Origin of the sequence: Zymomonas mobilis, from assembly GCF_006715975.1 — a bacterium.
Classification (GTDB): Bacteria; Pseudomonadota; Alphaproteobacteria; order Sphingomonadales; family Sphingomonadaceae; genus Zymomonas; species Zymomonas mobilis_B.
Window position 1 is genome coordinate 1,394,117 of record NZ_VFOF01000001.1, and the last position, 57,671, is coordinate 1,451,787.

General features: G+C 46.9%; 49 protein-coding genes and 1 tRNA gene (1 of these 50 cut by a window edge). 27 read left to right on the plus strand and 23 right to left on the minus strand.

The annotated features are described in order from the left end of the window. Nucleotides 1–17: 17 nt before the first annotated feature. Nucleotides 18–1,142, plus strand: a complete 1,125-nt coding sequence (locus tag FBY58_RS06125; protein WP_141919961.1) for a LacI family DNA-binding transcriptional regulator — start codon at nucleotides 18–20, stop codon at nucleotides 1,140–1,142. Nucleotides 1,143–1,157: 15 nt separating this feature from the next. Here FBY58_RS06125 and FBY58_RS06130 read toward each other — a convergent pair whose 3' ends face one another. Genes FBY58_RS06130 through FBY58_RS06140 form a run of 3 tightly spaced genes read right to left on the minus strand, consistent with a single transcriptional unit; the run spans nucleotide 1,158 to nucleotide 4,846 of the window. Beyond that, the gene (locus FBY58_RS06130; protein WP_141919962.1) at nucleotides 1,158–2,603 is read right to left on the minus strand and encodes a cytochrome c; all 1,446 of its coding nucleotides are present in this window, start codon (nucleotides 2,601–2,603) and stop codon (nucleotides 1,158–1,160) included. Next, on the minus strand, nucleotides 2,596–4,233 hold the full coding sequence (locus FBY58_RS06135; protein ID WP_141919963.1) for a GMC family oxidoreductase: 1,638 nt from the start codon (nucleotides 4,231–4,233) through the stop codon (nucleotides 2,596–2,598). The genes FBY58_RS06130 and FBY58_RS06135 overlap by 8 nt, the downstream gene beginning before the upstream one ends. Before the next feature lie 19 nt (nucleotides 4,234–4,252). Next, nucleotides 4,253–4,846 (minus strand): sorbitol dehydrogenase family protein, encoded by a 594-nt coding sequence (locus tag FBY58_RS06140; protein WP_141919964.1) that lies wholly within the window; start codon nucleotides 4,844–4,846, stop codon nucleotides 4,253–4,255. A 452-nt stretch (nucleotides 4,847–5,298) separates the two neighbouring features. On the opposite strand from FBY58_RS06140, the gene FBY58_RS06145 reads away from it, so the two are divergent. Then, nucleotides 5,299–6,417 carry an MFS transporter gene (locus tag FBY58_RS06145; RefSeq protein WP_141919965.1) on the plus strand — a complete coding sequence of 373 codons (1,119 nt, stop codon included), beginning with the start codon at nucleotides 5,299–5,301 and terminating at the stop codon, nucleotides 6,415–6,417. Nucleotides 6,418–6,540: 123 nt separating this feature from the next. Here FBY58_RS06145 and FBY58_RS06150 read toward each other — a convergent pair whose 3' ends face one another. Further along, complete coding sequence (locus FBY58_RS06150) at nucleotides 6,541–6,789, minus strand: GlsB/YeaQ/YmgE family stress response membrane protein (RefSeq protein WP_141919966.1); 249 nt, start codon at nucleotides 6,787–6,789, stop codon at nucleotides 6,541–6,543. Nucleotides 6,790–6,982: 193 nt separating this feature from the next. After that, entirely contained in the window at nucleotides 6,983–8,599 is a 1,617-nt protein-coding gene (locus tag FBY58_RS06155; RefSeq protein WP_141919967.1) for a S10 family peptidase, read from the minus strand. Between the two features lie 749 nt (nucleotides 8,600–9,348). Between FBY58_RS06155 and FBY58_RS06160 the strand changes: the two genes are divergently transcribed. Beyond that, nucleotides 9,349–10,257, plus strand: coding sequence for an N-acetylmuramic acid 6-phosphate etherase (locus tag FBY58_RS06160; protein WP_141919968.1), 909 nt, complete (start codon nucleotides 9,349–9,351; stop codon nucleotides 10,255–10,257). Next, nucleotides 10,254–10,907 carry a 7-carboxy-7-deazaguanine synthase gene (queE, locus tag FBY58_RS06165; RefSeq protein WP_141919969.1) on the plus strand — a complete coding sequence of 218 codons (654 nt, stop codon included), beginning with the start codon at nucleotides 10,254–10,256 and terminating at the stop codon, nucleotides 10,905–10,907. The genes FBY58_RS06160 and queE overlap by 4 nt, the downstream gene beginning before the upstream one ends. Before the next feature lie 40 nt (nucleotides 10,908–10,947). On the opposite strand, the gene FBY58_RS06170 is transcribed toward queE, so the two are convergent. Continuing rightward, nucleotides 10,948–11,703, minus strand: coding sequence for a hypothetical protein (locus tag FBY58_RS06170; protein ID WP_141919970.1), 756 nt, complete (start codon nucleotides 11,701–11,703; stop codon nucleotides 10,948–10,950). Nucleotides 11,704–12,589: 886 nt separating this feature from the next. On the opposite strand from FBY58_RS06170, the gene FBY58_RS06175 reads away from it, so the two are divergent. The 4 genes from FBY58_RS06175 (at nucleotide 12,590) to dmeF (ending at nucleotide 17,292) form a co-directional block, all read left to right on the plus strand. Beyond that, nucleotides 12,590–15,007, plus strand: a complete 2,418-nt coding sequence (locus tag FBY58_RS06175) for a TonB-dependent siderophore receptor (RefSeq protein WP_141919971.1) — start codon at nucleotides 12,590–12,592, stop codon at nucleotides 15,005–15,007. Nucleotides 15,008–15,234: 227 nt separating this feature from the next. Next, complete coding sequence (lipB, locus tag FBY58_RS06180) at nucleotides 15,235–15,909, plus strand: lipoyl(octanoyl) transferase LipB (RefSeq protein WP_141919972.1); 675 nt, start codon at nucleotides 15,235–15,237, stop codon at nucleotides 15,907–15,909. 152 nt (nucleotides 15,910–16,061) lie between these two features. Then, on the plus strand, nucleotides 16,062–16,334 hold the full coding sequence (locus FBY58_RS06185) for a metal/formaldehyde-sensitive transcriptional repressor (protein ID WP_141919973.1): 273 nt from the start codon (nucleotides 16,062–16,064) through the stop codon (nucleotides 16,332–16,334). Between the two features lie 10 nt (nucleotides 16,335–16,344). Beyond that, entirely contained in the window at nucleotides 16,345–17,292 is a 948-nt protein-coding gene (dmeF, locus tag FBY58_RS06190) for a CDF family Co(II)/Ni(II) efflux transporter DmeF (protein ID WP_141919974.1), read from the plus strand. Nucleotides 17,293–17,422: 130 nt separating this feature from the next. On the opposite strand, the gene proC is transcribed toward dmeF, so the two are convergent. The 4 genes from proC to FBY58_RS06210 all read right to left on the minus strand — a co-directional run bounded on the left by proC (nucleotide 17,423) and on the right by FBY58_RS06210 (nucleotide 20,140). Continuing rightward, nucleotides 17,423–18,265, minus strand: a complete 843-nt coding sequence (gene proC, locus FBY58_RS06195; RefSeq protein ID WP_141919975.1) for a pyrroline-5-carboxylate reductase — start codon at nucleotides 18,263–18,265, stop codon at nucleotides 17,423–17,425. A gap of 55 nt (nucleotides 18,266–18,320) precedes the next feature. Continuing rightward, on the minus strand, nucleotides 18,321–18,830 hold the full coding sequence (locus FBY58_RS06200) for a YbjN domain-containing protein (RefSeq protein WP_141919976.1): 510 nt from the start codon (nucleotides 18,828–18,830) through the stop codon (nucleotides 18,321–18,323). Nucleotides 18,831–18,958: 128 nt separating this feature from the next. Then, nucleotides 18,959–19,249, minus strand: a complete 291-nt coding sequence (locus FBY58_RS06205; protein WP_409373537.1) for an accessory factor UbiK family protein — start codon at nucleotides 19,247–19,249, stop codon at nucleotides 18,959–18,961. 129 nt (nucleotides 19,250–19,378) lie between these two features. Then, entirely contained in the window at nucleotides 19,379–20,140 is a 762-nt protein-coding gene (locus FBY58_RS06210; RefSeq protein WP_141919977.1) for a TlyA family RNA methyltransferase, read from the minus strand. 295 nt (nucleotides 20,141–20,435) lie between these two features. On the opposite strand from FBY58_RS06210, the gene FBY58_RS06215 reads away from it, so the two are divergent. Continuing rightward, a complete protein-coding gene (locus FBY58_RS06215; protein WP_141919978.1) occupies nucleotides 20,436–21,965 on the plus strand; it encodes a fumarate hydratase in 1,530 nt (509 codons plus the stop codon). A 104-nt stretch (nucleotides 21,966–22,069) separates the two neighbouring features. On the opposite strand, the gene FBY58_RS06220 is transcribed toward FBY58_RS06215, so the two are convergent. Both FBY58_RS06220 and FBY58_RS06225 read right to left on the minus strand, forming a co-directional pair. After that, nucleotides 22,070–22,516 (minus strand): DNA polymerase III subunit chi, encoded by a 447-nt coding sequence (locus FBY58_RS06220; protein WP_141919979.1) that lies wholly within the window; start codon nucleotides 22,514–22,516, stop codon nucleotides 22,070–22,072. 11 nt (nucleotides 22,517–22,527) lie between these two features. After that, nucleotides 22,528–24,012 carry a leucyl aminopeptidase gene (locus tag FBY58_RS06225; protein ID WP_141919980.1) on the minus strand — a complete coding sequence of 495 codons (1,485 nt, stop codon included), beginning with the start codon at nucleotides 24,010–24,012 and terminating at the stop codon, nucleotides 22,528–22,530. Between the two features lie 384 nt (nucleotides 24,013–24,396). Between FBY58_RS06225 and FBY58_RS06230 the strand changes: the two genes are divergently transcribed. From FBY58_RS06230 to rsmA, 4 genes are all read left to right on the plus strand, one after another. After that, complete coding sequence (locus tag FBY58_RS06230) at nucleotides 24,397–26,736, plus strand: LPS-assembly protein LptD (RefSeq protein WP_141919981.1); 2,340 nt, start codon at nucleotides 24,397–24,399, stop codon at nucleotides 26,734–26,736. A gap of 118 nt (nucleotides 26,737–26,854) precedes the next feature. Beyond that, a complete protein-coding gene (locus tag FBY58_RS06235; RefSeq protein ID WP_141919982.1) occupies nucleotides 26,855–28,264 on the plus strand; it encodes a peptidylprolyl isomerase in 1,410 nt (469 codons plus the stop codon). Nucleotides 28,265–28,305: 41 nt separating this feature from the next. Further along, a complete protein-coding gene (gene pdxA / locus FBY58_RS06240; RefSeq protein ID WP_141920639.1) occupies nucleotides 28,306–29,310 on the plus strand; it encodes a 4-hydroxythreonine-4-phosphate dehydrogenase PdxA in 1,005 nt (334 codons plus the stop codon). Nucleotides 29,311–29,328: 18 nt separating this feature from the next. Beyond that, a complete protein-coding gene (rsmA, locus tag FBY58_RS06245) occupies nucleotides 29,329–30,168 on the plus strand; it encodes a 16S rRNA (adenine(1518)-N(6)/adenine(1519)-N(6))-dimethyltransferase RsmA (RefSeq protein WP_141919983.1) in 840 nt (279 codons plus the stop codon). Between the two features lie 43 nt (nucleotides 30,169–30,211). Here the strand turns inward: rsmA and FBY58_RS06250 are convergent, their stop codons facing one another. The 7 genes from FBY58_RS06250 to guaB form a co-directional block, all read right to left on the minus strand. Next, a complete protein-coding gene (locus FBY58_RS06250; RefSeq protein ID WP_141919984.1) occupies nucleotides 30,212–31,081 on the minus strand; it encodes a hypothetical protein in 870 nt (289 codons plus the stop codon). 16 nt (nucleotides 31,082–31,097) lie between these two features. Further along, nucleotides 31,098–32,435: a lipopolysaccharide biosynthesis protein gene (locus FBY58_RS06255; RefSeq protein ID WP_141919985.1), complete on the minus strand. Its 1,338-nt coding sequence runs from the start codon at nucleotides 32,433–32,435 to the stop codon at nucleotides 31,098–31,100. 84 nt (nucleotides 32,436–32,519) lie between these two features. Further along, entirely contained in the window at nucleotides 32,520–33,314 is a 795-nt protein-coding gene (locus FBY58_RS06260) for a hypothetical protein (RefSeq protein ID WP_260432127.1), read from the minus strand. Continuing rightward, entirely contained in the window at nucleotides 33,292–34,017 is a 726-nt protein-coding gene (locus FBY58_RS06265; RefSeq protein ID WP_141919986.1) for a nucleoside triphosphate hydrolase, read from the minus strand. The genes FBY58_RS06260 and FBY58_RS06265 overlap by 23 nt, the downstream gene beginning before the upstream one ends. Before the next feature lie 507 nt (nucleotides 34,018–34,524). Next, on the minus strand, nucleotides 34,525–35,109 hold the full coding sequence (locus tag FBY58_RS06270; RefSeq protein ID WP_141919987.1) for a M48 family metallopeptidase: 585 nt from the start codon (nucleotides 35,107–35,109) through the stop codon (nucleotides 34,525–34,527). A gap of 213 nt (nucleotides 35,110–35,322) precedes the next feature. Next, complete coding sequence (locus tag FBY58_RS06275) at nucleotides 35,323–36,555, minus strand: RsmB/NOP family class I SAM-dependent RNA methyltransferase (protein WP_141920641.1); 1,233 nt, start codon at nucleotides 36,553–36,555, stop codon at nucleotides 35,323–35,325. Between the two features lie 33 nt (nucleotides 36,556–36,588). Beyond that, nucleotides 36,589–38,046, minus strand: coding sequence for an IMP dehydrogenase (gene guaB / locus FBY58_RS06280; protein ID WP_141919988.1), 1,458 nt, complete (start codon nucleotides 38,044–38,046; stop codon nucleotides 36,589–36,591). Between the two features lie 274 nt (nucleotides 38,047–38,320). Here guaB and FBY58_RS06285 point away from each other — a divergent pair, with 274 nt between their 5' ends. The 11 genes from FBY58_RS06285 to wrbA all read left to right on the plus strand — a co-directional run bounded on the left by FBY58_RS06285 (nucleotide 38,321) and on the right by wrbA (nucleotide 49,587). Continuing rightward, on the plus strand, nucleotides 38,321–39,031 hold the full coding sequence (locus tag FBY58_RS06285; protein ID WP_141919989.1) for a response regulator transcription factor: 711 nt from the start codon (nucleotides 38,321–38,323) through the stop codon (nucleotides 39,029–39,031). Further along, nucleotides 39,000–40,634, plus strand: coding sequence for a stimulus-sensing domain-containing protein (locus FBY58_RS06290; RefSeq protein WP_141919990.1), 1,635 nt, complete (start codon nucleotides 39,000–39,002; stop codon nucleotides 40,632–40,634). The genes FBY58_RS06285 and FBY58_RS06290 overlap by 32 nt, the downstream gene beginning before the upstream one ends. 142 nt (nucleotides 40,635–40,776) lie before the next feature. Then, nucleotides 40,777–41,268: an HPr kinase/phosphorylase gene (locus tag FBY58_RS06295; protein WP_141919991.1), complete on the plus strand. Its 492-nt coding sequence runs from the start codon at nucleotides 40,777–40,779 to the stop codon at nucleotides 41,266–41,268. A gap of 22 nt (nucleotides 41,269–41,290) precedes the next feature. Beyond that, nucleotides 41,291–42,262 carry an RNase adapter RapZ gene (gene rapZ, locus FBY58_RS06300; protein WP_141919993.1) on the plus strand — a complete coding sequence of 324 codons (972 nt, stop codon included), beginning with the start codon at nucleotides 41,291–41,293 and terminating at the stop codon, nucleotides 42,260–42,262. Nucleotides 42,263–42,269: 7 nt separating this feature from the next. Continuing rightward, on the plus strand, nucleotides 42,270–42,674 hold the full coding sequence (locus FBY58_RS06305; RefSeq protein WP_141919994.1) for a PTS sugar transporter subunit IIA: 405 nt from the start codon (nucleotides 42,270–42,272) through the stop codon (nucleotides 42,672–42,674). Beyond that, nucleotides 42,671–42,943, plus strand: a complete 273-nt coding sequence (locus FBY58_RS06310; RefSeq protein ID WP_141919995.1) for an HPr family phosphocarrier protein — start codon at nucleotides 42,671–42,673, stop codon at nucleotides 42,941–42,943. The genes FBY58_RS06305 and FBY58_RS06310 overlap by 4 nt, the downstream gene beginning before the upstream one ends. Before the next feature lie 21 nt (nucleotides 42,944–42,964). After that, nucleotides 42,965–43,771, plus strand: coding sequence for an RNA methyltransferase (locus tag FBY58_RS06315; RefSeq protein ID WP_141919997.1), 807 nt, complete (start codon nucleotides 42,965–42,967; stop codon nucleotides 43,769–43,771). 55 nt (nucleotides 43,772–43,826) lie between these two features. After that, a complete protein-coding gene (locus FBY58_RS06320) occupies nucleotides 43,827–44,603 on the plus strand; it encodes an NAD kinase (protein ID WP_141919999.1) in 777 nt (258 codons plus the stop codon). A gap of 325 nt (nucleotides 44,604–44,928) precedes the next feature. Continuing rightward, nucleotides 44,929–47,682, plus strand: a complete 2,754-nt coding sequence (locus tag FBY58_RS06325; protein WP_141920001.1) for a mechanosensitive ion channel family protein — start codon at nucleotides 44,929–44,931, stop codon at nucleotides 47,680–47,682. 366 nt (nucleotides 47,683–48,048) lie between these two features. Next, nucleotides 48,049–48,663 carry a YceI family protein gene (locus tag FBY58_RS06330; RefSeq protein ID WP_141920003.1) on the plus strand — a complete coding sequence of 205 codons (615 nt, stop codon included), beginning with the start codon at nucleotides 48,049–48,051 and terminating at the stop codon, nucleotides 48,661–48,663. A 321-nt stretch (nucleotides 48,664–48,984) separates the two neighbouring features. Further along, entirely contained in the window at nucleotides 48,985–49,587 is a 603-nt protein-coding gene (gene wrbA / locus FBY58_RS06335) for an NAD(P)H:quinone oxidoreductase (protein ID WP_141920005.1), read from the plus strand. A gap of 137 nt (nucleotides 49,588–49,724) precedes the next feature. On the opposite strand, the gene FBY58_RS06340 is transcribed toward wrbA, so the two are convergent. Then, nucleotides 49,725–50,636, minus strand: a complete 912-nt coding sequence (locus FBY58_RS06340; RefSeq protein WP_141920007.1) for a LysR family transcriptional regulator — start codon at nucleotides 50,634–50,636, stop codon at nucleotides 49,725–49,727. A 185-nt stretch (nucleotides 50,637–50,821) separates the two neighbouring features. On the opposite strand from FBY58_RS06340, the gene FBY58_RS06345 reads away from it, so the two are divergent. After that, complete coding sequence (locus FBY58_RS06345) at nucleotides 50,822–51,532, plus strand: pirin family protein (protein ID WP_141920009.1); 711 nt, start codon at nucleotides 50,822–50,824, stop codon at nucleotides 51,530–51,532. A 60-nt stretch (nucleotides 51,533–51,592) separates the two neighbouring features. On the opposite strand, the gene FBY58_RS06350 is transcribed toward FBY58_RS06345, so the two are convergent. After that, nucleotides 51,593–52,882 (minus strand): MFS transporter, encoded by a 1,290-nt coding sequence (locus FBY58_RS06350; RefSeq protein WP_141920010.1) that lies wholly within the window; start codon nucleotides 52,880–52,882, stop codon nucleotides 51,593–51,595. A gap of 560 nt (nucleotides 52,883–53,442) precedes the next feature. Continuing rightward, a complete protein-coding gene (locus tag FBY58_RS06355) occupies nucleotides 53,443–54,354 on the minus strand; it encodes a neutral zinc metallopeptidase (RefSeq protein ID WP_141920011.1) in 912 nt (303 codons plus the stop codon). Nucleotides 54,355–54,516: 162 nt separating this feature from the next. Here FBY58_RS06355 and FBY58_RS06360 point away from each other — a divergent pair. Together FBY58_RS06360 and FBY58_RS06365 are read left to right on the plus strand one after the other, a co-directional pair. Next, nucleotides 54,517–54,591: transfer RNA gene (locus tag FBY58_RS06360), tRNA-Asn, on the plus strand. Between the two features lie 440 nt (nucleotides 54,592–55,031). Then, nucleotides 55,032–55,877 carry an aldo/keto reductase gene (locus FBY58_RS06365; RefSeq protein ID WP_141920013.1) on the plus strand — a complete coding sequence of 282 codons (846 nt, stop codon included), beginning with the start codon at nucleotides 55,032–55,034 and terminating at the stop codon, nucleotides 55,875–55,877. A gap of 94 nt (nucleotides 55,878–55,971) precedes the next feature. Here the strand turns inward: FBY58_RS06365 and pepN are convergent, their stop codons facing one another. Continuing rightward, a protein-coding gene (pepN, locus tag FBY58_RS06370; RefSeq protein WP_141920014.1) for an aminopeptidase N crosses the window boundary here: on the minus strand, nucleotides 55,972–57,671 show its 3' portion. 904 nt of this gene lie beyond the right edge of the window; only the last 1,700 of its 2,604 coding nucleotides appear in the window; the start codon falls outside the window, past its right edge; its stop codon occupies nucleotides 55,972–55,974.

Sequence of the window (57,671 nt, forward strand, 5' to 3'; positions counted from 1 at the left end):
CGGAAGGATAATTTATTGTGACTTCCCGCTCTACTGATGACAGCGTTTACCATGCTGCAAAAAACACGGAAACTGCCTCTGGCTCCTCTAAACGGGTGCCGATGGTAACAATCCGTGATGTGGCCGCCATGTCGGGGGCTTCAATCAAAACAGTATCCCGCGTTTTGAATAATGAACCCAATGTCAGGCCGGAAATGCGTGAACGGGTTTTGCAGGCAGCGCATAAGCTTAATTATCATCCGAATATGGCAGCAAGGAGTCTGGCCGGTCGTCAGTCTTATATGATCGGTCTGTTTTATGAAAATCCTAGCCCGAATTATGTCGTTAACATCCAGACAGGGGCATTGGATCGATTGCGTGGCGAGCCATATCGTCTGTTGATGTTTCCGGTTGAGAATTTCAAAGAATTTCACGGCAATATGATTGCCATTATCCGAAGTTCCGGTTTGGCGGGCGTTATTTTAACGCAGCCATTGTCCAATGATCCGGAAATTATGGAAGAAATGGATCAAAGCGGTGTGCCTTATGTCCGCGTGGCAGGCACAGAACCGCGTGCAGGTTCCCCTTGTGTGACGATCAAAGATATGATCGCAGCAAGAGAAATGACCCGTTACCTGATCGGTTTAGGGCATCAAGATATCGCCTTTATTCGTGGTAATCCAGTGCATCCGGCCAGTAATGCCCGTTTCGAGGGATATTGCTATGCGTTAAAAAGCGCGGGTATTCCGTTCAATCCCGATCTAGTTGTTGCCGGTGATTTCCGTTTCAGCAGTGGTTTGGAAGCGGCACGGAAGATTTTTGCCTTGAACCCACGGCCAACGGCTGTCTTTTCATCGAATGATGATATGGCCGCAGGTATTGTTCAGGCCGCCCACGAACATGGGATTTCTATTCCGCGCGAATTATCGGTTGTCGGATTTGATGACAGCCAGCTGGCTTCTATTGTCTGGCCTCGGATCACGACCATGCGCCAGCCGATATCGGCCATGGCCTATACCGCGACCGATATTATCCTCAACCTGCTGGAAAATGGCTGGAATACCGAAGAAATCAAAAACGTGGAATTAGACCACGCTTTGATTATCCGTGATTCTGCGGGCCCGCCTCTTACGTCCGGTCTTGCAGACAAGAAAGAAGCCTAAGCCTAGGCTTCTCCTTTAGCTTGCAGCCCCTTTCCTGCCCGTTTTTTTGAAACAACGGTAGATCAGTGAAAGCACAAGCAAGATACCCAAGCCGCCCATCAGCACCAGCATAGAAATATAGCGGATGAGGAAGGGTTTGGCGCCGCCTTGTCGGATTGTTTGCACATCGGATGCCTGTAGATGGGCATCACCCCGTCCAAAGCGTCCGGTGACATAATTTGCAAGGCTGGCGATTTCCTTATCAGACAAGCGTTGAACCAGCGATTGGTCGCCAAAAGACGGCATGAAGACTTCATGACCGTCTATTTTGCGTTGCACACCCGTGAGAATGGTCATCACCAGATTATTGGCCTGTGCCGATCCGATAACGCTGTTGTTGTATAGAGACGGAATATGCTGATCGGGGCTGCCATTGCCGTTGCCGCCGTGACAACTGGCGCAGTTGTTATCATATAGCGCCGCACCATCCATTACGACAGGGCGATCAACCCGTATTGTCTCGCCAGTTCTGAGATCCGTGTTTTCAACAGGAGCGCTATATTGATCGCGCGGGCGCTGATCTTGGGCATCATTGATCGCAGGCACCTGTTTAATATAGCTGGCCAAATCATGCAGATCGCGATCGGTTAAATGGCTAAGGCTGTTGCTGACAGCTTCGGCCATGCCGCCGCCTGCCCTTGCCTTGCCAGCGACTTCACCTGTTTTGAAATAGGTAACCAGATCGTCTTCGCTCCAACTGCCGATGCCGCTGTTGACGCTGGAAGTGACATTGGGCGCATACCAACCGCCAAGAGGACTGCCGCCAAGATAGGCGGATTTCTTTTCAGCCATGAACAAATTGCGCGGGGAATGACAGGTGCTGCAATGTTCGAGCGTATCCGCTAGATAGCGGCCACGCTCGAAAGAAGACAAATGATCGAAATCGGTTTTTTGTGCATCATGAGGTAAGAAGAGAAGATTCCACCCCATCATCAAAGCACGAATGTTAAACGGAAAAGACAGCTTCGTAGGCTGATTTTTCTGTGAAACAGGCGCAACCGATTTCATGAAATAGAGATAGAGCGCGTGAATATCCGCGCTGTTGAGACCCGCATAAGCGGTATAGGGCATCGCCGGATAGAGATGACCGCCGTCTTTTCGGATACCGCGTTGCAGCGCGCGAGTGAAATCGGCTTCGCTGTAATGGCCAATACCGGTTTCGGAATCCGGTGTGATATTGGTCGATACGATATTACCCATAGGCGAAGTTATGGCGAGACCACCGGCAAAAGGCTTGCCATTGGGGGCGGTATGACAGGCGACGCAATCGGCAGCTTTCGCGAGATATTCGCCTTTTTGAACCAGAGCATCGTCGCCATTGGGTGCAGCCGCCCATGAAGCCGTTGAAATCGCCAGAGCAAGGCCGGTCGTCATTGCGAGAAAAGGCCGCAGTCGGGAGAAGCAAGAGAAACCTTTAGCCATGATATATCTCTTTTTTAAGGGTATCGGCGACCCGTAACGCCAAGGCTGCTACGGTTAGGGTGATATTGCCTGTCCCCATAGAAGCGAATACGCCCGAACTGGCGATAAACAGATTTTCATGGTCATGCGTCCGGTTATGTCCGTCAACAACGGAATCCTTTGGATCATGTCCCATGATGGTGCTGCCCGCTGGATGATCTTGCGGGAAATAGCCCGGTGTCCAGCGTGGATCGGAGCCTTTCATCAGCCCCATAATTTCTTTGAATAACTGGCGGGAATTATCGCAGCTTCTGACCGTATATTCTGGCAGTTTATAGTAGACTTCGGGATGCGGGATACCCAACACGTCTTTATGGGTTTTGCTGAGGGTTAGGCGGTTATTGGGATCCGGCATACCTTCGTTATGGCTGAAGAGCCGCACCAGATGCGATGCACCGTAGCGGATTTCATCTTCAAGGTCTTTGCCGACATAACCTTTATCAATGGCGAGCGCGGTTGCCAGATCAATCTGGTTATCATCCACCATATGAACTAGGTAGGCTCCGCGTTCATTCCGCCAAGAACCATCCCGAAAATTGTCGATGACATTGGTTTCCAAGGGGCCTCGGCCACACCAAAGCGAATCCAGACCACTCATAAAAGTGACCTGCACCCCTGTGTGATCCATCATATTTCGGCCGACCTGATCCGAGCTATTGGCGACACCGGCAGGATTTTTATCATCTGCAGAAAGAAGCAGCAATTTAGCCGATTCAATACAATGTGCGGCGATGACAAAAATGCGGCCGGTGACCCGATGGCTATTTTTATCGGGGTCGTAATAATGAACCGCAGACACCTTTTTATTGGAGGCATCAGTTTCGATTTTATAAACCACGGCATTATCAATGAAGCGTGCGCCTGCGGCTTCGGCATGCATGACCGTATGGATACCATTATACATGGCACCAATCGGACAAAGCGGCATGCAGTTATTGTTGCCTTCACAAGTCGGGCGATTGTCGTAGCGGCGAGTATTTCGTGCCTGTGGTTCATGGACAACGCGGTAAGGCGTGTGTGTATCAATCAGCTTTTTAAATTGTTCCGAGGCATAGGATAGCGGCAATGCATCCATCGGATAAGGTTGGCGACGGGGCGAGCCTAGATCTTCTATTTTGGGATCGGGGCCGCAAACCCCCATCATGCTTTCGGCCTGATAATAAAAAGGCTCAAGATCGTCATATTTCAAAGCCCAGTCGCGCCCTACCCCATAGCGGGACTGTAATTCAAAATCAGAAGGCAGATAACGCCATGCACAAGCCGACCAATGCCAAGTCGTGCCGCCTAGAATTCGGAGGTAGCTTTGCTGATAGGCTTGCGCGTCAGGCCCTGTCGTATGCAAATAGGCATTTGGTGTGCTTTGATCGGGCGGATGCATTGACCAAGGGGAAGGCGGATAAGGTTCGTCATATTTGTTTTTATTGACCGTATTTCGGCAGTTATCGAGAATATGTTGCCTGTCAACGCGGGGACCCGCTTCGAGCACGATGACAGAAGCGCCGGTGCTTGCCAATTCTTTGGCGATACTGCTGCCTGCAACGCCGGAACCGACGATGACAATATCGGCAGAAAGATCATTTGAAGATGCCATTTTATATTACCTTCTGCTTTTATTTTCCTAGGCTTTCGGGGACATCGGGTTTCATTACCGGTTGCCCTTTGGGAAGCGGCACTTCGGGAGGGCGACTTGTCCAATAGAACAGATCGCCATTGGCATAGGTTTTTGGATAAAGAATATTGCGGGTCAGAGAAAACATCATAGCCGATCGGTAAACGACGACCTTTTCATCAACGATGCCCCGATACCATCCATGCAAAATATCCCGTATTAGAGGGGGTAAATCAGGATTTTGTTTGACAGCCGTTGTGACGAAATGATTGGCATTTTCCCATGGTTGGCTGTTAAAAATGCTGGAAAGCTGTCCGAATTTAGCCTGACGTTTTGGGGTTTTTCCGATTAGCCTGCAAAAAAGCGCTTTGCCGAGCACCGGATCGAGTGTTTTCCGATCAGTTAGGCAGAGAGAAATTTTCATGAAATCAAGGCTATCTGCCCCCGCAGTCGGGGATGAGGCATCAGACGAGATATCGGCGGTAACAGAAATAGCAACAGCAGATAAACCGGTCGCCAGAATGTGACGGCGACGCCAAGGGAATGAGAAAAATGCAGAAAAGGGTCTGTCTTTCTCACGAGAATAACCAACCATAGATAATACCCTGCGTCTGATTGCTTTGAATATCGCGAATCCCGACATCAAAATCTATTTATTATATTTAGCCTTTTAACGCTTATTTTTTAAAATATTTCCTTTTATTTACATTCAAGCGCTGTTTTTATTTGTTATTTTACGTGTTGCGCCTTCTGTATGGCGAGTAAGAACGAAAGCCCAGAGGATAAAGCCCCATAATAGAGGGGTTTTGGTGTCATGTTGCGATGATCTGAAATGAACCGATTTTTTTGTAAATTTTATGCAGCGATTAGCGTTTATATAGAATAGACCGTCCCTATATTACGGCTTCATTTGATGGGGCATGCCTGTTTGGATGGGCAGGCATTTCTGCTTTTAAATATGTTGTCGAATAGATAAAAATTTTAAAATACTAATAAAATAGTACAATATTTAATAATAAAAAAATAAAAATATTTTGAGGGTTTGCCATGAAAAACGCGAGAATCGGGACGGCAGCGATATTTTTTCTTCTCGGTATTGCTATTTCAACATGGGGGGCATTGATCCCTTTTGTTAAAGTACACACCGCCATTTCGGATGGGCAGCTTGGCTATCTGCTTTTATGCTTAGGATTAGGGGCGATTTTTTCGTTACCTTTGGCGGGCAGCATGGCCAATCGGTTTGGCTGTCGTGCCGTGATTACAACGGGTGTTGTAATTACCGCCACGGCTATTCCCTTTCTGGCGACATTGACCTCCCCTATCCTGTTGGGTGGTAGTTTGTTGATTGTCGGTGCCGCGGTGGGTGCCATTGATGCCGCGATGAATATTCAATCGATTATTGTCGAGAAGAGAGCGCAGCGGCCTCTTCTATCAGGATTCCATGCTTTATATAGTATCGGTGGTGCGGTTGGTGCCGGAGGCTTGGCGCTGGTTTTCTCTAGATCATTTTCCCCGTTATCGGCAGGGATAATGGCATCGACCGTTCTTTTGGGTTTGCTATTGGCATTTTGGAAAGCGTTATTGCCGGACAAAGGTGATGGAAATAATGCCGCAACCATTGCGATACCCAAAGGCATGGTTTGGCTTTTGAGCGTGATTTGCTGCATTGCCTTTTTAGCAGAAGGTGCTGTGCTGGATTGGGGTGGTGTATTTCTGACCACGATTAGAAAATTGCCAGTTGAACAGGCCGGTTGGGGATATGCCGGATATGCCACGATGATGACCGGCGGACGATTGTTTGGTAACAGCATTATTGCCAAATTAGGGCATGTGAAAACAGTATTGCTAGGCAGTCTTTTGGCGATGACCGGATATCTGGTTGTGATTTTTGTGCCTTACACCGCCGCAACCTTTATTGGCTATGCGCTGATCGGCTTGGGATGTGCGGATATTGTTCCGGTTGTCTATAGCGTGGCCGGACGGCAAAATGTCATGCCGAGCCATTTGGCTATATCTGCCGTGACTACCATTGGATATACCGGCGTTTTGGCGGGCCCGATCTTGGTCGGGTTTATCGCCAATGCCGTTGGTTTAAAGATATCGTTTTTTATGATTGCCGCTTTATTGGCGGGCGTGGCCGTCTTTGCCAAAAGAATAAAGGTCTGATTAGATTTTATCCACGGGGTGAGGCATCGTCGTTTTGCACGACATAGAGAAGTAAGCCTCACCCGCAAGGCTAGGAAATTAACGACCCGCTTTTAAAAAGCGTTATCGTTATTTTTCAGTAGGTTATGAGCGCGCTTTAAAAAAGTTGATGACAGCGAGTAAAATAATCGCACCCACCAAAGAGACAGCAAAGCTACCTACGCTGAGACCGACATCGCCGATATCGCCACGGTTAAAGATGAAACCGCCCAAAGAAGCGCCGACCACACCGATAATAATATTAAGAAAAACACCGTTACCGCTGCCGCGCATAATAAGTCCGGCAAGCCATCCAATAATACCACCAACAATAAGCCAAGAAATGAGACCCATCACCAAACTCCTCTAATATAAAAATTGTCAATATTTATTGAATAAACGCGCAATCTTTAACATCTGTTCCCTGATGTGAAATTTTTTCAAAAAATCGTAAAATGAAAAATGTTTAGGATAAAAGATTCTCTACAAAAAAAGAAAGCGGCCTTTAGTAAGACCGCTTTCTTCTGTTTAAAGATTTGAAGATAAATTAGGGCTGGTAGCTACGACGGATGAAGGATGCCGCATCGTCATGCAATGACTTCAGCGATTCTTCATTCACGTAGACCATGTGGCCTGATTTATAATAGTGATATTCAATATTCTGGTTGAGGCTACTTCTGATCGGCAGATGATGCATTTCATACCAGCCCTGATAATAAGGCGTGGCCAAATCGAAATAACCACCAGCAACCATGACTTTCAATTTAGGATTGGTGGTCATGGCAGAAGCGAGATCAGGCATCATATTGGCGACCCAAGGCACAACCCCACCAATCGGTGAATGATGTTTGAAGTCCCAACCGCCTGGGAAGTTCACCATGGATTTATATTCACGACCCTGACCAAAATGAAGCTGGTTCAAAGTATAGTCGTTAAAGGCCGAGACATAAGCCGAAGACAAAGCCGAGCTTTGCGGATCATAGCCTGCTTCTTTTTCCATAGGATCGAAGGTTGGGCCTGAAAAACGCGTATCCAGACGACCCGTGGTGATATCGCTACCCTGCAAAGTCTGGGTGAACTGGCCACCATTGATACGGAGATCGGATTTCAGCACATAGTCAACCGGAATGCCGGTATATTGGCTATATTTCTGGGCAATCGCCTGTCTTCTGGCAGGATCCAGAGCGGAGCCTTGCTGTAACGCCATCGCATATTCTGTGGTGGCGAAATATTCGACTTCCCGCAGGAATTTTTCGAGATCGGCAGGTTTCTGACCTGACAAGCGGTTATGATACCAAGCGGTAGCCGCATAAGTCGGCAGGTTAGTAATATAGGCCTGATCGGCACCCGGATTGGTGTTCGGATAATCGGAATCAAGCGTGAAGTTCAAAATCTGGGACAGCAGGATGACGCCATTGAAATCAATGGAGTTATCATTTTCCAGCATATTGGAAAGCACCGCAGAACGTGGCGTACCATAGCTTTCACCGAACAGATATTTCGGGCTGTTCCAGCGATTGAATTTTCCAAGGAAGCTTTTGATGAATTCACAGAAAGCATAGGCATCCTGATCGACACCAAAGAAAGCTTTGCCTTTGTCTTTACCAGCGACGCGTCCGTAGCCAGTAGCCGGGGCGTCAATAAAGACCACATCCGCAACATCCATCAGGCTGTAGTCGTTATTGACCAGACGGTAAGGCGCTCCTTCGGAATGTTCATGATCGGGAACGACAATCCGCTTGGGTCCGAAAGAACCCATATGCAGCCACACTGAGGCTGAACCGGGGCCGCCGTTATAGAAAAAGACGACTGGTCGTTGCGTCGATGGCACGTCTTTTTTGAAATAGGCCGTATAGGACATGGTTGCGCGAGGCTGCGTTTTATCTTTGTCCTCGACAGTTTCGTCCCAACCTTTTGGATGAACGAGCAAGGTACCCGTGACCGCCTGATAGCGGATGGTCTGACCTTTGACGGTAACGCTGCCTTCGCTGGTGGCTTCTGCCGGTTTCAGCGCGTCTTCATTGGCGGCTGGCGTTGCGGGTGCCTGCGTTGCGGCGGCTTTATCTTTTGTTTTATTATCCGCTTTTTCTGCGGAAACCATGCTGGCCATGCCTAACGTGGACATGGCAGTCATGCCGAGCAGTATCGACCGAACTAGATGCATTAAACGCCCCCCTTTGATACAACTTTAAATATTTAAATTTGAGAAAGCGGCGGATTTTCAAAAAATTGCATAGACATAAAAGAATATAACCGCCCCACCCCTCTGAACAGCAGAGAAACATAATGTTGTCTTATTGAACAGTCAAGAAAACTTCATTTTACAATTTTTAATATATATTTGAAAAATACTTCAAATGATACAAAATATCATAATAATAAATATTTTTAATCTGGATATTTTTAGGATTTTACAATTAAATACTTATAGTTAAGCGAGGTAATCAGATAATGATCGAAGTAAGATTGTAAGTAACCTTTAAAAAAGAACTTATTTTTTATTAAAAATCATTTCTTTATAAGTTATTATAATCTTTACCGATGTTACAGGTTCTATGATTACGTTTTTGTAATCTTTAATGTCAAATGACATTTTTATGTCAAAAGTTTTCTGAAGCAAAAAATAAAAAGAAGGTTGATCGAGGAGCCTTGCGTTCAGATGCAAAAAAGGAAGGGCGATTTGGACAATCTGTTTTGTGGTTTTTCCGCATAATTGCTTAGAAACATGCAGAGATGTATGAAGGAACATTCCTGATAATTGGGGACAAATAGGCGCTTTTTCAAAAGATAATGATCGCCGCTTGCTGTTATTTTTAAATTATGGCTTCATAAAGTGAGGTGGCCTGTTTATGGGAACAGGCGTTTTCATTACTCTTTTCGCCTTTTTCCTGAGGCTCCATACAAGGCAACGATATGTCCACTGAAACGGTCGATCCCCGCTATATTGATCTTGATAGCTGGCCTAGCGAATATGCGGTTGACGCTATGCTGGAAGGCCAGATGGCGGCGGTCGCAGCAGCGGCAAGTCAATCATCGCAAATTGCGGCGGCCAGCATTGCCGCAGCCGATCGGTTGTTAGAGGGCAGAAGGCTCGTTTATGTCGGGGCTGGCACCTCTGGTCGGATCGCGGTTCAGGACGGTGTCGAATTAACGCCGACCTATAATTGGCCTGCCGAAAGACTAGCTTTTATGATGGCGGGCGGGATGACGGCTTTGGCCGCCAGTGTCGAAGGCGCAGAAGATGATGTTGAACGTGCCATTCAAGAAGTTGCCGAGTTAGAAATTGGTCATCAGGATGTTGTTATTGGTGTCGCCGCCAGTGGTAGAACGCCCTATACCATAGCCGCCATCAACGCCGCGAGAAAAGCCGGTGCGTTAACAATCAGCATCGCCAACAATGCCGGTAGTGCTTTGTTGGAAGCAGCGGAGCATCCGATATTGGCTGCAACCGGAAGTGAAACGGTTGCGGGATCCACTCGAATGAAAGCCGGTACCGCGCAAAAGGTCGTTTTGAACACGCTTTCTACCGCGATTATGCTGCGTCTGGGGCTGGTTTGCCGTGGGTTAATGGTCAATATGCGGGTTTCCAATGTGAAATTGCATCAGCGCGCTATTTCAATGGTTGGGCGATTAGCCAAAGTTGATCACGCAAAAGCCGAAGAAGCGCTGTTGGTGGCCGATAATGATATTCGAAAAGCCGTTCTGATCGCGATGAATCAGAGCAAGGATAAAGCCGAAAAATGGCTGTCCATTTATAAAGGGAATTTGCGCCAAGCAATGGATGCTTTGGCGTTGTCTTCTGAAAATCAAGAGGTGTTATGAACAGCCGTTATGCAGTCAAGGAAAGCTTCCTGACCTTGCAGGGAGAAGGTATCCAAGCGGGAAGACGGGCTGTTTTTATCCGCTTTGCGGGCTGTAATTTATGGAATGGCCGAGAAGCTGACCGTGAGCAAGCGGTATGCCGTTTTTGTGATACCGATTTTGTCGGCATAGAAGGCGAAAATGGTGGTCGTTTTAGCGCCAGAGAATTGGCAGATCAGGCCTATCAATTATGGTTAGGTGGCTTGGAAAAACGCTATCAGGATATACCGCCTTTTGCCGTTTTGACCGGAGGCGAGCCTTTATTGCAGGTCGATAATGCACTGCTTGAGGCGTTGAAGATGCATGGATTTGAAATTGCGATCGAAACCAATGGAACGCAACCTGTCCCAGAGGGTGTTGATTGGGTGTGCATGAGCCCAAAAGCCGGAGGCGAGATTGTCCTTGAAAAAGGAAATGAAATAAAGCTGGTTTGGCCACAAATCGGTATTGATATCGAAGGCTTAGAACAGCTTGATTTCGATCATTATTTAATTCAGCCGATGGATAGTGACCAAAGCGAGGCGCATCTACAAGAGGCGATTGCCTTTGTTATGAAGCGCCCGTTATGGCGGTTATCGGTACAAACCCATAAATTGATCGGGGTAAAATGATAATGGCATGTCGCCCCGTTAAACGGGGCGATGCCCTTTATTATAAGTTATTTTTGCGAAGGCTTTTATAAAGCGTGGCTTGAACAACTAGCTGAATGGTGGTGATGACGGTTGTCAGTAGAGCAACTACAATGCTGGCCACCAGTTTTAAGGATGGCGACAGAGCCGCGACACCCAGCCATTTCGACAAGGCATAATCGCCGATTAAAAACGGCAATAAGATCAGCAATAAAATCCAGAAACGACCGCGCGTTAAGGCAAAGCTGTGTTTTACGGCCTGAAAAGCGGAATATTTGTCAGCCATCAGCGTATACCAGAAGAACAATTTCACGTGCAGTGCCAAAAGCAGCATTAATCCCAAGCCAGCAGCGCTTAAAATCATAGAGGTCGAAATAGGGAAATGATGCATCGTATAGATTTTCATCACCAACATGCCGACCAAAATGAAGGCGACCGATAACAGAATAGAGACTGTAAACAGGAACGCAAAAATCGAAACCAGACGATTAAATGCTACCCCAAAAGCATTTTTGACGCTTTCGCCCCCGAAAAGGATCAATCGAGACAAAGCCAGAATACCGATTAGATTAAAGCTGGCTCCGATGAGCAGCACGGCCAACGGGAAAACATGTGGTTGACTACCCATTTCAAGCGCCGGTTTTGTCGGAAAAAGCAGTAAAATGAGCAAATTGCCAAAGCCAATAGTCGACAAGGCAACCGGCGCGATCAGCTTTGTTTCCCGCTTTAGGAACGCCCAACTGTCAGTGATAAGATTTTTTATACGAAAAGAAGGCACCAATTTTTCCTTTTAACCCGATATTCTGCATTTTATCAGATTCTATATAGTAAGCCGTCAAATGCGTTTCATATGATAAAATGAAGACGTTTTTATAGGGAAGATGCGCGGGCTTTTGCCGTTTGATCCCCCCCCATCCCTCCTATGAATGAATTTTTAGGCCAAAGCAAAAGGCTTGCGGATAAAAACATTCGAAAAGAGATAGCCGCGCTTTTCTGACTACAGCAGGAACAGGATCGCTTTCAGTTTCGCGATGGGATCACTTTAGCTGGTTATTTATGGGGTCAGTTTGGTCTGTAGCAATGGGTTTTAGAGTAAGCGGATGAGGCATCCGTTATGTCGGATCAGATCATCACGTAATTTTTTATCTTGGCAATTAGCTAAAATTTTATGCCGACGTAATTAAAAATGAAAAATATATATACTCCAATTTTGATCAAATATTTCAAAGATTATTTAACTATTCATTGTCACGAATTTTTGAATCTTTTTTTCATTATAAAATGCATAAATATTATTTTGTTTAATTTAAAATTAACACTTTTTAATAAAAATTTTATTACAATTAATAATATTTAACAAAATTTTGCAGTAAAAATTTTTTGTTCTTAAAATAACCACAAGAATATTATTTGAGATTTAAACACAGTCAGAATAATTTATCCAAATTATACTTGAGAAATAAAAAATTAATAAAATAATTATTATAGTATTTTAATTTTAAAAAAAACATAAAATATATTATTAACTATTGAAAAGGTGGAAGTTTTTGATAGTATACAAAAGATTATTATAAAATTATTCCATTCTAGCAATAATAATATTTCAAAAACCACAGAAATGAAATGAAATAAAAAGGAATGAACTCTACAATAATGGGGTGGGTATGAAAAAGTTTATATTAAAAGGAAGTGTTTTTTTCTCTCTTTCGTGGACTATTTTTCAATACCCTTGTGCAACTTTTGCTGCAGAAAAGAATGATACCGCCTCTAACAATACAGGCGATGCGATTATCGTTACCGGAACCCGAGAAACCGGTAAAAAAGCGCGTGAAAGCATCTCCCCTATTGATATCATTTCAGCAAAACAATTGACCCAGACCGGAATGCCCAGCTTACGTGATGCTTTGACGCAGCTGTTGCCGTCTTTGACGGTTCCAAGTGGCGGCTATGATAGCGGTGCTTTGACGGATTCCTTAAGCCTGAGGGGGTTAAACTCTAACGAAACTTTGGTTCTGGTTGATGGCAAACGCCGTCATACCACAGCCAATCTTTACGCGGATTCGGGGCCGCAACAAGGCACGACGCCTGTCGATATTGATATGATCCCGATGGCGGCGATCGATCATATCGAAGTTTTGCGTGATGGGGCTTCGGCGCAATATGGTTCTGATGCTGTCGCCGGTGTTGTAAACATTATCCTGAAAAAACAGGATCATGGTTTCCATGCCCAGACGTTGACGGGGGTCACCGCCTCGAAAGATGGCTTCCAGCAAGGCGTCTATTTAGATGGTGGCACCAAGCTGGGTTCACGCGGATATCTCCATGTTAGTGGGGATTTCCTTCGTCAAAACCATACCTATCGCAGTTCGACCGATTTAAGAACCGGCAATAAAGACAACAAATTGTTAGGGGGACCGGAACAGACGCGGGAAAGCTTTGCGATTAAAGGTGGTTATGAAATTACCGACAATATCGAGGCCTATGGTTTAGCGACCTATGCCCATCGTTATTCAGAAGGTTTCGAGAATTATCGCCTTGCTAGTTCATTAGCGGGTTATCCCGGTTATTCTGCGATTTATCCCAAGGGTTATTCCCCCATTGAAACCATGAATGAGAATGATTGGGAAATTACAGCCGGTTTAAGGGGTAAAATCAAGGGATGGAACTGGGATGTTTCCAGTGTTTATGGCCGCGATTATGACAATATTGGCTTAAAAGATTCCTCGAACAGACAGATTGAAGCGGATACTGGGCGGACACCGACGACCTTTAAGGGGGTTCAGCGGTTCAACAACCAGCAATGGAGCAATACCATTGATTTTAGCAAAGAATTCCATGTTGATGGTTGGCCGCATACAATCAATGTCGCAGGTGGTGCGACCCATCGTTATGAAAGCTATACGGTTGGCGCGGGATCTGCGGATTCTGTTTATGGCGGCGGTTCAGAAGCCTTGCCTGGAACGGCAGCCGCCAGCGCCGGAAAATTTAGCCGTAATGTTTTCGGCGGTTATTTTGACGTTGCAACCCATCTGATTAAAGATCTGCAACTTGATGTGGCTGGTCGTTACGAACATTATACCGATGTCGGTGATGCCAAAACTGGAAAAGTGGCGTTGCGCTATGATCCGTTTAAATGGTTAGGCTTTAGAGGAACGATTTCTAATGCTTTCCATGCGCCAACCTTGGCACAGGAAAACTATAGTTCGGTTGCGGTTTCGCCGACTTCGGCAGATGGTATTATCAGCCCGAATTCTGCGGGTGCATTAGCCAATGGTTCCAAGAAATTAAGACCGGAACATTCCACCAATATTACCGCTGGTATCACCTTTGAGCCGATCAAAAGATTGCATATCACCGCCGATGTTTACCAGATCAAACTTCGCGGACAGATTTTGCCCGGTGGTAATGTCTATGGCAACCAAGCCTTAAGCGCATTAGCGATGAATGGCTTTTCTTTGCCAATGGATGCGTCTAGCTGGACCTCGGCTTCGCTTTCGACGCATTGGTTTGCCAATGTGGCGAATACCCGCACGCGGGGTATTGATATTACCGCAACCTATCCGACCTATTTAGGCGATATTGGTTATATCGACTGGAGTGTGTCAGCTAATATCAACCGCACGATTTTGACCCATCAGGATACCGATTCCCAAGGCAACGATCTTCTGACAAAACAGAGCATCGCCTATATCACCTCGGCTTATCCGCGCAGCAAAATCATCTGGGGTGGTCAGTTCACCAGTGGTGATAAAAAATGGATTGTCGGGCTGCATGAAATCCGTTGGGGTCATACGACGTCACAGCTGTCCTATTATGGCGGTGTCGCCAATACGGACATCCTGTCCAACTATGACTTCGTGCCTTTCCACAATCGGGTCAGATATACGACCAATCTTGACATAACCTATCGTGTCAGTCCGAAGCTGTCTTTCACGGCAGGTGCGAACAACCTGTTCAACACTTTCCCCAGCCGTGTTCCGCTGGCTCATCGTTATTTGGGTACAGAGAAATACGTCATGGATACGTCACAGCTTGGAATTAACGGCGGCTTCTATTATTTCAAAGTCGACGTCTCTATATAAAAATTGTTTATTTCAAGGTTAGAGCGCTTTTTATAAGCGCTCTAATTTTGTCTGGTGATGGGGGCAGAAGCCAAAGAAAACGGCTATTCTTTTTCGTTTGAAAAGTACCTTGGTTATCGGGGTTAGAAATAGAATCTGCTTTTTGTCTTTTTCAGAGTATTTTAGGGTAAAAGACCTGTCTGACAGGATTAAACCCCAAAAGACAACCTCGTATTAAATAGGAAAATATGAATAACCAACAGGGTGATAGGCCGTCTTCGATTGAATGGCGCGTCAGCGAAGGCTTGATCGATTACGAATATGCCCGTTCGGAAATGACACAGCGGGTAGCGGCCATCGCCCATGAAGAAGCGCCTGAAATGGTCTGGTTATTACAGCATCCCCCACTTTATACCGCCGGAAGCAGTGCCGATAAGCAGGATTTATTGATGCCTGACCGCTTTCCTGTTTATCCGGCTGAAAGAGGCGGAAAATATACCTATCATGGCCCAGGTCAGCGGATAGGTTATTTAATGATGGATATCAAAAAACACGGCCATGATGTTCGGCGCTTTGTGCATTCTATTGAGAAATGGGTAATTGATAGCCTCGCCCAATTTGGGGTCACAGCCTATAGTCGGCCTGAACGGATTGGGATCTGGGTCGATACCCCTAAAGGAGAAGCCAAGATCGGTGCGATTGGCATTAGGGTTAGGCGTTGGATCAGCTTTCACGGATTTTCTTTAAATATCTGTCCTGATCTTGAGCATTTTTCCGGCATTGTCCCTTGTGGCATTAGCGAATTTGGGGTGACCAGCCTTCAGGATTTAGGAAAGGATGTCACTATGGGCGAAGTCGATCAGGCTTTGGCCGATAGATTTCCGAAATTTTTAGAAGCGCTACAATCGAAAGCGCCTTTTTAAAATAGGCTGCGCGAGATTGAAGATTGTCTGGTTCGGGGTGCCTTTGGCGCCCCTTTTGTTTATTTAAATTCTAGCCAACAAAATCATTTACTCCCCCCGATCATCGCCATAAGAATATAGTATGGGGGGTATAGTATAATGAAAGAAATGGCATGTCCCATACCATTGAGAACAAAGCCCGATTGTTAAGCCGTGTCCGCCGTATCAAGGGGCAGTTAGAGGCAGTTGAAAGAGCCTTGGAAGCAGAAACGCCTTGTATCGAAATTTTACGTCAGATTGCTTCGATAAGGGGTGCGGCCGGTAGTCTTTCTTTGGAAGTGATCGAAGGCCATGTGCGAAAGCACGTTATGGATGTTTCCGACCCAGAAGAAAGAAAACACGGAGGCGAAGAAGTCATCGAAGTGATTAAAACCTATTTAAAATAAAGAGAAAAAAATGTCTTTAACATCAGATAGGCCGCAAGAGCATAATCATTTTTTTCTTGGGGATCGGCACAACCATAATGAGCGGAAGGTCTGGATGGTAATCGTCCTGACCACCATTATGATGGTTATCGAAATTATCGGTGGCCATATTTATGGTTCTATGGCGCTGGTTGCCGATGGTTGGCATATGTCGACCCATGCGGGTGCTATGCTGATAACTGCCTTGGCCTATCGATATGCGCGTCATCATATAGATGATCCGCGATTTACCTTTAGCACCGGAAAAGTGGGCGATTTAGCCGGTTTCGCGAGCGCGATAATTTTGGCTTTGATTTCGCTTTTGATTGGTTGGGATAGTATTGTTCGGCTGTTAAATCCGACGCCGATCAATTTTGTGAATGCTATAGAGGTTGCCTCGGTTGGCTTGGTCGTCAATCTTGTTTGTGCATGGTTGCTGAAAGACGATCATCATCACGGACATGGACATAGCCACGGTCACGACCATAGTCATCATCACGGCCACCATCATGATAATAATTTTAAGGCGGCCTATGTTCATATTTTGGCCGATGCCTTGACTTCTATTTTTGCGATTGCAGCATTGCTGTTGGGTAAGCGTTACGGCTGGGTTTGGGCTGATCCGCTTATGGGGGTTGTCGGGGCGTTGGTGATAATCAATTGGTCTTGGAGCCTGATTAAGGATTCAGGCAGTATTCTTCTGGATGCGGCACCTAAAGGCATTGTTATTCAGCAGGAAATTCAAGAGGCGATTTCACCTTTTTGTAATTATATCAATGACTTACATGTTTGGCAGGTAGGCCCCGGACATTTTTCGGCGATCGTTGTTGTGACAACCGATAACTTATATACGCCCAGTTTTTATAAAGAGAAATTGCGACATATTCACGAAATTTCTCATATATCGATTGAAATACAGGCCTTGGATAAAGCCGCCTAGGGAATATCAGGAAGCCTCTATTTTAAGATGTTTGGTCGTAATAATAAAAAGGCGTGTCGCAGAAATTATCCGCGGCACGCCTTTATTGTAGTGAGAAGGCTAAATTAGCCTTCTCACTACATGTATCAGGCTATTTTTGTTTGGCCTGTTCAGCCATGTAACGGTTTTGTTTGAAAGAGGCTTCTAAGGTCGCATCGATCAGTTTGGCTAAAGCCTGATCTTGATCTAGGACATCCATCCCTTTTCGAGTACTGCCCCCCGGACTGGCAACTTTATCAGCCAATTCAGCCGGAGAAATATCAGCTTGCTTTGCCATCGTGGCAGCACCCTCGACAGTGGCAATCGCCATGGGAAGGGCTTGGGCTTCGGTAAGGCCGAGTTTCTTTCCGGCCTGTGCCAAAGCATCAATAAAACGGTAGACGAAAGCAGGCCCGCAGCCAGCCAAAGCCGTTGCTGTATCAAACTGGCTTTCTTCAACCCATTCAAAAAGACCAAGGGCGCTTGCCAGTTTTTCAAGTGAAGCGCGTTGCGCATCGGTCAGCTTGTCAGCGCATAATGCCGTAACGCCCTTCCCTAAGGCTACGGGCAAGTTAGGCATGGCTCTGACAATACTTTTGGCATTCGGGAAGAAATGCCGAAGCGTTTCCAGTTCAACCCCAGCCAGAATAGAAATCAGGGTTGTGCCTTCATTGACATAAGGCGCGAGGCTTGGGGCTATCTGAGGCAGCATTTGGGGTTTTACACCCAGTAATAAAGTAGCCGGTTTTGAGCCGTCTTCTGGTAGAGCAGTGACAACTTTGACCCCATCGGCAACGGGTTTCCCTGAAGGACGGATAACCAGCATATCTTTCGGATTAAGGCCATTTTTCAGCCAGCAGCTTATCATGCTGCCCGCCATATTACCGGCACCGACTGCCCAGAAAGGTGTTTGGTCAGACGGCAGCAAGGCTGAATCAGATGCGGTATCGGTCATAGAAGTATCACTTTTTTCAGAAAATCGGTCGATGGGGAAAAAAAGCCCGTGGCTTTTAGGCTTCCCCGATGGTTTCGATCAGGGCGGCAGCAATGGCTTCCGCGGGTTTTTTGTTCGCCCAAAGGACAAATTGGAAAACCGGATAGAAGCGTTCGCATTCATCAATAGCGGCTTCAACCATCGTACCGGCTTGAACAAGCGAAAGGTTGGTTTCGCTTTCGTCATCAAGCAAGACAGCATGGCGAAAAAGAACAATGCCGGAGGTTGACCACATTTCGAAATGGCCAATCCAAAGCTGTTCGTTGATAAGTCCCAAGGTTTCATAAAGCACGGGATAGCGATCGGGTGACACCCGAATATCCGGCAATGCTAGAAACTGGAGGACGTTATCTTCTTCCCGCCAGATTGCCCGCATTTCATATTGCGCCCAGCTGCCTTGGAAATGGGCAATAACTTCATCATCGCTTTGACGTTCATGAGTCCAGCCATGTGCGGAAAAATAATGTTCCAGCATTTCGAGTGGCCCGAAGTCATCATTGGCTAACTCATATTCGTCGGTGATCACGAAAAGCCCCCTATAAGGCTAAATTAAATATTAAAGGCTGATTACCCGATATATAACAAAAATTCACGCGAAAGATCACCGTTATTCCATCTTTCGACCAGATAAATACCGTTATCAGCCCATAAATCTTAGGCTTTGTCTTTTTTGGAAGCGGCTTCCAAGGCTTCTACCCGCAATTTCAAGGTTTCGAATTCGTCACGGCTGACAAAATCAAGGCCACCGATCCATTCGCGCAGGCGATCTTTCAAAACATTTTCAGCTTCGCGTCCCATGCCAACAAAAGTACCGGCGGCACCGTTGATGACTTTTACGAGATCGTCGATCAAATGATTTTCTGTCTGCATTATTCTATTCCGTTTTAATAAAGGCGTTAAGAGACAGATGTGACGGTTATGCCGATCTGTTACAAGTGCCTTCACCGGCTAAAGAAGCCTATCAAGCAGGAAATATTTTGCCTGTTACATAAAGACGTCTTTCAACCGAAAGAGCGATCTGGGCTTTTTATCGGTGATTGAGATTTAGAAGATTGGGCTGTGATCATTTTTAAATCAGGATGCGGGTAATCCCATTTTTTCTGCGGCAAGCAGAAATTCAACATTGCCGTCATGGCCGGTTATCGGGCTTTTTTCGAGGCCGGTTACGCGCCAGCCTAGTGTTTCGAGCCAGTCGCCGACTTCCGAACAGACGCGTTTTCTGACTTCGGGATCGCGGACAATGCCGCCTTTTTCGACTTCGTCTTTATGGGCTTCGAATTGGGGTTTGACCAAGGCCAGTAAATGGCCGCCGTTTTTGGCAAAAGAGAGCGGTATTTCCAACAGTTTGGTTATTGAAATAAAGCTAACATCGCAGACGACAATATCGACCTCTTCAGGAATATGTTCCTTTGTCAGCAAACGGGCGCTGAGCTGTTCATAAAGGATAACCCGATCATCTTGGCGTAGTTTCCATGCCATTTGATTGGTGCCGGAATCCACCGCATAGACCCGATCTGCCCCTGATTGTAGCAGCACATCAGTAAAGCCGCCGGTTGAAGAACCAACATCTAAGCCGACCGCATTTTCGACTTTCCAATCAAAATATTTGAGGCCATGCGCCAATTTGATACCGCCACGGGATACCCAAGGATGCCCCTTCCCTTTTAAATGCAAAGGTGCATCTATCGGTAAAAGCTGTCCTGCTTTTTCAACGCGGCGATCATTGTTCCAGACTTCTCCGGCCATAATTAAGGCCTGTGCCAAGGGCAGACTATCAACCATTTCCCGTTCAAGAAGTTGTTGATCGACCCGTTTTTTCTTTGTTTTTTGTGCCATGAAAGCCTTATGTCTGCTGTCCGGTCAGGATAGTCCGGTTTTCTTGCAAGATTGCCGGTTTCTTTTTCGGCGTAAAATATTTATCTGCTGTCACCTTGTGAAGGTAAAAGGCGATATGCCCCGTTTTATGGCTGTCTGCAATCACCCGATCAAAAAAGCGGATCAGAAAATCTGTATTTTATTTCCGAACAGGAATGTTGTGTGGTGGCTATCCGATAGCCCCACCGGAAGATGAAATGGCCTTTCCCTTTTTGGCTTTTTCTTGCCCCTTCTGTTTCAGGCGGAGTCTTTTATTATGAGTGTTATTCTCCAGAATGACCTGATTGATAGCGTTGCAAATGCCTTGCAGTTTATTGCCTGCTATCATCCTCGCGATTTTATCCAGTCAGTTTATGAAGCCTATCAGCAGGAACAGAATCCAGCGGCAAAAGAAGCTTTGGCACAAATTTTGGTTAATTCCCGTCTGTCGGCGATCGGGAAACGGCCAATGTGTCAGGATACCGGTATTGTCACGGTTTTTGCCGAAATTGGTATGGGAGTGCGTTTTGAAGGCGAGATGACTCTTGATGAGATGATTAATGAAGGGGTGCGTCGCGCCTATAGCTGTCCTTCCAATATTTTAAGACATTCGGTGGTGGCCGACCCAGATGGCAGCCGCAAAAATACCGGCGATAATACGCCAGCGATTATTCATCATCATATGGTCGCGGGTAACAGCCTGAAACTGCGTTTGGCAGCAAAAGGCGGTGGTAGCGAAGCGAAAACCCGTTTTGCTATGCTGAACCCGTCAGACAGTGTGGTTGATTGGGTGTTAGAACAGATTCCGCATTTGGGTGCCGGATGGTGTCCGCCAGGGATTATTGGCATTGGTATCGGCGGGAATCCTGAAAAAGCGATGGAAATGGCGAAATCCCAAGCCATGGCATCGATAGATATTCATCAGCTACAGAAAAGAGGAGCCAAAACCCATGAGGAAGCTTTGCGGTTGGAATTATATCGCAAGATTAACGAAATGGGGATTGGCGCACAGGGATTAGGTGGACTGACCACCGTTTTAGATGTCAAAATTGCGAGCTATCCGACCCATGCGGCCAATAAGCCAGTAGCGCTTGTCCCGAATTGTGCCGCCACCCGTCATATTGAATTGACATTGGATGGCCATGGCGCGGCGGCAATGCCGGAAATCCATTTGGATGATTGGCCGGAAATTTCCAGAAAAAGCGATGGCACCGTCAAGCGGGTGAATATTGATCATATCACCAAAGAACAAATGGCAGATTGGAAGCCCGGTGATAGCTTGCTTTTATCAGGAAAATTGCTGACTGGTCGGGATGCGGCACATAAGCGGTTGATCGATTTGTTAGACCAAGGGAAGCCATTGCCAGTCGACCTAGAAAATCGGTTTATCTATTATGTGGGCCCCGTCGATCCGGTTGAAGGCGAAGTGATGGGCCCTGCGGGCCCGACAACGGCGACCCGTATGGATAAATTTACCCCTCGTTTGTTAGAAGAAACTGGCATGATCGGTATGATCGGAAAAGCCGAACGGGGTGCGGCTACTATCAAGGCTATTCGTGATACTCAGGCCATTTATTTGATTGCAGTTGGAGGCGCAGCCTATCTAATTTCAAAAGCGATTAAGGCTGCAAAAATATTGGCTTTTGAAGATTTGGGAATGGAAGCCATTTACGAATTTGAAGTCGAGGATATGCCAGTAACCGTTGCGGTCGATAGCAAGGGCGAGAGTATCCACAAGATAGGCCCTGAAAAATGGCGGGAATATATCAAAGAAAAAGGATGCGCCGCCTGTAGCGGTCAAAAGTAAGCTTTTATTTAATTTTGGCTTTGGGCTGTTGTCATTTTTTGAAATCGATATTTGGTTTTAAAGGATAGAGAACAGCCCCGCCGCCTTATTTTTGGCGGATAGAATTAGGCAACGGCCTGCCATTGTCCGGTTTGCTCATCTTGTTTCCAGTAATGACGTTCGCTTTCGGTGTCTTTCAAAGAACGCCATGTTTGTCGTGCCTGCTGAACGGCTATTTCGTCGAAAAAATAGAAAACACGCTCAAAATCAAGAGCTTCTGGTCGCCAAAGCCCATCTGCCAAGCCAATATAGGAAGCGTTATTCAAAGCTTCCGTTGTGGTTGAGATGAGAACCGGATGTTCCGCTTCGTCACCTTCCCCAACCCGTCCATGAGGCAGAAAGCTGGTATCGCGGTAGCGCCATAGATATTGATCCCAGTAGAGGGCCTGCTGATCGTCATTGACGACGACCAGCAATTTTTTATCAGCGGATAAGGCTTTTTCCGCAATGCGGGGCAAGACATTTTCAAGCCTTGCCTGAAGCAAATGATAAAAATCGACCCGTGCTACCAAAGGAAAAAACCTTAATCTTCAAAATTGTCGGAAACGAACTGGTTCAAGAGACGCACACCAAATCCGGTTGCGCCTTTATCCCAGAAAGATGAGGCTTTGTCTGCCCAGACCATGCCGGCAATGTCAAGATGCGCCCAGCGGACATCTTTATCAATGAAGCGTTGCAAGAATTGAGCCGCCGTAATCGAGCCACCATAACGGGGACCCACATTCTTCATATCTGCAATATGCGATTCAAGCAGTTTGTCATAGGCATCACCCATCGGCAAATGCCACAGGCCATCGCCTGATTTCTGACCGGCTTTCAAAAGCGTATCCGCCAATTTATCGCAATTGGAGAATAAACCGCCATATTCATGGCCAAGAGTGATAATCATTGCGCCCGTTAAGGTAGCCAGATCAACCACAACTTCTGGTTTATATTTCTGCTGCGTCCAAGTCAGGACATCGCAAAGCACCAAGCGACCTTCGGCATCAGTATTGATAACTTCGACGGTTTGGCCAGACATGGTTTTGACCACATCACCCGGACGTTGCGCATTGGCATCCGGCATATTTTCAACCAAGCCACAAACGCCTACGACATCGGCTTTTGCTTTACGAAGTGCCAAGGCTTTCATCGCACCGACGACTGCACCGGCACCGCCCATGTCCCATTTCATGGCTTCCATGCCAGCACCTGGTTTCAAGGAGATACCACCACTGTCGAAGGTGACGCCTTTACCCACCAAAGCGACCGGACGGGGGTCTGCTTTACCCGTGCCATTCCAACGCAAAGCCAACAGGCGCGGTGGACGAGCTGACCCTTGAGCGACACCGAGCAAAGCGCCCATGCCCGCTTTTTCCAAAGCTTTTTCATCGAGGATTTCGACAGAAAGACCGATTTCGGTCAGGCTTTTGCACTGTTCGGCAAAAGTTTCCGGATAGAGTTTGTTGCCCGGTTCAGTGACCAGCATACGGGTAAAAAGGATGCCTTCTGCGATAGCAGAAAGCTTTTTCCATTTTTTCTGTGCCGTTTCAGCGTTTATTTCACTGAAATAAAGCGATTTCAGGCTGGGCTTTTCGGCTTCGGTTAAAGTGGTGCGATATTGGTTTAAGCTGTAGCCGCGAAGAACAGCACCAAAAGCAAAGGATGCCGCGGCTTTTCCCGCTTTGTCTGCATCGAAACCGGAGAAATCAACCGTTAAGGCCTTGATGCCGGAAGTCAGAAAATGAGCCGCAACCGCAGCACCGGCCTTATCAAAGGCTCCATCGTCTCCAACACCGACTAAAACACATTGTCTTGGCGTGCCTTTTTCCAATAGAACCAGTTCGACCAGACTGCCTGCTTTGCCAACAAAACGGGCATTTTCGATAGCAACAGTGGCCAATGCCTGCGATTCATCTCCAAAACGGGAGAGATCAGCCGCCGTAAAACCCTTTTTGGCCGGTATAACTAGAGGGGTCTGTTTATCACTATTGCCAGTCGTAAAATCGATATTTAAAGGAAGCGCCATCGTTATAAACTCTCATTCAAAAACAGCCGTCATTTTAATCAGGCTACAGGATATAGCTATTTCATAGACATATAATATCAAGCAAATAATCGGATATGACGATTGATTTATCTGTCGAGCGTTATAATAACCGGAAAAGATGGCTTTTCTTTTTCGATAAAAACAGGCAGGAATGAGCTATTCTTTTATCCGGATACGAAAAATTACTGTATGACTTTCTAAAGCGCCGTATAGAAAAATACCCTGCCATTATATTTTATCAAACGGTTATTCATAAAACAGAGCCTATCAACCTCGCTTTGGTCGGCAAGATGACCGTATTTTCGGAATGAAACCGAAAAGTCGCTTTTTTTTGAAATCAAAGGTTATACGTTAAGGAGAAATGTGAAGTATCTCAGAACCGACATGCTCACGGCCATGCCGCTGATTCTGTCCAGCATTTTTCTATCGCAAGCCGCGGCTGAAACAGGCACGCCACCTTCTGCTGCGTCTTCTTCCAATCGCACAGCGAAAGCCGCCGCAACGGATACGGTTTCGGTGTCGCAGGGAAGCGGTAATAAAAAAGACGCGCCGATAACCTTTGAAGCCGATAATCTGGTTTACGACCACGATAACGATATTGTGACGGTTAATGGCAAAGTTCACGCGGTTCAGAATGAAACCCGTTTGAGTGCGGATGAGCTGCAATGGGATAGAAAAGCCGATAAGGTTGTTGCAACCGGCCATGTCATCATCATTCAGGAAGATGGCTCCATATCCTATAGCGATAAGGCTGATTTAGACCCGCATTTAAAAGATGGTGTTATTCAAAACATCTTGCTGGTGATGCAGGATGGATCGCGTATGGCAGCCCATAAAGCTACCCATGTGAATAATGTGACGACCCTTGATATGGCGGCCTATACGCCTTGCCGTGTGCTGAATGATGAGGGTTGCCCGAAAACGCCTTTATGGCGGATTTCTGCGGTAAAAATTATCCGTGATCCCAATCGTGAGCGTGTTGTTTTCAAATCACCACGGTTGGATGTTTTTGGGCATACGATCGCGAAATTGCCGAATTTTTCTTATCCTGATCAAAGCTCGACCATGAGTTCTGGTCTTTTGATGCCGCATATCCAGCGATCAAAGATCAATGGTTTTGAATTTTCTGCGCCCTATTATTTCAGATTGGGTCAGGATCGGGATTTAACCCTAACGCCTTATATTTTTACCAAGGCTGATCCGGGATTGGGCGGAAAATATCGTCAGCTTTTCAGTAAAGGTTTTTTCCAGATTGAAGGTATGCTGACCCGCAGCACGCCTTTGCCCACAGAATCCCAGAATCCGACCTTGGCTGATAGTAACGCCCATTCAAAAATGCGCGGCTATATCAATACCAATGGTAAATTCCAGATTGACCCCAAATGGAGTTTGACCGGATCCATCCGGTTAACGACCGATAAAACCTTCTTGCGGCGTTATGACTTTGCCTGGGATGACCGCTTGCGTTCGACGCTGAACCTAGAACGGATTACCGATAATAGTTATTTCTCGGTTGCAGGCTGGGTCATTCAAGGTTTGCGTCCGACCGATCATTCCGGCACGCAGCCCATGGCGTTGCCGGTTATCGATTGGCGGATGCGGATGCCTGACCCATGGTTGGGCGGTGAATTTTCTTTCCAAGCGAATAGCATGAATTTGACCCGCATCACGGGGCAAGACACCCAGCGGGCTTTTGCCAGTGCGGAATGGAATTTAAGAAAATATACTCCATTGGGACAGCGCGTCACCTTTACTGCTTTGCTGCGCCAAGATTTATATCATAGCGGCGGCAATTCACTGACCAGTGAATTATATCGCGGTGTCAGCGGATGGCAGCAACGCGGTATTGCCGCCGGTGCGGTTGACGTGAGTTGGCCTTTTGCAGGGGAAGCCTTTGGTGGAAATCAGGTTTTAACCCCAAGAGTACAGGTTGTGACCTCCCCTCATGTGCGGAATTTATCTATTCCTGATGAGGATTCACGCGCCATTGATCTTCAGGATACCAACCTCTTTTCAATCAACCGTTTCCCCGGATATGACCGTTGGGAAGATGGCACGCGCGTTACTTATGGAGGTGAATATACCTTCAATCGTCCGAGATTTTCTTTCTATGGAAATGTCGGGCAAAGTATGCGGATCATAACGGAAGACGAAATTTTTCCGCAAGGTACCGGATTTAACCGACATTTTTCTGATTATGTGGGTCGGGCAACCTTGAGTTATGGTTCTTTCTTCAAATTGACCGAGCGTATCCGTCTTGATCGGAAGACTTTGGCGATCCGCCGTCAGGAAGTGAATGCTACGATTGGTAGTAAGCGCACCTATTTGATGGTCGGCTATCTGCAATTAAGCCGTGATATTGATACCCAGTTGGAACCGGATTTGGGTAATTATCGCGAATTGCGTTTGGGTGGGCGTATTCAGATTACCCGTTATTGGTCTATCTTTGGTTCGACCACGGTCGATATGACCACCAAGAAAGATCAGCGCGCCAATCAGCAGCAGGCTGATTTGACCGATAATACCAATAACAATCTGCTCTCAGACGGGTTTCAGCCGGTTCGGCACCGTTTGGGTATCGAATATGATGATAACTGTCTGACTTTGGGTGTGACATGGCGGCGTGATTATTCAACGGTCGGGGATTCCCGCCGTGGTAATAGCTTTATGCTGAGATTTGCGCTTAAAAATATGAATAGTTAGGCTTGGAGAGCGATAATCACGAAAAACAGCCAAGCCAAACATTTCACTTAATAATTAAATAATCAAAAGCATTTTTTCATTTTCAAAATAAGGGTGTCTTCCCATATAAAGAGACATCTTGTCGGAAGTCATTGAGGATACAGAGTTGCGGGTAGCGCAAAAATTATTCACCGTTTCAAAAAAACGCATAAAAAAAACCGCCGCGATATTGCTCGCTGGCGGGGTGGCTGTTGCCGTTCCTGCTTTTCTGTTTGCGCAGACCGAAGATTTGGGGCTGAAATTACCAAGAGAGATGACCCTCTTTGGTAAGAGTAATCCCAATGTCTATAAAGCGACCGCTATCGTCAATGGCACGATTATTACCAATACCGATATTGACCAGCGCTTTGCGTTAGCTTTGGCCGGTAGTGATGTCAGCAAAATCACCGACGAAGATCGCAATATGATCAGATTGCAGATTTTGCGTAATCTGATCGATGAAACCTTGGAAATCCAAGAGGCCAAGGCCAATGATATCATTATCACGCCGACCGAACAGGATCAGGTTTTTGAGCGCTATGCGCATAATATGAAAAAAACACCGGAATCTTTTGGTGCTTTTTTACGGGCGCTAGGCTCTTCGGAAAAATCCATGAAACGCCAGATTGAAGGCGAAATGGCTTGGCGGCGTCTGATGGGACGACGGGTCGAACCTTTCGTGAATATTAGTAACGAAGAAGTTCAGAATATTATCAATCATTTGAAGGCGTCCAAGGGTAAAGAACAATATCACGTTGCCGAAATTTTCCTGTCTGCAACCGATGCCAATCGTGATGCAGTCCGTGCCAACGCTGTTAAAATTGCAGAACAGGTTCAGCGAGGCGGCCCCCATGGCGGCGCAGGTGAATTTTCAGCCTTTGCGCGCCAATATTCAGAGGCATCTTCGGCAGCAAGAGGCGGCGATATGGGCTGGGTTCAGGCTGAACAGCTGCCTGATGCGTTGGCTCAGGTTGTTAAAACAATGCCTGTTTTAAGCACGGTGGGACCGATTGAAACGCCGAGCGGTTTTTCGATTATTGCTTTGGTCGATAAACAGCAAATTTTGGGTATTGATCCCCGCGACGCTATCGTTTCGTTAAAACAGATATATGTCAGCTTCCCACCTGGCACGACCAAAGAAATGGCTGATACCAGAACAGCGCAATTAAGAGATGCAACCAAAGAATTAAAGGGCTGTGGCTCGGTCAGTGAGATCACATCCAAAGTGGGTGCCGAAGTCATGTCAAATGACCAAGTCAGCATCAGAAGTATGCCGCCTGCCCTGCAAGATATCGTTGCGAGATTGCAAGTCGGTGAAGCCACGGTTCCCTTTGGTTCCGTCAGTGAAGGTGTCAGCGTTTTGGTCGTCTGTGGTCGAGATGATCCTAAAGTCGCCAAAGCGCCTAATTTCCAGCAGATTCATAACCAGCTGCAAGAAGACCGGATTACCAAGAGAGCGGCTCGATATCTGCGCGATTTAAGGCGTGATGCTATTATCGATTATCGTTAGATCCGGTAGGAATGCCGGATAACGTAAGATTGGAAAAGATGATGAAACCGCTTGCTGTAACATTGGGTGATCCTTCGGGTATCGGTCCCGAAATCGTAGCGAAAGCATGGTTGCGCCGGAAAAGCGACCAGATCATACCTTTCTTTGCAGTCGGGGATGCGGCATCCGTTCAAGCAGTTTCGTCTATTCCGGTTAAAATGATTGAAGATCCGGATGAGGCTTTGTCGATTTTTGATCAAGCTTTGCCGATACTGCAAATTACGTCAAAAGAAGAAATCATTCCCGGAAAGCCGAGTAAAGCAGGAGCCGAAGTCGCCTTTGCTGCTTTGGAAAAAGGTGTTGCCTTGGTCAAGCAGGGAAAAGCCTCCGCTTTGGTGACGGCTCCGGTTTCGAAGGCGGAACTTTATCAGGTTGGTTTCACCTTCCCCGGTCAAACCGAATTTGTGGCAAACCGTTGTGGTGTCGCCGCCGAAGATGCCGTCATGATGTTGGCGGGGCCTGATCTTCGAACAGTGCCTTTGACCATCCATATTCCCTATCGGGATGTGTTAGAGCAATTGACGCCTGAATTGATTATCAGTCGCGCGCGCGTCACGGCAGATGGTTTGAAACGGCATTTTGCGATTGCTTCACCGCGCTTGGTTATTGCCGGATTGAATCCCCATGCGGGAGAAGATGGCACCATTGGTCGCGAAGAAATCGATGTTATTCAGCCTGCGATAAAGCAGTTACTTTCTGAAAATATTGATGTCAAAGGGCCGTTTGCGGCGGACACGCTGTTCAGTCCCCGCGCCCGTGCCAGCTATGACGCCGCATTATGCCCGACCCATGACCAAGCCTTGATTCCGATTAAAACGATCAATTTTGATAACGGCGTGAATACAACGCTGGGCTTGCCGATTATTCGCACCTCACCGGATCATGGAACGGCTTTTCCTTTGGCAGGAAAGAACAAGGCCGATGAAGGTGCGATGGTTGCGGCCTTATTGATGGCAGCAGAATCCGCCCATAATCGCCAAGTTTATGCTCAAAAACACGTTTTATAGACGGATAACCGAATAATTATGCCTCAAACTCAAACGCTTGAACCGTTGCGGGCAGTTATTGCCCGACATGGGTTGTCGGCTGATAAGCGGTTAGGCCAAAATTTTCTTCTGGATAGCCAGTTACTAGATAGAATTGCCCGTGTACCCGGGGATTTACAGCAAAAGACGGTCTATGAAGTAGGCCCTGGCCCTGGTGGATTGACCCGTGCTTTATTGAAAGCCGGTGCTAATGTCACTGCGGTTGAGCGTGATCGTCGCTGTTTACCAGCATTAGAAGAACTGTCGAATAGTTTTCCTAATCAGCTTAACGTCATTTCCGGCGATGCTATGGAAATTGACGAGCCAGCCATTCTTGGGAATGACGTTCATATTGTTGCCAACCTGCCTTATAATGTTGGGACAGCGCTTCTTATTCGTTGGTTAACGGCTAAGACATGGCAGCCTTGGTGGGCTTCACTGACTTTGATGTTCCAAAAAGAGGTGGCGGAGCGCATTACAGCTAAAGTGGGTAGTTCGCATTACGGGCGTTTATCCGTTTTGGCGCAGTGGCGCAGCGAAGCAAAATTAAGCTTTCCGGTGCATCGTTCGGCCTTTGTGCCGCCGCCTAAAGTGATGTCTGCGGTCGTCCACCTGACACCTAAGGCGCAGCCTGATAATCTTTCGCTCGCCAGTTTGGAGAAGATTACAGCTGCCGCCTTTAATCAACGTCGGAAGATGTTACGACAAAGCCTGAAAAATATTGAAGGCATGATGGAGGCTTTGGAGCAAGCGGGTATTGAATCAACCCGCCGCCCTGAAACCGTTAGCGTAGAAGAATTTATTAATCTGGCGCGCTATTGGGAAAATCGAGAGCCGTAAGAAAATCTTAAAATTAGGTGGGATTTTCTTATATCGCTTACGATTAGAAGCCTGTCTCGCCTAATTTTAAGAGTGTATTCAAACGGCTGAGGATGGATTCCGGTAAAGGAAAAGCGAATTTGTTATAATCCTGTTCGCCTTTAATCTGTTTTTCAACCAGATCATCATGCATATCCCCCATTAGACCATTGATTGTGGCCAGATAGAAAGACATCTGGTTATTCCATTGAGCAGGGTGGATAACGCGCAGAGTATCGTTGAATGAAATACGGCGGCTGATAATTTTACGGATATTGTGGAATTTATGTCCCGTGACTTTATGTTCACCCAGCGCGATTTTAATTTTGCGATTTTGTTCGGAAAAATAATCAAGCAGGCTTTGAACACTAGCCGGTTTGAAATCAGCGAGTTGCCAGCGGACAATGTTATAAAAAGGCGGCATGAGTGCTGCCCAGAGTAGGGCACCCCAAAAAGCCGTTTTGCCTTTTTGTCTGTTTTTGAAAGCATCCTGCATATGCCCCATCAAACTGGTCACCAGATTGACAGACCAAGGGTAACGATGACGATCATCCATATTGGCACAGGCAAAACGGATATGTTTAAAACGAGCGCGAGCGTATTTAAAAGCCAGTCTTTCTTCGGCATCATCGGTGCCGCCCCGTTTTAGGATACGCATCACCAAACGCCGAAAATCCGGAATTTCGACCCCGCGTTCCAGCAATTGCCAGCAAAGGCGGTAGCATTCTTCGCTATCACCCTCTTTCAAGGCTGGTCTATCCCCATCTGGGCAAGCGGCTTCGAGATAAGGTTCGTCATCCAGCAAAATATTTTCGAATAATTGATCAAGCTCTGCGTCTGTAAACTGCGGATAAGCAAGCGAGACGTTTTTTTTCTGTGCTTTTTTGTGACCCATCAGTTTTCAGCTCTCTTTAATTCGGTATTTCAGATTGGATAGTTTCAGATTCTAGAAGATGCCGACGCGTATAGCCGATAATGGCGGGGATCATGGCTAAAATATTTAATAAGAAGACACCAAGAATATAGGATATGCCCGCACCATGAAGGCCAAAGCTATGCGTTAAGCAGACCAATGCAGTAATATAGGTGACGACCGATATAATTTGCGCGACGAGGACGGCTTTCGCCTGACCTGCCATATAGAGCAAGGATTCAAGCGGGAAACAGGACATTGAAATAACCAAGGCCGGAGACATGAGAGTCATCAAGGTTGAAGCTTCGGCATATTTATGACCGAAAAGGCTGATCAGCGGTTTGCCACCGATCAAAATAGCCAGCATTAGGCACAGCCCAATGCCACCGGAGAGTAGCCCCGTTCTCACGGCCAAATGCCAAGGATGGCGGCTTTTGGGATCGAGACGCATGATTTCCGGATAGAAGCCTTTTTCCAAAAAGCGCGCCGGTTTGATGGCTGAATCCAATAACGTCGTAGCGATTTTATAGCGTCCTGCCGCAGCGGGTCCCAGAATACCACCAACGATCAAATTGCCGACAGGCGACCAACAGGCATCCAAGGTCGTATTAAGATTGGTTAACCACACAAAATTCCAGACGCCAGGTAAGGCCGACGGTGCAGAACGGAGACTGGGGCGCAAAGAAGATTGCATATCCCGTTCGCGTAATTCTTTGACGGTCATGAGCCACAGAACCAGATCGCCGGCAATATCAGCAATATACCATGAGGCAACGAAGCTGGTGAAACCCAATCCGAATAGCCATGCCACGAGAGTGCCGAGGCCACGCAAAAGCGGTGTTACGATTTGTTGCCTAGCAATAAGATCAAAACGCCCAACCAGACGCAAAACGCCAGTTGGCGTTGCAGAGGACATGGTCGGAACAAGCGTGCAATATAAAAGGGCAATAGGCGTGTATTGGGGCCCAATACCAACAAAAGAAGCCGCAAAAAACAAAATAGCCATGCCGACAATCATGCCAAACACGCCAGAGGCCATATCGAGACCAACGGCGAAGCGAATAGCCTTCATGACAATATTACGGTTACCCTGTTCATAAGGACGGGCACCGAATTTTAAAATCATTTGCCAGCTTTGGAATTTGGTTAATGCCCCTACCCCCAAGGCATAGGTATGAATCAGCATTAAGGTACCAAATTCAACCGGTGTCAGCATACGACCTGCACCGATAAGCGCGCCCAATCCGATGAGCGCACCGATCAGTTTCGTTGATCCGAGATATCCTGCGTTTTTCAGAACAGTTCGAAAAACGCGGTCTTTCAACCATCCTGACATAGGCTATTTTTGCCTTTTCTTACCCTGTAGAGATTGGATGCAGAGGCCTGAAATGGCCTAGTTGTAGCAGATTGGGCGGTTTTGCTATTTGCGAGTGGAAACCAGATCAACCGAAACATAGGGTTGAACCCGACGCACAATATCTTTCCAGACCACATCATAAGGACGAGTAGCGTCGATAATTTCCATATGCGCGCCACCGAAAGTCAGATGCTGCATGATTTCCGATTTTGTGCGGAGTGCTTCGATATCGTGATCAGGTTTACGGGCGTGAGCCGTGTCGGGATCCACATCCAGACGTAAGACGAGATCAGGCCTAAAAGAGGCCATGCGTTGGTAAAGACCGGCTTCTGAACGCACCAGCCATCCCACAAAGCGATTACCTGCTTTTGCTGCCGACAGCCCCGGGCCATCACATTGTCCAGCGATTTCAGCTTGCGGATAGCGATCAGTAATGACGGTAACGCCCGATTTTAGAACGCGTCTCATTTTGAGATAGGAGAAAAACCGCCGCAAGGAAAAGAAGTAAACGACCAGTGCCGTCATGACGCCCGGAATTTTTTTCCCTTTTGTACGGGTTGCCGCTGCCCGTTGTTGCAGCATATTTTCGATCCATCGACCGACCAATGGAATCTGTCCAATTTTTCTGCCAAGGTCACCAGAGCCCAAGCCAAGATAATAGCGTTTGACTGGAGAGTCTTTTTTTATAGCAGAAATAAGATCCGTAGTGAGGCTGGACTTCCCACTTCCATCACATCCGACAAGCGCAATCAGTTTACCGCGTGGGACGTCAATTTCTTTAGACGACGCCCCTTCAATCGGCAGATTTTTCTTATCCAATAATAATTCCATAGGTTTACTTGGCGGTTGCTTGGTCATAGCGTGCAATGGTCGCGAGAATAGCTTCCTTAGCCTTTCTAATTACTTGATCGAGGGGTTCGGTGCTATCCAGATCGAGGATAGGCGCTCCGTTAAAAGTCAATCGGGGAACATCCCTTACTTTTCGTTCTAAGGAGGCGGGGCGATGATCGGGTTTACGCTTGAGAGCGGTTCCAAGATCAACATTAAGCCGGATAACAATATCCGGTGGATAGGATGCCATCCAGTTATATAGGGCCTGTTCTTGCCGTGTCAAAAAGCGAGCAATCATCCCTTTCGGGCTTCTGGCGACAAGACCCGGGCCGTCCATCGGGCCAGGAACCACGGCTTGCGGATAGCGGTCGGTTAAAATTGTAAAGCCTTTACGGTGTAACCTTTGCATCCGCATAAAACGGAACACCCGACGCATTGAAAGAATAAAGATAATCGCGGAAACAGCAGCCCCTGCCCCTTTTTCGTCTCTTGCTTTTGATGAGCGGGCAATCACTTGCTTATCAAGTTTTTTGCCAACAAAAGGCAGACGCGCAATAGCCCGTCCCCAATTTCCGGTTTGCTTCCCAAGATGGCAAAAAGCCGTCGGGCGCATGGTCTGTAGCCAGTCGAGCAGTTCTTGACCCACAGTCGTCTTGCCGCTTCCATCAGCACCCACAATGGCTATGAGAGGAGCTGACCTCTTATTTTGGAAAGACGCTGTTTGAGACATGGTGGTTGACCTAGGGAGTGATGATCTTGCGAAAGCGTGATTACAAGATCGTTGAGTATACTATCAAGTATTTTTGCTGCAAAGCATGCTAATAATTTATGCAGAGCAAAGATAATAGCTTTATCTTTATGCAAAAAATAAAGTGAATAGGGCGAAGCAATTGCCAAATTCTAGGCGAATATCAGCCTGATAACAGGTAAACCGCAAAGCGGGTTTTTGACCGACTATTTGCCGAGCATAGAAGTGAAAATGTCGCTGTTCTGAAAAATTTTGTAACGGTCCAGCAAACATCTTCCCATAATGGTGATCAACAAAAGATCGCGGAAAACCATGCAATATTGGTTTACTGCATCAGTATGCGTTTGCCTGACAGGCAGAAGCAGAGGTGGAGATACACAAAAAAGGCAGACAGAAAAGGCTTTGTGACAAAGCCTTTTCTATTAGATTTTCTGAAAGAAAATAATTAGATATTTTTACAAGAAGAATATAATAAAGAAGTATTTATTTTTATTTTTCAATGCTTTTGGCGGGCGTAGCAGAAGGTTCGGAGGTCGATTTTACAGGCGTTGCTGTTTTTGAAGCGTCAGTGTCTGTTTTTATAGAATTATCGTTATCCGCCGTTTTTACCTCGTGAGCAGGCGGTGCGCCTTTCGCAATGGCCGCCGTCAATTGGGTAGAGGCAGGACATTCTTGCCCGCAGATTTTTTTGATTTTATCAAGATTTTGCTGCGCTCTTGCTATGGCACCTTTTGCAACCATGGCTTCCCCTTGAGCGGCCAAGCTATTGACATCAGTGGGATCGATATTGAGCGCTTCCTGATAAAAACGAATGGCTTTTCCGTTTAAGCATTGGACTGCGGCAATATGTCCTAAAGCCATAAACGCGTTTTTATTGCGAGGATCGACAGCCAACGCGCTTTCAAGAAGTTGCGACGCGTCTACTAAATGGCCTTCTTTTTGTGATTTTTCAGCCTGAAGCACCAGATTGGTTGAGTAAGGATTGATTTGGTTATCGGGTTTGCCATGAGAAATTTGAGGTGTTCCGGATGCCAATGTCAGAGACAGGACAAGGGCTAGAGGCGAAAAATTCATTATTTTCTCCGGAAAAGAAGCAAACTGAAGAAGAATATCCATTACAACCCATAAGGCCGCTTGCCAAAAGTCTAACCCGACTATCTATCCACCGCAACGAATAGTTATTATGCGATAAAGACGGAATCAGACAAGTGAAATAGCTTCATTCACCATTTTGGATAGGAAGAAAAAGGCCGATATCTTGATGATTTCGGCCTTTTTATTCTGTTTTTAAGACCCAATATAGCGCAACCGACTGACAAAAAAGCCGTCAGTTTGATCTTTAAGAACCGTAAAACGGCGACCATTGCCACGAAAAGTGCCTGCGGGAACATCTGAATTTTCGACTTCCCAATCGGGATGGCGATCCAGAAAAGCCGCAATTTGATTAGTGCCTTCGTCATCAAGTAACGAACAGACCACATAGACCAGATAGCCGCCCGGATGAACCAGTCGAGAAGCAATATCCAAAAGATTGCTTTGGGTTTCGATCACGCGTTGCAACCGAGCCGGTGTCAAGCGCCAGCGAGCTTCCGGATTCCGCCGCCATGTTCCGCTGCCAGAGCAAGGGGCATCTACCAAAACCAGATTTGCCCGATGGGTCAGGTCTTCCAGAGCGAGATCTTCTTCTTTTGGATTAAGAAGACGTTGTTCAATATTCGGAAGTTTTGCCCGTTCAGCGCGAGGCTGTAATCGAGACAAACGGTTTCTATCCGTATCACAGGCGATCAGATTAAGATCGGTATCCGCATTATCAGCGAGCATATCACTGGCCAAAGCCAGCGTTTTGCCCCCTGCCCCTGCGCAAAGATCGAGGACATTCATACCCGCTTTCGCTTGGCAGATAAAAGTCGCCCATTGCGAACCCGCATCTTGTATTTCGATAGCCCCTGCTTTCCAAAGCGGAGATTGATCGACCTTTGATCCTTCCGGTAGCCGAATGGCGTAAGGAAGATTGGGTAAAGGCTGACCTTCTGGGAAGGATTCGAGCACAGTATCGAGATCAATTAAATGGGGATTAAAGCGAATATCCAACGGCGCACGTCCCAAAAGAGCATTTTGCTCATCTGGGTCGATGTCGCTTTCATTCATCTTGTCTACCAACCATGCGGGCAGCAAAGACGTATTTTCTTCTGATAAACGAGCGGCTTCCGCCCGTTCTCTAGGCGTTATCGGCTTTGGTGCGCGCGTTGATCCATCACCATCAAATAATGCGGCCAATTCGGGGTCATCATAGGCGAGACGAACCATAGCCGCCCGACCATTGGCCGGACAATTGCCTGTATGACGAATTGCCCGATAAACCAATTCACGAATAGCCGCACGATCTTTCGAACCAGCATAGCGGCGCGTTTTGAAATATTGGCTGACCAATCGATCTGCCGCAGAACCTTCTTCACGCACCGCCCGAGTAATCTGGTCGAGCAGTTCAATGGCGGCTTCTACTCTTGCTTGAGGGATCACCGCCAAGACTCCTTTTGATCGTTAATGATGCTTCTAGCGAAGCGGATAGTTAGGGGCTTCACGGGTGATGGACACATCATGCACATGGCTTTCATTCAAGCCGGCATTGGTGATGCGGACAAATTTACCCCGTTTTTGTAATTCGGGAATGGTTGCAGAACCCGTGTAGCCCATAGCGGCTTTGATGCCACCCATCAACTGATGGATAACAGCAGAAGCGGCACCCTTGTAAGGCACCTGACCTTCGATACCTTCTGGAACCAGTTTCATTTGATCTTTTACATCCTGCTGGAAGTAACGATCAGCTGAACCCAATGCCATAGCACCGACAGAGCCCATACCGCGATAGGATTTATAGGAGCGGCCCTGATAGATGAAGGTTTCACCCGGAGCTTCTTCGGTACCAGCCAGAAGTGAACCGACCATAACAGTCGAAGCACCAGCGGCAAGCGCCTTGGCCAAGTCACCAGAAGTCCGAAGACCACCATCAGCAATAATCGGGATATTGGATTTAGCCGCTTCTTTAGCGGATTCCATAACGGCGGTTAACTGAGGCACACCGACACCGGCAACAACGCGGGTCGTGCAAATAGAACCCGGGCCAATACCGATTTTAACAGCATCTGCACCAGAATCGATCAGGAAGCGCGTGGCTTCTGGCGTTGCAACGTTACCGGCAACGACCTGAATTTTGCTGGACAGCTTTTTCAAGCGTTCGACAGAGCGACCAACATTGAGGTTATGACCGTGAGCCGTATCAATGACGATCAAATCGCATTCAGCGTCGATCAAAGCTTCGGCGCGTTCGAAACCGGAATCACCGACCGTCGTAGCGGCAGCGATACGGAGACGACCCGACGGATCTTTGGTTGCGTTTGGATAAGCGACTGATTTTTCGATATCTTTGACCGTGATCAGGCCGAGACAGTGATAATTGTCATCAACAACCAACAGCTTTTCAATTCGGCGCTGATGGAGCAAGCGACGTGCTTCATCCTGCGTGACGCCCGGTTTGACAGTCGCCAGATTTTCGTGGGTCATCAGTTCCGAGACAGGCTGTTCGAGATGTTCGGCAAAGCGGACATCGCGATTCGTCAGGATACCGGCCAGACGGCCAGAAGCCTCGACAACCGGAATACCGGAAATCTGATATTTATTCATCAGCGCGCGTGCTTCACGCAGATTGCTGTCAGGCGTAATCGTGATCGGATTAACGACCATACCGCTTTCAAAGCGTTTGACCTGACGCACGGCTTCGGCCTGTTCTTGCACCGTCATATTGCGATGTAAAACGCCAAGACCGCCAAGCTGTGCCATGACGATGCCCATTTTAGCTTCGGTTACCGTATCCATGGCCGAAGAAAGCATCGGAATGTTAAGTGAAATTTCCCGTGTCAGGTTGGTACGGAGGTCGGCCTGACTGGGAAGAACATCAGATGCCGCAGGACGAAGTAATACATCGTCAAAAGTGAGGCCTAGACTGATTTCCATTGTGAATCCCCCGGATCAGGCCCGTTCAAAACCTTATCATAGAAATTCATAAGGATCTGATTGGGCAATAAGATTCATAGCCCTATATAATGGGATCGCTTTGCTTTCCAGCACTCTAATAGGGTTTTTCCTTATTTATTTTGCATTTTTTGTTTAAACCCGTTGTTAGAAGCGGAAATAAATCAGAGAACCGATCAAGCCGAGCAAAAGAACAAAAAATTTGGCGGATAATAGTTGCCATATTCATCATATTTATGCAGTAGAGCGAAAATAAATGACTGCTTCAATCGCCTTGGTCGATGACGACCGCAACATTTTAGCCTCTGTTTCTATGACGCTTCAGTCAGAGGGTTTTTCTGTCAGAGTATATTCTGATGGCAAGACTGCGCTGAATGCTTTGCTGGAAACGCCCCCCGATCTGGTTGTGCTTGATATCAAAATGCCGATCATGGACGGAATGGAGGTTTTGCGGCGGTTGCGCGAAAAGAGCATGGTGCCGGTCATTTTTCTGACTTCCAAAGATGATGAGCTAGATGAAGCCTTGGGTTTGGCATCCGGTGCGGATGATTATATTGCCAAACCGTTTTCTTTACGCTTGTTGATGGCGCGTATCCGTGCCTTGTTACGGCGCACCGAAGCAAGATATCAGCAATTAGACGAAAACAGCCCTGCCAATGATAGCCATATCATCGTCAGAGGCCGTTTGGTAATGGACCCAGACCGCCATCAAGTATCATGGGATGGGCAGGATATTTCATTGACGGTGACAGAGTTTCTTATTTTAGAGGCCTTGGCACAGCGTCCCGGTTTTGTAAAATCGCGTGACCAATTGATGGATACCGCCTATCAGGATGACGTCTATGTCGATGATCGCACCATAGACAGCCATATAAAACGCCTGCGGCGTAAATTCCGTCAGGCAGATAATCAATTCAAAAGTATAGAGACGCTCTATGGTATCGGCTACCGGTTTGCCGAAGAATAAAGAAGAAGACGCTGCATCCCGCCATCATTGGCGGCGAAACGAGCTTGCATTGGGTTGGTCAGCCCGTTGGTCGCTGACGGCGCGCATTCTTGCGGTGAATATTTTCGTCCTTCTGATCTTTGCAGGCACTTTTTTCTATGTCGCCCAATACCGAGATCGCCTTACCGGCCTTCAGACCGGTAAATATAAGGCTATGGTCGAGCTTATCACCGATAATCTCGAAAATACGCCTGAAGCGAACTGGGATAGTCTGGTTGACAGAATGGGGCAGCAGACCGGTTTTCGCATCCGTATTTTCAGCGCCAAAGGCGATCGGGTTTTTGATAGCTGGAACAGCGGCAAGCCCAGTTATGTTATCCATGATCCGAAAAAGGATGATTGGCAGCATCATTTGGCGCGGCTGATGGATCGCATCAACGATACGGTCGTTCATGCCACCCCGTTAAGCTATTATCAGGAACCGAAATACGACCGGTTAGAGGCATGGCCGGAAGCGGTGACTGCCCATAGTCAGAATAAAATGGCCGCCCAGATAAGATGGGCCGCCGACCGCACGCCGTTAATTTCGATTGCGGCACCGGTTGGTAAAAACGGAACGACTTTATTCGCGACCGACAATCCCCGCTATATTACCCATAAAGTAAGACGGCAGCGTTTTTGGGCAATGATCGTTTTGTTGGTCGTTACCTGTGTTTCTGTGGCTTTGTCTTTATTCTTGGCGCGGACAATTGTTCATCCGTTAAAAAGCCTTGCTAAGGCCGCCGTTCGTGTCCGTTTAGGACGGGCAAGAGAAGTGAAAGTGCCTCGCTTGCCTGCACGTCGAGACGAAATCGGTTTGTTGGCCAGATCGCTGTCGGATATGAATACTGCCTTGCAACAGCGGATTGATGCAACAGAAGCTTTTGCGGCCGACGTGACCCATGAGCTAAAAAACCCGTTGGCTTCGCTACGGTCGGCTGTCGACAGTCTGGAAATGATTAAGGACGATCATTTACGGCAGCAGTTAATTAGCGTTATCCGTGATGATATCCAGCGGTTAGATCGCCTAATTACCGATATTTCGGAAGCTTCGCGTGTCGATGCTGAAATGGCGCGTTCTAGCTTTGAAGTCATTGATTTGGGCCCGCTAATCCAAGGTGTTACCCAGCATTGCGAAAGACGGCCAGATGCCGCCGATGTCAGAATTGCTTTTGCGCGGCCTCAATCCGGCATTGCTGTTGTTTTGGGGGATGGCACGCGCCTTACCCGCGTAGTTGAGAATTTGATTGATAATGCAATCTCATTTTCACCCCGCGATGGTCTGGTGACGATTACCACAACCCGTGACAAAGAAGATGTCGTTATTCGTGTCGAAGATGAAGGCCCCGGTGTGCCGGATGATGCCAAGGAAGAAATTTTCCGCCGGTTTCATTCTGTCCGTCCGAGTCAGGAAGCCTTTGGCCGTCATAGCGGATTAGGTCTGGCAATCGCCAAGGCAACGGTCGAAGCACATCATGGCACCATTGAAGTCACCAAGAGATCTCAAGGGAAGTCGGGCGCCAGCTTTATTGTCCATTTACCGGCGGCTCCGGTGATCCATGCCCCCCAGAGTAGAAAAGCCTAGAAATTGGATAGGATACTGTTGAAATACAGACCTAAATGGACAAAAATTTTTGCCAATGAAGGCGGTTTTGGAATATCTATTTTATATCGCTTTAGACTTTGATTATCTTCATGAGATCTTTGGCTAAAGCGTTCTAATTGAGATGTCTTCTGTAACTACTGAAAATACCCGCAAGGCCGGTGGTTCAAACGAATCATCGGCCTTGATTCATGCAACTACTGTGTTGGTTAAGAATCAAGGTGTCCTTTTGATTGGCCCATCCGGCAGCGGGAAATCCGACCTTGCTTTGCGGTTAATAGATCGTGGAGCCAAATTGGTAAGCGATGATTACAGCCTGATCGATATCAAACCCAAAGAAAATATTTTAACAGCGACAGCACCCAAAAATATTGCCGGTTTATTGGAAATAAGAGGCTTGGGGGTTGTCACCCTGCCCTTTTGCCCCAAGGCCAAATTAGCTTTGGCGATTATCTTGGAAGGCGATGTTGAGAGAATGCCGGAGAAGGATTCTTCGATAAAAATTTTAGGTCGGGCTCTACCAGCGATCACTATTAATGCCTTTGAAGCGTCAGCCCCAATTAAGGTTGAAATGAAAATAGCGTGTCTGGTCGGGGATATTCTGCTAAAGAATTGAGATCAAAGAGGATATCTTACGTATGAACCGGAATGATTTGTCTTCTGCTGTCCCCCCGTCTGCGGCTCCGCCTGCGCGCATCATTCTGGTAACGGGATTGTCGGGCGCTGGAAAATCAACGGCGCTTCGCACCTTTGAGGATATGGGCTGGGAAACGGTCGATAATTTACCGCTTTCTTTGTTAGAGCGGCTTATTCTCACTCCGCCTTCATCGGTAACCGCCTATACGGGGCGGCCTTTGGCCTTAGGTATTGATAGCCGCACCCGTGGTTTTACGGTTGAAGCCTTTTTGAAAGGGGTCGAACAACTCCGCCACCATCATAGCCAGCCGATTGATATTCTGTTTTTGGATTGTTCCGACAGCGAATTGATGCGGCGTTTTGATACGACAAGGCGACGGCATCCATTGGCGCTTGATCGACCGATGGAAGACGGCATTTCGGAAGAGCGTGAATTTTTGACTCCCGTCAGAGAAATTGCTGATTTCCTGATTGATACGACCACCACCAGCAGCCATAGCCTGCAAACCGAATTAAGACAGCAATTCGCACCAGAAAACAGCGTTGCCCCGAATGTTTCGATTTTATCTTTCGGATTTTCGCGCGGGATTCCCTGTAATTGTGATTTGTTATTCGACATGCGGTTTTTGAGAAACCCTTATTGGGAAAAGGATTTACGTTCTTTAACTGGACTTGATTCAGAGATTTCGGAATATATCGAAGAAGACCCGTCTTTTTTACCGGCTGTTACAAAAATTAAAGATCTGCTTCTCTTTTTGTTACCACGCTATATAAACACGGGAAAAAGTTATATTGTTATTGCTTTTGCTTGCACAGGTGGACGTCACCGATCTGTTTATGTTGCGGAGTGGATAGCGGCTCAGTTGCGTCAGGCGCATTTTTCTCTCACTATTACACATCGTGACCTCAAACTACCTCTGCTCGAATCGCAATCAGACGGGATACGGGCAGGAAAGGCATATCAAGGCGGATGAGCAATTCATGATCGGATTGGTGTTAGTAACGCATGGCGGGCTGGCGGCAGAATTTGTCACAGCCATGGAACATGTTGTCGGAAAACAGGAAGCTGTTGCGGCTATTTGTATAGGCCCGGATGATGATATGGAAAACCGGCGCGCCGATATAGCCAAGGCTATTGCAGAAGTTGAAACCGGAGACGGTGTTATTTTGTTAACGGATTTGTTTGGTGGAACGCCTTCAAATCTAGCAATTTCTTTAATGCAACCGGGCAAAGTCGAGGTTATTGCAGGTATCAATCTGCCCATGCTAATCAGGCTGGAACGCGCCCGCAGACAGCAAGATGTTCAGGCTGCGGTGGCTGCCGCCCGCGAAGCCGGACGGAAATATATCTCGGTAGCTTCTGAAATATTAGGCGAATCATTATGACCTCCGTTACGCGCAAAGTGCAGATAACCAATAAACGCGGCCTTCATGCTCGAGCGAGCGCTCGCTTTGTGGCCTTGGCATCAGCCCAGTCGGCAATGATCGAAGTCGAAAAAGACGGCAACAAGGTCGTTGGTACCTCTATTATGGGGTTGATGATGTTGGGTGCCGCCATTGGTGATTATGTAACGATTTATGCTTCGGGTGTTGGTGCCGATCGCGCCGTGAGTGCCTTGGCCGATCTGGTCGAGCAGAAATTCGGTGAAGAATAATTAAGGACTGTCCGTTTTTTCATGCCTAGAGCTATTACCGCCTTTTCAAATCCGCTTATTAAACGAGTTCGTTCCTTGCGCGATAAAAAACATCGCCGTGAAGAAGGACTGTTTTTAGCTGAAGGCTTACGTATTCTGACCGAAGCCCGTGAAGCGGGTTTTATTCCAGTTTATATTTTCTTTGCCGCTGATAGTGCCGATCATCCTTTGGTCGGGCAATTAATCGATGCAGTTGAGCAGAATGGCGGCGAAGCGATCGAAACTAGCCGCGACATTTTGCATAAACTGTCAGGGAAAGATAATCCCCAGACGGTTATCGGCATTTTTGAAAGCTTTACCCTGCCCTTGTCAGCGATTGATCGCACGCAAGCCCCGCTTTGGTTAGTGGCGCAATCCTTAAGAGATCCCGGCAATCTGGGAACGTTGTTACGCACGGGTGATGCCGTCGGTGCGGGCGGATTAATCTTGATTGATGACTGTGTTGATCCTTTTTCGGTTGAAGCAGTGCGTGCCACCATGGGCGCGCTGTTTACCCAAAAAATTGCAACTGCCCGTTGGGAAGACTTTATTGTCTGGTTACGAGAAGGTGAAGGTGACCTGATCGGCACCAGTTTGCGCGCAACCCAAGATTATCAGGAACCGCGTTATCAAAAGCCGAGCTTTGTTTTGGTCGGAAATGAAGCGCAGGGTTTGCCTGCCGAATATGAAGATGCCTGTGACCATCTGGTTAAAATACCGATGAAAGGCCGTGCAGATAGCCTCAATGTCGCGGTAGCGGGAGCTATTATGGCTTATGAAGTATTAAATCAGCAGCGGAAAACGCGCTAAACGGACTTATTCCGATGTTGCCATTTTCGTTATAAGGGCATGAAAAGAGCAGATTATGCAATATAACAGATTGGCCCTTATCGCCTCCCCTACCCCGAAGGCACAAGCCGCAGCAGAAGAGCTGAAAAAGCTTTATACATGGTATCCGCTGGAAGATGCGGATATCATTATTGCGCTGGGCGGAGATGGATTTATGCTGCAAACGCTGCATGACCTTCTGGATAACGGGTTGAATGTTCCGGTTTATGGCATGAATTTAGGCACTGTCGGATTTTTGATGAATGAATGGCGGCCTGCTTCCCTGTTACGGCGGCTGATAAGAGCCAAGCGGTTTACGATTTTTCCTTTACGAATGGATGCCCAAACAGTTTCGGGTAAGCAGAAAATCTATCGTGCGATCAATGAAGTTTCTATGTTGCGGGAAACCCGTCAAACAGCACATTTAGAAATAAGCGTTGATGGTCGGATTGTACTGCCTGAATTGGTAGCGGATGGCATATTGGTTGCAACGCCTGCCGGTTCGACCGCCTATAACCTGTCTGCCGATGGTCCTATCTTGCCTTTTGATTCCGGTATGTTGGCTTTAACGTCAATTAGTCCCTTTCGGCCAAGGCGGTGGCGCGGGGCGATTGTGCCCGATGGTTCTATCATTGATATGCGGGTTATTGATCCTGATAAAAGGCCAATGAGTGCGGTGGCGGATCAACGTGAATTGCGGGAAATTGCCAATGTCACGATTACCCTTGACCGGACAACGCCGCTTCATTTGTTGTTTGATCCCAACCATGCCTTGGATGATCGGATTGCCCGTGAACAATTCCGATTGTGTTAATTCGGGATATATAAGAAAAACGAAAGCCATCAACAGCGGAACAAAACATCTGTTGATGGTTTTATAAAAGATTATCGGCTGTCAAAGGCCTGATAAAATCATAACCACATCTGAAAAATATAGCATTATTTTAGGAATATCGGGCTGGATGGCAGTCTTTTATTCAGAAAAAAATTGTTATTTTTGACGATGCTGGCATATGGCCTTTATTAACAAGAATATTATCTGATATTACGAGATAAAATCATTTCAGGATAAATGCTTTGTAAGGATTTACAGGCATCGGTCTAATTTTATCTTTGTTCTGCTATAGAGAAGGTACGGTGTGTCTGTTTTTATGAAAATGCTCTCGCAATCATATGGTAGGCTTTTTCACAAAATCCGTTTTATTTTGCCGGTTCTTTTTTCTTTTTTCTTTTTGGGTAATGCGCTTTATGCCCAAGATAATGTTACCGATAATAGCAGTCAGGTAAGCCAAGCACAGCCAGAAAATGGTCAGGCTTTATCCAAGTCGGAAGCTAAAAAATTACTGAATATTCTGGATAACCCGAAAAAACGGGAAGAATTTACTCAGACGCTTTCCTTGATTGCAAAAAGCCTGCCCGAACAGGACGCGCCCAGCAGTCCGGCAACGGATAGCGCCGATAGCACGGATAAAACAAGTCAGACTGCGGCACCTGCCGCCAAGGTAGCGCCAGCCGCGCCAAAAACGGCTGCCAAAGATGCTGCAGCGGCCGCGACAGAGAGTAATGCGACCGAGAATAGCAGCGATCCAACCATTCTGATTGATAAGGACGTAAGCGACGACCTGAACGTCGTATCCCGTTATATTATCAAATATACGGCCAGCTTTGTGTCTTTGTTCAACGATATGCGCTTTATCAGTCGTTGGCTTCAATATGAAATGAGCCATCCAGCAGCCTATAAAATTCTTTTAAATGCGGTTTTCTATGGCTTGTTTATTTTCGCCATCGGGTTGGTGCTGGAATATACATTGTCATTTTTCACCCGTGGATTGCTGCGGTCTATTAAAGACCGCGCTCAATCTTATGAAATGCAATGGGCGTTAAAGCATAGCGGTAATAATTCGACAGATGATGATGATGATAACAAAGTCGTCGACAAAATAGACCTGTCATCTGAATCCGGTGAAGCCAAGGCCGATGCCGAAGATGCAGAAAGCAAGTCCGCTGATACAGAAGAAACGCGGGCAGAAGATCATCGCCGTCAAAATGAGGTGATGGCCTTTATTATCCGTATTCCTTTTGCTTTTTATCATCTGGTGACGAAATTACTGCCGGTCGCGCTTTTTCTTGGTTTTAACTATATTGTGTCGGCAGTGATATCACCGAGCCGTCAGGCAGAAGCCCTGACGCTGTCCCTTGCCAATGCCTATGCCTTGTCGCGCACGGTTTATGTCATTCTGGAATCAACTTTCGCGCCGAAATCTCCGCCTATCCGGCTGCTTCCGGCTTCGGATTCCACGGCTGCACTTGTGATTAAATGGGCGAATATTCTCGTCATTACGCCTTCGATTGGTATCTTCCTGATTTCGATGGGGGATGAATTTCATATTGCCCGTCGTGGTATTGAAGCCTTGCTTCTTGCCTTTGTTTTGATCGAGCATCTGTTTTTGGCCGCCTTTATCTGGCGTATCCGGCATATTGTCGCCCAAGCTTTGCGGCCACCTGAAAAATTACAGAGCCGGCCTTTCTGGCGTTTTATGAGCACCATTATTGGCCTGTGGTGGGTACCGGCGATATTCGTCGATATGGCATTATGGATGATCTGGGCGACCCGTTTCCATGGCGGTTATAAATGGATGCTGCGTAGCTGTGTTTTGACCGTCGCTATTCTGATTTTCTCACGCTTGGCAGCGGTTTTGGCCTTTGGAACGCAAGAAAATCTGTTCAATTTCAGTGATGATACGAAAAGCCGTTATCCACGGTTACAAAAGCGGGCTGATTTTTATTATCCCTATGTCCACAGTATTATCACCTTTGTCATCGCTGCGGTTTCACTGGTTGCCCTGACCCAGAGTTGGGGTATCCCGACTATGCGCTTCCTGTTCAAATCCTCGGTCGGTTCTCATTTGACCAGTCTGGCCTTTAGCCTGTTCATCGCCATAACGGTGGCTGTGCTTTTGTGGGAAGTTATCAATGCGATGCTGAACCGGCAGATTGACCGGTATCATGAAAGCAATCAGTTCAGTCGGGCAACGCGGCTTCGCACGGTTTTCCCGATTATCAGAACCGTTCTTTTGGTCTTCATCATCGCGATTGTGGCGGTGACGACTTTGTCCCAGATTGGTATCAATGTGGCACCGTTGCTGACGGGTGCTGGTATCATGGGTGCGGCTATCGCCTTTGGTTCGCAGAGCCTTGTTAAGGATTTCATCACCGGCTTCTTTATGTTGGTTGAAGATGCCATTCAGGTCGGTGATTGGGTCACAACGGGGGGTGTTTCAGGAACGGTTGAGCATCTTTCAATCAGAACCCTGCGCGTAAGAGCGGTTAACGGTGATTTGCACATTATCCCCTTCTCATCCGTGACCTCGATTGCCAATACGGGACGTGATTTCAACCAGATCATTATTCGGCAGACGCTTGATTTATCGGAAGATCCCGATCGTTTGGTTAAAATCATGCAAAAGACCATCGATGACATGCGGAAAGAAGATGCCTATAAGGACATCATCTATTCTGGCTATAATGATCTGGGTGTCGATAATTCGGATGGTAACGGCGCTATTATGGTCGGGACGATCCGCACGGCAGCCATGATGAAATGGAAAGTTCAGAGAGAATTTTATCGTCGTCTTAGCAATCGTATGGCTGAAGCGAATATCAAATTCTATACTGGGACTTCTTATTACACCACGCCGCCAGGGTCGCCTTTGCATTGGATTAACGATCAGCCTGAGCCTGCGCAATCTGATGCCGATATGATGCGGAAATTACCGCCTAAAGATGCCAAACCCGATGAAGCGGGCAAGGAATCCCAGAAGAAAGAGACGCCTTCTGCGTCGAAAGCGGGTAAAAAAGAAGCCTCAAAAGACGACAAAAAAGACGAAGTATAAAAATACTATTTCAGAATTTTGATGACCCTTTATCCGGTTGCCCGTTGTGATTTTGTTGCAGGGGCAGCCGGATTTTTTGTCTGTTTGTGCAAGCCTCCAAGATGCCGTGATTGAATACAGATGAAGCCTTACAAGAAAGGCGATCTTTTAAAAAAGCCTCTGCCCCATCACGCGTTGATGTAAAATTTAGAAACCATGTATTTCATTTGTTTCTGTTTATGGAATGATATGCTTTCGCTAGAAATAGTTTCAGAGAGCCAATGAAAAGAGCTTGAGTAGGAAAAAATATTTGTGTTTTGACTTTCTGCTTTTGAGTTCTGCAAAATTTTCGGCTTTTGGTGCTATTTTTGAGCGGAGTTTGGCCAGATGAAAGGCTTTTTTTCTTTAGCGGCAACAGCGTTTCTTTTGTCATTTTCGGCTATGGATGTCGCTTCGGCTCAATCGGTGACCAATGCCGAACAGATTCAGGCTGGAGGCTATGATGTAGAACCTAACCATACCCAAGTGGGCTTTTCGGTTTTGCATTTTGGATTCACAAATTATCAGGGTGTTTTTTCGCAAGTATCCGGTAATCTTGATCTGGATAGCCAGAATCCGGCGAGATCAAAGCTGTCGGTTACCATCCCAATACAATCGGTGATGACAACCAATTCAAAGTTGGATGATGAATTAAAAAGCGATCAGTGGTTTGATAGTGCGAAATTTCCCAATGCACGTTTTGTTTCAACCCAGATTCGACAAACGGGTAAAAATGAGGCCATTGTTACCGGCAATTTAACCCTGCATGGCGTTACCAAGCTGGAAAGTTTGAAAGTTCATTTTGTTGGTGCGGGTATCAATCCTTTGGATAAGAAATATACCGCCGGATTTGAAGCCGATACGACCATCAAACGCAGTGATTTTGGCGTAAAAATGTATGTGCCCTATGTCAGCGATGAAGTGCATTTGCATATTGCGGGTGCATTTGAAAAGCGGAATTAAGCCATTCTCGCCCGAAGACAGATATCCCCTATCCCGTGCAAAAGCTCGATAGTAACGAAGGTTAGATCCGCGCTTATTGTGTGATGTGATCTAAAATTGATCAGATCGGGAGGGCTCTTTTCAGAAAAAGAAGCGTTGTATCAAAAGATAGAAAAAGAATACTTTTTGAAAAAATACTCTTTTCAAGAGCGCCCAAGTAGAATGGGCAGAGTGGATAAGAATTTTGTTCCGCAGATGGCGTTTCAAATCGGGATTATCCGTCGGCTAGCGGACAGAATATAATTGTATAAAATTTTATAATCAGGAAAAAGGTCATTTATTATGCCGAAAATTCTTGTGCTTTATTATTCCACTTATGGCCATGTTGAACAAATGGCCTATGCCGTGGCTGATGGCGTTAAAGCCGCCGGTGTTGAAGTGGAAGTCAAGCGAGTGCCGGAATTGGTTTCCGAAGAATCCGCCCAGCGGCATCATTTCAAGACTGACCAGAAGGCACCGATTGCCCTTCCCAGCGAATTACCTGAATATGATGGCATCATTGTCGGTGCGCCAACCCGATTTGGCCGTTTACCAGCCCAGATGGCGAATTTTTGGGATCAGACCGGTGGTTTATGGGCAAAAGGTGGATTGATCGGTAAGGTTGGTGCGGTTTTCACCTCGACCGCTTCGCAGCATGGTGGGCAGGAAACGACGCTTTATTCTTTGATGTCCAATCTGTTGCATCATGGTTTGGTTATCAGCGGCCTGCCCTATAGCTATCAGGGACAATTAGCCGTCGATGAGGTGACCGGTGGTGCGCCTTATGGGGCAACGACCATTGCCGCTGGTGATGGTTCCCGACAGCCGAGCCAGAATGAATTGGATGGTGCCAAATTTCTGGGTAGCCATGTCGCTGAATTGACCAAAAAGCTTACCGCTAAATAGGCTTTTGACCACAATGCCTCCGAAATGGGTTTCGGAGGCATTATGTCGTAAGGTTTTAATTTTGGGATCCGCTTGCAAACCGAAATTTGCAAAGGATTGAAAGACAATGCAGAAAACTTCTGAGATCGTGGAGTAATTTATTTTGTCCAAGGTGGATTTTTAAACGCTTTGGTCAGATAATCAAGTAATACATTCACACGCATCGGTCTTAATGGGTTCGCGGAAGTAACCAAATAAAGCGCAATAGAACCGGCATCCCATTCGGGTAGTATCTGTTCGAGCTTTCCCGATTGCAGACCTTCGGAAACCATAAAATCAGGAAATAGACCAAAGCCTAGTCCAGCATTTAGGGCTGGCAAGAAAGCTTCTGCGTTATCTGCCCTAAAACGGGAAGATTGCGAAAGCACATATTCCTTATCTGTTTTTTCATGGTGAAGACGGATCATGCCAGATGCGCGGCTGTTGGTGTAAACGAAGCTTTTTTTATCTTCGAGTTCTTTGGGATGCTGCGGGCGACCAATTTTATCGAGATAATCAGGAGTCGAAACCAGCAAGAGTCGCACCGGACAAAGCCGCCGTGCCCGTAAGGCGGAATCCGCAAGGGAAGCAATCCTGAGGGCGACATCATAGCCTTCCGCGACAAGATCGACGAGGGCATCGCTGAAATCGACGGCAATATCTATTTCAGGGTATTGCGCCAGAAAGTCAGGCAAAACCGGTGATAGATGCCATAGGCCAAAGCTCATTGGAGCGGCAATTCTGATTAATCCCGAAGGCCGTTGGATGCCGCCACGCGCTTCGCTTTCGGCGATTTCGGCTTCGGCAATAATTTTATTGGCATGTCCAAGAAGTTGTCGCCCTAGATCCGTCAAGGAAATATGGCGCGAATTGCGGTTGAATAAAGCACTTCCCAAGGATTGTTCCAGCCTGCTGACCGCTTTTGAAACGGTCGGTTTAGAAAGCTGTATGGCTTCGGCTGCCCGTGCGAATGATCCTAATTCGGCGACTTTTGCAAAAATCGCCCATGCTTCGAAATCCGGCAGCTTCATTTGAATATCCGCTAAAATGATTGGGAAAAGCGCATTTTATAATCTGCGCTATAATATCGGGAGATGCTCCTCCATTCAAATAGATAAAAATATAGAAATGATGGAGTGATATTATTTCTATATATTGATGAAATGTCTTCTTTTAATCTTGGATTCTAAAAGGATATCAAGGGATCAACGAAATAATGATTTTACTCCGTCCGTATAAAGATCTTGGCTTTGCCGATCATGGATGGCTGGAAGCTAGACATTATTTTTCCTTTGCGGGTTATTATGACCCAGAACGCATGAATTGGGATGCGGTTCGTGTATGGAATGATGACCGAATTGCGCCCAATAACGGCTTTGGAATGCATCCCCACCGCAATATGGAAATCGTTACCTATATTCGGGAAGGCGCGTTAACCCATGAAGACAGCCTTGGGAATAAAGGGCGAATAGTTGCAGGCGATGTTCAAGTCATGTCGGCTGGAACGGGGATTACCCATAGCGAATATAACAGCGAGTCATCGGATACCCGTTTATTCCAAATATGGATTATGCCGAATCAATCAGGACATAAGCCTGCATGGGGGAGCCGTTCTTTCCCGAAAAAAGATCATGCGGGTCAATTTGTGGTTTTGGCTTCGAGATATGGTGAAGATGATGAGGCCTTGCCGATTCATGTCGATGCCGCCGTTTTGGGAGCATGGTTTAATAAAGGTGATACCGTCGATTATCCGCTAAATAGTCAAAGATACGGTTATCTTGTTGTGGCTAAAGGTTCGATCGAAATAGAGAATATTATTTTGCGAGAAGGTGATGGCGGCGCGATTTCAAAAACGGATATTCTGTCGATAAAAGCGATAGAAGATTCAGAAGTGGTTTTGGTCGTAACCGGCAAAAAGAACTCATAATTTCGGGGAAAGAAATAACGGGGGTGTTTTGAAACCACCCCTGATTTTGTTCAGCCTTAGCTATTCGATTTCTTTTGCATCCTTGGCAGCGATATCCATTCTGAAGGCGATATCCCCTTTTTTAAGATATAGGCGTAGGCGGTGATATTTGATGAGGTAGCATAGCCCTGCTATCGCCGCGACAAAGCCGGAAATAGCACCTATTCCCAAAGCATAACGTGCCCCCCAGACATCGGCCACTCTGCCGACAAGCAGGCTGCCTAGTGGGACACCTCCGACCGATACAGCCAGAAGAATGGCAACCACCCGCCCCCTGATCATCGGATTGGTCGATAATTGCACCATACTGTTCGATGCCGTTGTAAAAATCTGGGCGGAGACACCGATAAAGACTAAGATCAGAGCAAAGCTTTCGGCATCCGGCATCAACGCGCCGACAAGACAGCTTATCCCGAATAAAGCTGTGCTGAAAAATAATAGGCGAATATGGGGACGCGCCCGACCTGCCACGAAAAGAGTACCTGCGACGGAGCCAATAGCCATAGAGGACATCAGCAAGCCATATAGACCAGCGTCCCCATGGAAAACCGTGACCGCCATAGTCGAGATAAAAATCGGGAAATTGAGACCAAAGGTGCAAATCAAGAAAAGCATGAAAAGAACGGTTTTGATATCTGGCCGTTTGTGGATGTAGCGAAAGCCGTCTGATATCCCGTTTTTTTGGTCAGTCGTTTTCTCGTTTTTATGCAATTCATGAACACGTAGGCAGCATAGCGCCAGAATAACTGCCCCAAAAGAAGCTGCATTAAGAAGGAAAACGCCGCCAGAACCGAGTGCTGCGATCAAAAATCCCGAAATGGCGGGTCCTATCAAACGGGCGCTGTTGAAAGAGGTTGAATTCAAAGCAACGGCATTCGGGAGATCTTCTTCTTTTACCAGTTCTGACACAAAGGTTTGGCGTGCCGGTGCATCAATCGCCGTGATAGCGCCTAGAATAAGCCCGAATAGATAGACATGCCACAAGCGGACAAGGCCCGTTAAGGTAAGCACCCCCAACCCCAAGGCGGTAAGTCCCATGGCGACTTGGGTTGCGATTAAAAATTTTCTTCGGTCGAAATGGTCGGCCGCATAGCCGGAGAAAGGTAGAAGCAAAAAGACGGGAGCAAATTGCAGCGCAGAAATAATCCCAACGGCCGTTGCATTATGATGGGTCAGTTGCACCAAGACCAGCCAATCTTGTGCAATTCGTTGCATCCATGTGCCAATATTGGAAACGAACATCCCGCCTATCCATATGCGATAGTTGAAGCTGTTCAGTGACCGGAAAGTGCCATGGAAAAGTTTTTTCATTAAAAAATGCCGTCGCTTTATTTTTATGTGACGAGCAGAAGCGTTTTTGTCCACTAACAACACATATTCGGGAAAGTCTGAGCCTTCCCTATCAGAGACAGGGAATAAGCAGAAATGGGGCGGAGAGGATATTGTGTCTTTTGCGAGAATATCCCCGTGTGGGTAATCAACGCCCCTGTTTAAACTATAGGCCAGTTGCTGGATATCAAGGCAGGTAGAAAAAGTTATTTAAAAGAGCAAGAAGCCTTTTCCGAATTTTGATGGATAGAAAGATGGATAATCGGCCTTTGCAAAAGCAGTATGCGAAAGCGCATGGTCGGTTCAATTTTTCGGATAAAAATTATCAATAACAATAAATAAAATATTGTTTTTATGATATTTTATTAAAAAAATTATGTGATAGCCATGCAACCTAGAAGAGAAAAATAGTTATCTCGGTTTAGCTTTAAGGCCGTACGTAGTGGGTTCTAAAGAAAAACCGTGAAGAAGACATTCCCCTTTGGAGAGAAGCTTCTTCACGGAAAGTCTTAGCGATTGCGTTATTTGGATGATAGCGCGATTTAGCTATCAATATCGTGATGGAAGGTGTCGCAAACTGTGGGATCACCGCTGTCTAGGCCACGTTTAAGCCAGCGCATTCTTTCGGCGGACGTCCCATGCGTAAAGCTTTCGGGGACAGGACGCATCCCAGCTGCCTTTTCTAAGGTATCGTCGCCGATAGCTTGTGCTGCCCGCATACCCTCTTCGACATCACCCGCCTCTATCCGGTCGCGGTTATGAGCTGCCCAAATACCGGCATAGCAGTCAGCCTGTAATTCCATTCTGACCTGTAAGGCATTGGCCGCGGCCTTGCCGATATTGGCCTGTTGTTCGCGAATTTGGTCAGATAAGCCCATTAAATCCTGAACATGATGTCCAACCTCATGCGCGATGACATAGGCTTGGGCAAAATCGCCACTGGCATGGAAGCGGTTGACCAATTCGTTATAAAAATCGGTATCGAGATAAACCCTTTGGTCAGCGGGGCAATAAAAAGGCCCCATCGCCGATTCTGCCGCACCGCAGCCCGAACGGCCTCTTTGGCTGTAGAAAACCAGAGTAGTGGGTTTGTATTTTTGCCCTTCATCAGCAAAAATTTTGCCCCATGTATCTTCCGTACTGGCCAATACACGGCAAGAAAACAGACTAGCGGCGTTAAGCTGGCAAGCCTGTTGTGCCGAACGGGCAGAATGTGCAGCGACCGCAGATTGGGTCGAGGGTGTGCCACCGATGAATCCCAGCGGGTTTATTTTAAAAATAAAACAGATGATCGCCAGAACGATAATACCGCCAATGCCGAAACGGCCAATAACAAAGCCCAGTAGGCCGCTAATCAGGTTAAACCCGCCGCCGCCCCCGCCGCTGCTACCGCCAAAATCTTCACCGCGTTCATCTTCGACATTGTCACTGCTTCGATAATCATCAAGCCGCATAATTCACCTTCGCTGTCTTACCCGCAGGCCTTGTTATAAGAAGAAGGCGGGTTTTCATCTATAGCTTTCATTTTTTTGTCTTTTTTTTGAAAAAAAAGCTTGCAGAGTAAATATCTGATTGTTATACGCGCTCCACACCCAACGCGGTGATCAACATAGTGTTCCCTGATAGCTCAGCGGTAGAGCGTCCGACTGTTAATCGGCAGGTCGTAGGTTCGAATCCTACTCGGGGAGCCATTTTAAAACGGTATATTTACCGTCTTTCCTAAAAAAATCCCAGACATTCATTTATAAAATCGAATCCTGTCGGATAATCTTTTCCAAAAAAATTATAGCGCCAACAAAAACGGAATCATTTTTCGTTGCCTGATTAGTTGAATATCAGAGCCTTTTTGCGCATTTATTCGATCAATTTATATTACCCCAACATGCCGTAATTTTATTTTGAAAAAACGCAGAGATAAAAAATATAGCGCATATTTGTAAGATCGCTTTTCGGGGGCGCTTTTTGATAATCAAAAACAAGAAAATTTGAGCTTGTTATTGGTTTTTCAGAATTAATCGCAGAAATAGCTCCTATGGTCGTATGACAGCGTTTTCTTTTTAAATCGGGGTTTTACATCATCGCCGCATAGGGTCACGATGGGTGTCATCATCGCTCTATCAGGAGAAGATTGATGTCCCCTATTACGATCCCTACTATCCGTTTGAATGATGGCAATGACCTGCCCGCCGTTGGTTTTGGCACCTACAAGTTAAATGGTTCTGCGGGTGTTGATGACATCGTCAGCGCCATCAAGGTCGGTTACCGTTTGCTTGATTCGGCCTTTAACTATGAAAATGAAGGCGCTGTGGGTGAAGCTGTCCGGCAGGCGGATATTCCCCGCGATACGTTACGGGTTGTTTCCAAATTACCGGGACGACATCACCATTTTGCAGAGGCGATTGCGACCGTCGAAGAGTCGCTCTATCGCGCGCAGCTTGATTATTACGACCTTTATCTGATCCACTGGCCTAATCCGAGCAAGGATCTCTATGTTGAGGCATGGCAAGCCTTGATTGAAGCCCGTAAGCGCGGATTGATACGGTCAATTGGTGTTTGTAACTTCTTACCTGAGCATATCGAGAAGTTGATTAAAGAAACCGGCGTAACTCCGGCCGTTAATCAGGTCGAATTACATCCTTATTTCCCGCAGGAAGAGCAACGGGCATGGGATAAGGCACATGGTATTGTGACCGAGTCATGGAGCCCGTTAGGCCGCGCCAGTAAGCTGTTACAGGATGATACGATAAAGACCATTGCTGACCGGCTAGGCAAATCTATCCCTCAGGTCATTTTACGCTGGCATGTCCAGCTTGGGGCTATTCCGATTCCGAAAGCATCGAGCAAAGAGCGTCAGATTGAAAATCTGTCCTTATTCGATTTTGAGTTATCTCCGCAGGATCTCGAAAAGATTGCAACTTTGGCAAGACCCGATGGGCGTTTAGCGAATCAAGATCCGGCGCATTACGAAGAATTTTAAACGTTTGATTTAGAAGAACGAAGCTACTTTGAAACAGAAAAGGCTGCCTTTCAAAGGCAGCCTTTTTTTGTGAGATTGCAGTTAGTTTGTTAAATTAGGATGCGTTAGGCAGCAGGCTTTTTGAAGCCTGTTCGAAGACATCGCGAGATAAATCTGGCGTTCCCAAAATGCGTTTTAAAGCATCCTGCATCAATTCTGCCCGTTTGGCATCGTAACGTTGCCAACGACCAAAAGGTGCAATCATTCTGGCCGCTGTCTGAGGATTGATTTTATCGAGAGCGATCGTCATGTCGGTGACAAAGCGATATCCCTCCCCTGATAAATCATGAAAGGCGCGAGCATTATGGGCGAAACTGCCGATTAAGGCACGCGCACGGTTCGGGTTTTTCAATGTGAAATCAGGATGTTGTGCGAGCTTCTTTACATTTTCAATCACGTCTGGGCGCGTTGAGAAAGCTTGAGTTGCAAACCATTTATCAATGACCAGCGCATTGCCTTTATAGCGTTCGTAAAAAGCGGTAAGTGCCTTTTCTCTTTCTGGTGAAAAGCCATTCACCAGCACATCCAACGCGCCACGCCGATCGGTCATATTGTCGGCTTTTTCAAATTGCTGCCAAGCCATCGCAGGAGCATCTTCAAGCTCGCCCGCGGCCAGATAACCGAGCGCCACATTTTTGAGACGACGTGAGCCGACGGCCTCTGGTGTATATTGATAGGCACCCTGCTCGCAGCGCTGATATGCTTGCCGCCACAGTTTTTCCAGCTTCTGCCCCAACAGCTTACGAAGATCGTCACGGATTTCTGCAATGCGTTTTGGGTCAACGATATCGAGTTGTTCACCGATCATATTTTCAGAAGGCAGGATGACGGCTTCCGCAATGAAAGCGTTATCCAGTTCTTTGTTGGTCAGTGTCTTTTCGACGGCGTTGATAACCGTTGCCTCATTGACCGATTCACCACGGACGCGGGCAACCATGAAATCAAGCATGAGCTGCTGCATCGCTTCATAGCGGGCAAAAGGATCGTCATCATTGGCAGACAGGAAAGCAAGGTCATCTGCGTTGACTTCGCTATCGATCACGACAGGAGCCGAGAAATGACGGTTGATCGAAAGCAGAGGTTCTTCGGTCAGATTGTCGAAGTGGTAGGTTTCATTGGCTTTGTTCAGCGTTAATAGCTGTTCGCCAATCAGATTTTTACCCGTCTGTTTACCGATAAGAGCGATGGCCACTGGCAGGACAACCGGCTGTTTTTCTGGCTGTGATGGCGTTGGAGCCGTTGTCTGTGCCAAAGTGAGCGTTGCCGTTTTGGTAGCGGCATCCCATTTGAAATCAGCCTTTAATTTCGGCGTACCGGCCTGATGATACCAGTGACGGAAGTCAGTCAGGTCAATGCCACTGGCTTCTTCCATAGCGGCGACAAAGTTTTCGCAGGTAGCGGCTTCACCGTCATGGCGTTCAAAGTAAAGGTCTGTCCCTTTTCTGAAATTTTCTGCGCCCAACAACTGATGCAGCATCCGAATGATTTCGGCACCTTTGTTATAAACCGTGGCGGTATAGAAATTCGAGATTTCGATATAGCTGTCCGGCTGGATCGGGTGGGCTAAGGGGCCTGCATCTTCGGGGAATTGGGCAGCGCGTAGGCTGCGGACATCTTCGATCCGTTTAACTGCCGGAGAACCGAGATCAGCAGAGAAGCTTTGATCGCGGAAAACGGTAAAGCCTTCTTTTAAGGAAAGCTGGAACCAGTCACGGCAGGTAACGCGGTTGCCTGACCAGTTATGGAAATATTCAT

Excerpts from the sequence above, each read along its gene's own strand:
- FBY58_RS06345 (WP_141920009.1), top strand. The coding sequence starts at position 50,822 with ATGATTTTACTCCGTCCGTATAAAGATCTTGGCTTTGCCGATCATGGA.
- FBY58_RS06145 (WP_141919965.1), top strand. The coding sequence starts at position 5,299 with ATGAAAAACGCGAGAATCGGGACGGCAGCGATATTTTTTCTTCTCGGT.
- FBY58_RS06350 (WP_141920010.1), bottom strand. The coding sequence starts at position 52,882 with ATGAAAAAACTTTTCCATGGCACTTTCCGGTCACTGAACAGCTTCAAC.
- FBY58_RS06130 (WP_141919962.1), bottom strand. The coding sequence starts at position 2,603 with ATGGCTAAAGGTTTCTCTTGCTTCTCCCGACTGCGGCCTTTTCTCGCA.
- wrbA (WP_141920005.1), top strand. The coding sequence starts at position 48,985 with ATGCCGAAAATTCTTGTGCTTTATTATTCCACTTATGGCCATGTTGAA.
- FBY58_RS06285 (WP_141919989.1), top strand. The coding sequence starts at position 38,321 with ATGACTGCTTCAATCGCCTTGGTCGATGACGACCGCAACATTTTAGCC.
- lipB (WP_141919972.1), top strand. The coding sequence starts at position 15,235 with ATGAATAACCAACAGGGTGATAGGCCGTCTTCGATTGAATGGCGCGTC.
- rapZ (WP_141919993.1), top strand. The coding sequence starts at position 41,291 with ATGAACCGGAATGATTTGTCTTCTGCTGTCCCCCCGTCTGCGGCTCCG.
- rsmA (WP_141919983.1), top strand. The coding sequence starts at position 29,329 with ATGCCTCAAACTCAAACGCTTGAACCGTTGCGGGCAGTTATTGCCCGA.
- FBY58_RS06160 (WP_141919968.1), top strand. The coding sequence starts at position 9,349 with ATGTCCACTGAAACGGTCGATCCCCGCTATATTGATCTTGATAGCTGG.
- FBY58_RS06215 (WP_141919978.1), top strand. The coding sequence starts at position 20,436 with ATGAGTGTTATTCTCCAGAATGACCTGATTGATAGCGTTGCAAATGCC.
- FBY58_RS06270 (WP_141919987.1), bottom strand. The coding sequence starts at position 35,109 with ATGAATTTTTCGCCTCTAGCCCTTGTCCTGTCTCTGACATTGGCATCC.
- FBY58_RS06225 (WP_141919980.1), bottom strand. The coding sequence starts at position 24,012 with ATGGCGCTTCCTTTAAATATCGATTTTACGACTGGCAATAGTGATAAA.
- FBY58_RS06150 (WP_141919966.1), bottom strand. The coding sequence starts at position 6,789 with ATGGGTCTCATTTCTTGGCTTATTGTTGGTGGTATTATTGGATGGCTT.
- dmeF (WP_141919974.1), top strand. The coding sequence starts at position 16,345 with ATGTCTTTAACATCAGATAGGCCGCAAGAGCATAATCATTTTTTTCTT.
- FBY58_RS06365 (WP_141920013.1), top strand. The coding sequence starts at position 55,032 with ATGTCCCCTATTACGATCCCTACTATCCGTTTGAATGATGGCAATGAC.
- FBY58_RS06250 (WP_141919984.1), bottom strand. The coding sequence starts at position 31,081 with ATGGGTCACAAAAAAGCACAGAAAAAAAACGTCTCGCTTGCTTATCCG.
- FBY58_RS06315 (WP_141919997.1), top strand. The coding sequence starts at position 42,965 with ATGCCTAGAGCTATTACCGCCTTTTCAAATCCGCTTATTAAACGAGTT.
- FBY58_RS06320 (WP_141919999.1), top strand. The coding sequence starts at position 43,827 with ATGCAATATAACAGATTGGCCCTTATCGCCTCCCCTACCCCGAAGGCA.
- FBY58_RS06290 (WP_141919990.1), top strand. The coding sequence starts at position 39,000 with ATGGTATCGGCTACCGGTTTGCCGAAGAATAAAGAAGAAGACGCTGCA.
- FBY58_RS06295 (WP_141919991.1), top strand. The coding sequence starts at position 40,777 with ATGTCTTCTGTAACTACTGAAAATACCCGCAAGGCCGGTGGTTCAAAC.
- FBY58_RS06140 (WP_141919964.1), bottom strand. The coding sequence starts at position 4,846 with ATGGTTGGTTATTCTCGTGAGAAAGACAGACCCTTTTCTGCATTTTTC.
- pdxA (WP_141920639.1), top strand. The coding sequence starts at position 28,306 with ATGAAACCGCTTGCTGTAACATTGGGTGATCCTTCGGGTATCGGTCCC.
- FBY58_RS06135 (WP_141919963.1), bottom strand. The coding sequence starts at position 4,233 with ATGGCATCTTCAAATGATCTTTCTGCCGATATTGTCATCGTCGGTTCC.
- FBY58_RS06265 (WP_141919986.1), bottom strand. The coding sequence starts at position 34,017 with ATGTCTCAAACAGCGTCTTTCCAAAATAAGAGGTCAGCTCCTCTCATA.
- FBY58_RS06310 (WP_141919995.1), top strand. The coding sequence starts at position 42,671 with ATGACCTCCGTTACGCGCAAAGTGCAGATAACCAATAAACGCGGCCTT.
- proC (WP_141919975.1), bottom strand. The coding sequence starts at position 18,265 with ATGACCGATACCGCATCTGATTCAGCCTTGCTGCCGTCTGACCAAACA.
- FBY58_RS06305 (WP_141919994.1), top strand. The coding sequence starts at position 42,270 with ATGATCGGATTGGTGTTAGTAACGCATGGCGGGCTGGCGGCAGAATTT.
- FBY58_RS06175 (WP_141919971.1), top strand. The coding sequence starts at position 12,590 with ATGAAAAAGTTTATATTAAAAGGAAGTGTTTTTTTCTCTCTTTCGTGG.
- FBY58_RS06255 (WP_141919985.1), bottom strand. The coding sequence starts at position 32,435 with ATGTCAGGATGGTTGAAAGACCGCGTTTTTCGAACTGTTCTGAAAAAC.
- FBY58_RS06185 (WP_141919973.1), top strand. The coding sequence starts at position 16,062 with ATGTCCCATACCATTGAGAACAAAGCCCGATTGTTAAGCCGTGTCCGC.
- FBY58_RS06155 (WP_141919967.1), bottom strand. The coding sequence starts at position 8,599 with ATGCATCTAGTTCGGTCGATACTGCTCGGCATGACTGCCATGTCCACG.
- FBY58_RS06330 (WP_141920003.1), top strand. The coding sequence starts at position 48,049 with ATGAAAGGCTTTTTTTCTTTAGCGGCAACAGCGTTTCTTTTGTCATTT.
- guaB (WP_141919988.1), bottom strand. The coding sequence starts at position 38,046 with ATGGAAATCAGTCTAGGCCTCACTTTTGACGATGTATTACTTCGTCCT.
- FBY58_RS06355 (WP_141920011.1), bottom strand. The coding sequence starts at position 54,354 with ATGCGGCTTGATGATTATCGAAGCAGTGACAATGTCGAAGATGAACGC.
- FBY58_RS06260 (WP_260432127.1), bottom strand. The coding sequence starts at position 33,314 with ATGACCAAGCAACCGCCAAGTAAACCTATGGAATTATTATTGGATAAG.
- queE (WP_141919969.1), top strand. The coding sequence starts at position 10,254 with ATGAACAGCCGTTATGCAGTCAAGGAAAGCTTCCTGACCTTGCAGGGA.
- FBY58_RS06340 (WP_141920007.1), bottom strand. The coding sequence starts at position 50,636 with ATGAAGCTGCCGGATTTCGAAGCATGGGCGATTTTTGCAAAAGTCGCC.
- FBY58_RS06210 (WP_141919977.1), bottom strand. The coding sequence starts at position 20,140 with ATGGCACAAAAAACAAAGAAAAAACGGGTCGATCAACAACTTCTTGAA.